Raw genomic sequence first — 56,664 nt, 5'->3', positions numbered from 1 at the left:
GTGATAAGGGCTAATACATAAGCTACCCCTAAGAATACGACGGCGATCTCAGTGAAATACCAGCCCAACTGCTGCACACCGTAAATCATCACGACAAAGCCTAAAGCAAAAATAAGCAGGGTGAGTTTTTGTCGCTTAGTGAAGGTCGAGTCTTTGCTGAGAAACTGATCACCTAAGAACCGCTTCCGGTCAGTTTCTGCTTGGTCAGCGACCAATGATGAAGCGGGATTCAACCGAACTTTTTCCGCGTAACGAATAGTATAAATAATCGATAATCCTACAGCAGCGATCCACATTAGTATCCGCAGCGGCATGCCATCGGTGAAGGTAATACCAGCTGCATTGGAGGCAATTACTGTTGAAAAAGGATTGATGGTAGAACTCATAGTTCCAATCGCGGTTCCCAGATAAATTGAGGCGACGGCCGTCAGTGTATCGTAGCCAGCTAGTAAGAAGATTGGAATCAGGATCGGATAAAAGGCGATTGTTTCCTCTGCCAGCCCAAATGTCGTTCCGCCAAGAGCGATCAAGGTTGTGACGATAACAATCAGCCATTTTTGTTTGCCCTTTAGTTTCTCGGACAAACGCATCATTCCTGCATCCATTGCGCCAGTCGCATTGACGACTCCAATAACGCCGCCGAGTATCAGAATAAAGATGATGATATCGACACTATCGGAAATTCCTTGGACCTGCGCCTTGAGAAATTGAGTAATGGTGCCAGTGATGCCGCGTTTTGGTTTTTTGATTTGTTCATAAGAATTAGGAATTGCGGCTGGGCGATAGATGGTGCCATCGCGGAATTTGCCGACTTTGATGTGAATATCATATTTATCCAGCGTTTCTTGTGTCGCCGGTTCCATGATCGTTTTATCACGGGCATTGGTGATGGCGAATTGATCTTTTCCGCTATCATACGTCAGGGTACTGTACTTACCTGAAGGAATAAAAAATGTCAGTGCTTGAACCATAATCAGTACAATGATAATGACTGTGTAGGCGGAAGGAAAACTGCGTTTCTTTTTGACCGGTTGTTCCATAAAAAAGCCTCCTAGGAAAAATAAGTAGTTAAATAAAATTACAATTAAAAGTATAGCATTGAAGGCTTATTTTCCTAAAAAGATAGCCTTTGGATTTATTGAAATTAGTCGATGTTTCTTCTAAGATGATCAAGCGGTGAAAATTATTACTGTAAATAATTGTGCTTTTCCGCTATAATACGATAGGAACAAACGAGAAAGGTGACAAGAAATGGCTCAGCTTTTTTTTAAATATGGTGCAATGAACAGCGGCAAGACGATCGAGATATTGAAAGTCGCTCATAATTACGAGGAACAAAACAAACCGGTAGTATTGATGACCAGCGGGCTAGATACTCGTGAAGGCGTGGGAACGATCTCCAGCCGGATCGGATTGAGCCGTCCTGCGGTACCGATATTTTCGGATACCAATGTTTTTGAATTTATCAAAAATCTTGATTACAAACCTTATTGTGTATTAATCGATGAATCTCAGTTTTTGTCAAAAGAACATGTGGTGCAATTAGCGCAGGTAGTCGATGAGTTAGACATTCCAGTAATGGCTTTCGGCTTAAAAAATGATTTCCGCAACGAGATGTTTGAGGGCTCAAAATATTTACTGCTTTATGCAGATAAATTAGAGGAATTAAAAACGATTTGCTGGTTCTGCCACAAAAAGGCGACAATGAATCTGCATTATATCGATGGTCGTCCGGTCTATGAAGGCGATCAAGTCCAAATTGGCGGCAACGAAGCCTATTACCCAGTTTGCCGCAAACATTATTTGCACCCTGAAATTGAAGTGAATCATGTGCCAGACCTCTAGCGGTTTGGTAGACATGTTGAAGAATAGTTTTTTTAAAGTGAATTAGGATGTTCTTTCCACTTTTTGATGAAGTCAATACTCTAAAGTTTAGTGGAATGATATACATGATGAAAAATTGATAATAGTAGGAAGAATTAGGAGGAGAGTTAATCCATGTACGATCAACTGCAAGCAATCGAAGATCGATATGAAGAGCTTGGCGAATTACTGAGCGACCCAGAAGTCATCAGTGACACCCAACGCTTCATGCAGCTGTCAAAAGAAGAAGCCAATACCCGCGGCACAGTCGAAACCTATCGCCGTTACAAAAAAGTGGTAGACGGGATTAGTGACACAGAAGAATTATTAGGTGAAAATTTAGATGCTGATATGGCTGAAATGGCCAAAGAGGAATTGTCGGATCTAAAAAAAGAAAAAGAAGCTTTAGAAGAAGAGATCAAGATTTTGCTATTACCGAAAGATCCTAACGATGATAAAAATATCATCATGGAGATCCGTGGCGCAGCAGGCGGAGACGAAGCGGCTTTATTTGCCGGCGATCTTTTCAATATGTATCAAAAATATGCTGAGAGCCAAGGCTGGAAGACAGAAGTAATGGAAGCCAGTGTCACTGGCATCGGTGGTTACAAAGAAGTGATCATGATGATCACTGGCGACAATGTCTTCTCTAAACTTAAGTATGAAAGTGGCGCACATCGCGTGCAACGCGTCCCGTCAACAGAATCACAAGGTCGGATTCATACTTCGACAGCGACAGTCGTGGTTATGCCGGAAGCGGAAGAAGTAGAGATCGACATCGCGGACAACGACATTCGGACAGATATCTATCATGCATCCGGTGCTGGCGGACAGCACGTCAACAAGACAGCCTCTGCCGTTCGTTTGACCCATATCCCAACCGGGATCGTGGTGGCGATGCAGGATGAACGTTCTCAGATCAAAAACCGGGAAAAAGCGATGAAAATCTTACGTGCCCGTGTGTACGATAAAATTTCTCAGGAAGCACAAAGCGAATACGATGCAAGTCGTAAATCGGCTGTTGGTACCGGGGATCGTTCAGAACGTATTCGTACCTACAACTTCCCACAAAATCGTGTGACGGATCATCGTATCGGTTTAACGATCCAAAAACTAGATCAAATCCTAGCAGGTAAGCTGGATGAGATTATTGATGCCTTGATTATGTATGATCAAACCCAGAAATTGGAAGAGATGCAAAATGGCTAAAACTTATGTAGAAGTCCTGTCGAGGGCTTCTTCTTTTTTAGAAACGGCTGGTAAAGAAGGCTACGCGATCGAATATCTTTTTCTGGCCCGTAAAAATTGGGATAAAACTCAGTGGTTACTGCATATGCGTGAGGAAATATCTCCCGCAGACGAAGCGCTGATCGAAAAGGACTTAGCTAGTTTGATGGAAAATATTCCGCCGCAATATTTATTAGGCTATGAATATTTCTTTGAACATCGTTTCAAAGTAACAGAGAATACGCTGATTCCGCGTCCAGAGACAGAGGAGTTAGTCGCACTTTGTTTGTCTATGAATGATGATGCAGCAAAAAAAGTGGTCGATATCGGGACGGGAACAGGCGCAATCGCAGTCAGTTTGAAGCTGGCGCGCCCAGAGTGGCAAGTGACGGCTCTCGATATTTCTGAAGAAGCGTTGAAAGTCGCTGAAGAAAATGCGAAGAAGCTGCAGGCGGATATTTGCTTCAAAAAAAGTGATGTATTGTCAGCGGTGACGGAGAAGCAAGATATCATCATTAGCAATCCGCCCTATATCAGCCAAAGCGAGTGGGATTTAATGGATGAAAGTGTCCGAACCTATGAACCTAAGCTGGCGCTTTTTGCTGAGAATGAAGGTCTGGCCATTTACCAGCAAATCGCGGCAGAGAGTCGTGATCTGCTGCAGCCTGAAGGTATGATTTTCTTGGAAATCGGATTTCGGCAGGGACGAGCCGTACAAGAAATCTTTCAAACGGTCTTTACTGAGAAAAGCGTCACGATCCATCAGGATATGTCAGGAAACGATCGAATGGTCATCGTCCACTAAAAATTATTTTTAGCGTGAAAAATAATAAAAGAACACTGGTGTAGCAATGTTCGATCACTCGAAAAGTTATCAACATGGTTATACACACTTGACAATCGGATTATCCACAGCACGGGGATAAGTCGAGAAAGAAAGTTTATAAATCAAGAAAGCTAGAGAAAAGGAGCTGTGGAGAAGCTGTGGAAACAATTGTTTTTCAATCGGATCAAATAAAACAGGCGGCGGCGTTATTGCGCCAAGGGGAATTGGTGGCATTTCCCACGGAGACCGTCTACGGATTGGGCGCTGATGCGCTTTTGCCGGAATCAGTGAAGCAGGTCTTTGCGGTCAAAGGACGTCCCAGTGACAACCCCTTGATCGTCCATGTAGCGGACTTTTCCATGACCAAAAACTTTGTGGAAAGCTACCATCCATTGACTGAAAAAATCGTTAAAAATTTCTGGCCTGGACCGCTTACGTTGATCTTTTCGATCAAATCAGGCAGCTTAAGCCCAGTCGTGACCGGTGGTTTATCCACAGCGGCCTTTCGAATGCCAGATAATAAAAAAACATTATCTTTAATTGAAGAAACCGGCGCACCCTTGGTCGGGCCCAGCGCGAATACTTCAGGCAAACCAAGTCCGACAACGGCGATGCATGTTTATCACGATTTAAAAGGTAAGATTGCTGGCATTTTAGATGATGGCGCGACAGAGATTGGTGTGGAGTCGACAGTCTTAGATTTAAGTGGAAAGATACCTACGATTTTACGTCCCGGCGCAGTGACGAAGGAAAAATTAGAGGAAGTCTTAGGAATTGAAGTTCCTTTAGACAAGCATTTAGTCAAAGAGAGTGAAACACCGAAAGCACCCGGGATGAAATACAAGCATTACTCACCAGACACGCAGGTGTTGATGATCAGGGCCGGCGATTGGGAAGAGGCCTTAGAGTGGGCTGAAGCAAACGACAAAAAGGTTGGTTTGTTGGCAACACCTAGAATTGCCGATCAATACCAATCAGCGGATCGTTTTGTTTTTGAAGATGATTCGATTGAAGCGGCGACTCGAGGATTATTCGGCGGCTTGCGGGCATTAGATGAAGCAAACAGAACGGACATTATCTTTGCAGAAGTTTTTCCGGAGGATCATTTAGGCTTGGCTTATATGAATCGTCTGAAGAAGGCAGCTGCGCAAAAATATTTTACAAAAAAATAGACAAAAGATTCGATTATCTGTTGAATCTTTCGTATACTTAAGTCAGAAAATCGAAAGGTGGCGTTGGGATGGATTACAAAGCACTAGATCCCGAACTATGGGGAGCAATTGAACAAGAGGCGGAGCGTCAAGAACAGAATATTGAGTTGATCGCCTCAGAAAACATCGTGTCAGAAGCAGTGCGCATGGCACAAGGGAGCGTCTTAACAAATAAATACGCGGAAGGATATCCCGGCCGACGTTATTATGGTGGTTGTGAATTTGTCGATATCGTTGAGAATCTAGCAATCGATCGTGCAAAGGAATTATTTGATGCAAAATTTGCGAATGTACAGGCACATTCTGGTTCACAAGCGAATCAAGCAGCCTATTTCTCATTGATTCAGCCTGGCGATACTGTTTTAGGAATGGATCTTTCAGCAGGCGGTCACTTGACTCATGGTTCACCAGTAAATGTCAGCGGCAAGCTGTACAATTTTGTCAGCTACGGTGTAGATCCTCATACAGAAACGATCGACTATGAAGTCGTTCGTATTTTAGCGCGGAAGCATCAACCGAAATTAATCGTGGCAGGTGCAAGCGCGTATAGTCGTACGCTTGATTTTTCCCGCTTCCGTGAAATCGCTGATGAGGTCGGTGCAAAACTCATGGTGGATATGGCTCATATCGCGGGATTAGTAGCCACTGGTTTACATCCTAACCCAGTACCTTATGCGGATGTCGTGACTTCAACGACACATAAAACCTTACGCGGACCGCGCGGCGGGTTGATCCTGACCAACGATGCGGACTTGGCGAAAAAGATCAACAGCGCAGTATTCCCTGGTTTGCAAGGCGGACCATTGGAACACGTCGTGGCGGCTAAAGCTGTTGCTTTTAAAGAAGCACTGGCTCCAGAGTTCAAGGATTACAGTGAGCAAGTGTTGAAGAATGCCCAAGCAATGGTCAAAGTATTCAATCAAGCGCCAGAAACACGGGTAATCTCTGGTGCTACGGATAACCATCTGCTGTTAATTGAAGTAACTGGTTTTGATATCACTGGTCGTGAAGCAGAAGAATTGCTGGATAGCGTGCATATCACAGTCAATAAAAATTCGATTCCGTTTGAATCAAAAAGCTTCAAAGAAACCAGCGGTGTTCGGATCGGTACACCGGCAATCACAAGTCGCGGATTCCTAGAAGAAGATGCGAAAGAGGTAGCCGAATTGATCATTGAGACCCTGCGTTCAAACGGTGATGAAGAGAAGCTGGCTGAAATCCGTCAAGCGGTATTAGCATTAACAGATTCTCATCCAATTCAGTCACATTAAGACTAGTTTTCTGCTAGTAGTTGTCTTATAATTAATAGAAATGCAGAGTAAGAATGTCGGTTTTTCTGTAGTTATTCAGAAAAAAGACAGCATGAAAATCCCCTTCATTTTTCTTTGAGGAAAATGAATACTTCAAAATCAGTAAGGAGCAATTTATTATGGGCAAGTTTCAAGTAATTGATCATCCATTGATCCAACACAAATTAACGATTATTCGTGATAAAAACTGTGGAACGAAAGTTTTCCGTGAAGTAGTCAATGAAATTGCGATGTTGATGGCGTACGAGGTTTCTCGCGATATGCCGCTAGAAGATATTGAGATTGAAACACCAATTACCGTGTCTACGCAAAAAACATTGTCAGGGAAAAAAGTTGCGATCGTACCGATCCTGCGTGCCGGTATCGGCATGGTAGATGGTATCTTGGAACTGATCCCGGCTGCTAAGGTTGGTCATATCGGTATGTTCCGTGATGAAGAAACCTTGGAACCACATGAATATTTCTTCAAAATGCCAGAAGATATTGACAGCCGTCAATTATTCATCGTTGATCCAATGTTAGCTACTGGCGGTTCAGCAATCATGGCGATTGATTCATTGAAGAAACGCGGTGCCTCAAACATGAAGTTTGTTTGTCTAGTCGCTGCACCTGAAGGCGTAAAAGCTTTACAAGAAGCGCATCCAGATGTTGATATCTATACTGCTGCTTTAGATGAACAGCTGAACGAATTAGGTTACATCGTTCCAGGTCTGGGCGATGCTGGTGACCGTTTATTCGGTACTAAATAATCAAATAAAAGAAGGTGTGCCAGAAAAATGGCACACCTTCTTTTTCGTAAAAAACTAAATCTTCTTCATTTGTTTATAATTGATGACGACGACGCCATTGGAATGATTAATCAACTCTTCGTTGTCTTGCTTCTCATCAATTTCAATGACTGCTGCGTTTTTCAATTGTTTAGCGACGACCCCGGTCTGGGATTTGCCGCGAATAGTGAACATGACGTGTGTCTTAACGGGAAACTTTTTCCCAGCTTCGGAAGGATCAACTTGCGTCTCTATTTTGCCAAATGTAGCCATCTGTTTTGAACGCCCCCTTTTATTACATACTTAATTTTAGCATATTTTCAAGTTTTTTTCATGTAATCGCTTTTTGAGAAGAATCTTACTTTACTTTTTCTCAGAAGTTTTCTATAATTTCATTTGTACTAAACGCCAGCTTAGCTCAGTTGGTAGAGCAACGCACTCGTAACGCGTAGGTCACAGGTTCGAATCCTGCAGCTGGCACTACTTGAAAAAGCCCGTCATATCAAGGTTAATCCTTCGATGGTGACGGGTTTTACTTTACATTTTTTTTGCGTTTGGGGCAGAGATTGTCTGAATGAAAGAACTGTGTACCAACGGATCAATAGCATTTTTGAGGGAGAAATATGAAGAAAGTCTATGCGTTCCATCTTAGTGTTTGGATTTATATTTTATTCATGTATTTTTGTCAGGAAACCTTTTCCTTTATGGCATTGAATGTTTTTTTGGCGTGGCTGCCGCTGGTTTTTGCAGGGCTATTTTTGACATTAAAAAGGAACTGGCGTTGGATATTTGTGCCGCTGTGGTTATTGTTTTTCCCGAATGTTCCTTATTTAATGACTGATTTATTTCATTTTGCGAGTTTAGATGTGTATCAGCCTGGCGGGCATTTTTTGAATGATAGCAGCTCGTGGTGGTCGTATTTATTATTACTGCTACCAGCGTTAATCATGGTGTTTGTTGGCATGTCGCAGGTTTTTAAATTGTTTTCAGCGGCTAAGTTGCAGGGGTCTCAGAAAATCGGGGGCTTTGCTGCATTGTCACTCCTTTCTAGTATCGCAGTCTATATCGGACGCTTTGATCGGGTCCATTCGATCGAATTAGTGGTTCATCCGCTAAAGGTTTTGAGTTTATTGATTGGCAATTGGAATGCGGGAAAATTACAGTTTGTCTTGATGTTCAGCCTTTTACAGCTGGGCCTTTGGGGTCTCATTTATTATTTGCAGCGTGATCAACTAGAAGAATAAAGATTTTACAAAGTCAGCGATGCTTGCTTTTCTTTAGGCAAAGAAGCGTCTATAATAAAGCGAGTATACTGGTGGAAAAGAGATGAACAATGGATAGATTAAAAAAGAATAACAATGATAGCCGGATTGATTACGGCGTTATTTTACCTGTTTTTATATTATGCTTAATCGGGATGCTGTCGCTTTATGTGGCATTAACTCACGATACGAATAGGGATCCAAATGTGTTTCGCGGATTAGCGATGCAGGCCATTTGGTATGTGGTCGGCGCCTTAGCTGTTGTAGTAGTTATTCATTTTGATGCGAAGCTTTTATGGCGTTTGACACCGTTTCTATATGTCATTGGTTTGGCCGTCATGCTGGCGTTGTTAAAGTATTATGATCCAGCACTATTTGCATCAACCGGTTCGAAAAACTGGTTCAAGATTGGCACATTTACGTTCCAGCCCTCAGAGCTGATGAAGATCGCCTATATTTTGATGATGGCAATGATCATAACCAAACACAATGTAAAAAATAAGCTCCGTACCCTCAGAACAGATGCATTCTTGATTGGTAAAATGTTATTAGTGACACTTCCAGTACTTGGCTTGATTTTGGCTCAGAAGGATTTTGGTACGATGCTTGTCTTTCTAGCTATTTTTGCAGGAATGTTTTTAATGTCGGGAATTTCTTGGTTAATATTGGTTCCAACTATTATTCTGGCAATTGTTTTAGGCGGGACATTGATTTTTCTAGTCACGACCGATTCGGGACGAGAAATTCTCACCCATATTGGCTTCAAGAACTATCAGTTTGCACGGATTGATTCTTGGTTGGAGCCGTTCCATGATCCTCAAGGGAAAAGTTATCAGTTAGCCCGTGCTTTAATGGCGATCGGTTCTGGCGGAGTGCTGGGAACAGGCTACAATGTCAGCAATGTGTATGTACCTGTCCGTGAATCGGATATGATCTTTACGGTAATTGGGGAAAATTTTGGATTTGTCGGTGGCGCTTTTGTCATCTTGATTTATTTCATTTTGATTTATCGAATGATTCGGTTATGCTTTGACATGAATAATGAGTTCTATGCCTACATCGCATCAGGGATTGTGATGATGATGCTCTTCCATGTCTTTGAAAATATCGGTGCGAATATCGGTCTTTTGCCATTAACAGGGATTCCTCTGCCTTTTATCAGTCAAGGGGGATCATCGATTTTAGGGAATATGATCGGGATCGGATTAATTTTATCCATGCGTTATCAAAGTGCAGATAAACAACCTATTAGGAGGACACGTAGTGCTTAAATTTTATTGGTACCCAAAATGTTCAACCTGTCGCAAAGCCAAAGCTTGGTTAGACCAGGCTGGTGTGGATTTCGAAACAATCGACTTGGTTCAGGAGACGCCTTCAGCTGATACGTTTGAAAAATGGATAACGGCTAGTGAACAGCCAGTTCGTAAATTTTTCAACACCAGCGGCATGAAATATCGTGAACTAGGCTTGAAAGACAAGATGGCTGATTTATCTGTGAAAGAAGCCAGTGAACTACTAGCAAGTGACGGGATGCTGGTGAAGCGCCCATTACTGATCAAAAATGATCAATTTTTATTAAATGGATTTAAAGATACAACTTACGAAAGGACGTTCAAATAAATGAGTTACTTGAAAAAAACTGATGGATTATGGATCTTACACAATGACAAAGACTTCTGCATGGGGTTAACATCCGATATGGCTGAGACACTAGGCGAGGTTACTTTTATCTCATTACCGAAAATCGGTCAAGCTGTTAAAGCAGGGGAACCGTTACTAGAGATTGAAGCAGAAAAAGCGGTACAGGAGTTCAAAAGTCCGTTAACTGGCGTAGTTTCTTCTGTTAGTGAAAAGGTACTAGCTGATCCAGCAGCGTTGAATGTCAAAGAAGAATTGGATGCATGGATCTTGTCATTACGCGAGGTCGATGTAGACGAGTTTGAAAACTTGTAAAGATATTTTCACTTGTTGTTTGACAGGAGAAAATCAGCCTGATATAATCCTTTCATACACATGAGAAAGCGATGAAAAGAAAAGTACATCTGATTAAAGTACAAAGAGAGCTCCGGTATGCTGAAAAGGAGTTATGGCAATGAGATGGAAAATGGTCTTTGAGCAGGATGGACGAAGCAGGTGCTAAGTCTATCACGGGAGTGCCCGTTACAGCACCTCAGTATACGCATGAAGCAAGTACTGGCAGAGGTTGTGACCGCAAGGTCAGAACGAATTTTAGGTGGTAACACGGAAGTCAAAGCTTTCGTCCTAAGTGTACAATAGTACATTTTTAGGGCGGAGGCTTTTTGTCTGTTCTGCTTTTCGCAGTTTGTTCAGTATGACGTAAAAAAAATTTTATTACCGATACTACGAGCAAGCTGTTTAGCAGAAAGATATGCGTACGAAAATAAGGCTTTTCCGAACTTTGAAAAAGCTTCCGCGACTATGAGCTAGCTGTCAGTCCAACTTTTCGCAGTAGCTCAAAATTGGACTGACAAAATGAAATCTTGAAGCTTTATAAGGATAAGCGTACTTTAGTTGGATGATATGCGTAACGAGAATAGAATTATTTTTCCCGTTTTTGGAAAAATAAGTTCATTACAACGAGGTAGCTGCTAAACTGCTTCATCAAAATTGACGCAGATTAGTCCGATGACAAGCGAAATGAAAAATAGTTACATATCTGAACTAGCTATAAGCTATTCAGTTATTGAGAAAGGGTGTAAGAAACATGGCATTGATTGAGTTAAATCAAGTGGGGAAAAGTTTTGCCGGCAAAACTGGACCGATCCACGCAGTCAATGGAATCAATTTGGCAATCGAAGAAAAAGACGTTTATGGTATCGTCGGTTATTCAGGAGCTGGGAAGAGTACATTGGTTCGTTTATTGAACGGATTAGAGACGCCGACTGATGGACAAGTATTAGTCAATGGTGAAGATGTTGCCAAACTGCAAGGCGCATCATTAAGAACATTTCGTAAAAAAGTTGGGATGATCTTCCAACATTTCAATCTACTATGGTCAAGAACAGTTATTGAAAATATTCAATTACCATTAGAATTAGCAGGTGTAGCCAAAGAACAACGGCGTAAGAAAGCGGAAGAGCTATTAAGCCTAGTTGGACTTGATGGTAGAGGAGACGCATACCCTTCTCAATTATCTGGCGGACAAAAGCAACGGGTCGGAATCGCGAGAGCCTTAGCCAATGATCCAGATATCCTGCTTTGTGACGAAGCAACGAGCGCACTTGACCCACAAACAACCGAGGAAGTGTTAGAGCTATTAGCCAATATCAATCAGAAGCTGGGGTTGACGATTGTGTTGATCACTCACGAAATGAACGTCATCCGTAAAATCTGCAACAAGGTCGCTGTGATGGAGTTAGGAAAAATCGTAGAAGAAGGTTCGGTCCGCGAAGTCTTCCGCCATCCACAACAGGAAGTGACCAAGATTTTCGTCCAACAGGATCTTGAACCAAAAGCTGATCCTTCTGATTTATTGAAGGAATTTATCAAAGAAAATCCAAATGGCACATTAGCAACACTGCATTTCTTAGAAGACAATGCCAACGAACCAGTTGTCTCACAAGTGATTCGTAATTTCCCAGTAGATATCAGCATCGTTTATGGCAATATCGAACGGGCAACGGGAAATTCCTTCGGCACGTTGACTGTTCAATTGACAGGTGATGCTGATAAGGTTGAAGAAGCGATCGCCTTTATCGAGAGCCAACAAGTTGAAGTGGAGGTGCTGCATCGTGGATAAGAGTTTTTCAGAAACATACTTGAATTTCCAACAGGTGTCGTGGGATACCTTGAAGGAAGCGATCAATGACACCTTGTTCATGACGATCGTATCGATGCTGATCGTATTTGTTTTAGGGCTGCTGCTAGGGTTACTAGTTTACACATTGGGTCGGAAGAATTCTGCTGGCCGCAGTATCTTATACGGTTTGGTTTCGATTCTCAGCAATATTTTCCGATCAACACCTTTCATGATCTTGATGGTTTTGATCATTCCATTTACCAAAGCGTTGGTAGGCACGATGCTAGGAGCGAAAGCAGCTATTCCCGCATTGGTTTTATCAGCGGCACCGTTTTACGCTCGATTGGTTGAAATTGCCTTTCGTGAAGTTGACTCTGGTGTATTAGAAGCAGCTGATTCGATGGGAGCAAGTTATTTCCAAACGATCTACAAAGTTTTGATTCCAGAAAGCTTGCCAGCGTTGATCTCAGGTTTGACCGTGACGTCAGTTTCGATGATTGGTTTTACCGCAATGGCGGGGGCGATCGGCGCAGGCGGTCTTGGGGCGTTGGCTTGGCAAGAAGGCTATCAACGAGGCAATTACACCGTGACACTTGTAGCGACCGTGATCATTTTGATCATCGTATTCATTGTTCAAGGCGTCGGGGATTTCTTGACGAAGCGCACAGATAAGCGTTAATACAGAATAGCTATTATTCTAAAAAATAAAACAACAACATTAGGGGGAACTATCAATGAAAAAGAAAATTTTAGGTTTTGCGGCAGTAGCGTTATTAACAGTCGGATTGGCAGCATGCGGAAACAGCGGTTCAGACTCATCAGACAGCAGCAGTAAAGAAAAGAGCGACACATTGGTTGTCGGAGCGTCACCTACGCCGCACGCGGAAATCTTAGAGCACGTGAAACCTTTACTTGAAAAAGAAGGCGTCAACTTAGAAATCAAAAAATTTGATGACTATGTGTTACCAAACAAAGCGTTAGCAGACAAAGATATCGATGCCAACTATTTCCAACACAAACCATTCTTCGAAAAAGCAGTGAAGGAAAATGATTACAAATTTACCGATGCAGGTGCCGTTCATATTGAACCAATGGGCTTGTACTCTAAAAAAATCAAAGACATCAAGGATTTAAAAGAAGGCGCGACGATCATCACATCAAACTCAGAATCTGACTGGGGCCGCATCATCACGATCTTGCAAGATGCTGATTTAGTCAAAGTTAAAGATGGTGTTGATTTGGAAACATCAACCTTCGATGATATTGCCGAAAATCCTAAGAAATTGAAATTCGAACATTCAATTGATCCAGCTTTGTTAGCGACAACTTATAACAATGACGAAGGCGACCTAATTGCGATTAATGCCAACTTTGCTTATGGTGCTGGTTTGAATCCTGTGAAGGACGCAGTCTTACTTGAAAAAGATACGTCACCATATGCCAACATTCTTGCTGTTCGTACCGAAGATAAAGATGATTCACGTATCAAAAAATTAAACAAAGTGCTACATGAAAAAGAAGTACAAGATTGGATCTTGGAAAAATGGGATGGTTCAGTTAAACCCGTTGATAAATAGATAAATGATTTGAACAAGGCTCTTACTCACAGACATCTGTTGGTAAGAGTCTTTTTTTGTTACACTGGATTTATGAGTTTTTTAGAAAGGGTCAAATCAACAGAAAGGTTGTGCATATTAATGGAAGTAAAAGGAAGTTGCTTATGCGGCACAGTCACGATCGATATCCCACAGGTGGCAGAGGAAATCACCGTTTGTCACTGTCATATGTGTCAGAAATTTTTTGGCGGACCATTTTTGTCTTTGGCGGGTGTTTTGCCGGATGATTTTAAAATCAGCGGAAAAGAACAGATCCAGCTTTTTATGTCTTCAGAATGGGCAGAGCGAGGCTCCTGCAAAAAATGCGGCAGCAGTTTGTTTTATCATAGCTTAGCGGATGACGAGTATTATTTTCCTGCGGGGCTATTTGATGAGATCGATCAGGCCAAGCTGAAGGAAGAAATTTTTTATGATCAGAAGCCGGCTTTCTTCCATTATCAAGAGCCAACGGAGAAGCTGACGGAGGAAGCGTTTTTGCAGAAACTCTTTACAGATTCAGAGTGAATAATTGATTTTATAATAATTCTAAATAAAGGGTTCTTTTTCAGAAGAAAATTCATGAATCAGTTTGTATTCCATTCTCATTTAGTCTAAAATAGGTGAGAACGAGAAAAAATATTTGGAGGTACTTTCATGTCAGTTTTAGAAATCAAAGACTTGCACGTTGCCATTGACGATAAAGAAATTTTAAAGGGTGTAAACCTTGAAATGAAGACGGGCGAAATCCATGCCATCATGGGACCAAACGGGACTGGTAAATCAACGTTATCAGCAGCGATCATGGGCAACCCGAACTATGAAGTCACAAAAGGCGAGATCCTTTTTGATGGTAAAAATATCTTAGACTTGGAAGTCGACGAACGCGCACGTTTAGGATTATTCTTAGCGATGCAATATCCAAGCGAAATCCCAGGTATCAGTAATGCTGAATTTATGCGGGCAGCGATCAATGCTCGTCGTGAAGAAGATGAAAAAATCTCAGTAATGCAATTCTTGAAAAAATTAGATAAAAAAATGGAATTGTTGAACATGCCAGAAGAAATGGCGGAACGCTATTTAAATGAAGGCTTCTCAGGCGGAGAAAAGAAACGCAATGAGATCCTGCAGTTATTGATGATTGAACCAACCTTTGCGATCCTAGATGAAATCGACTCAGGTCTAGATATCGATGCTCTGAAGGTTGTAGCGAAAGGCATCAATGAAATGCGCGGCGAAGAGTTCGGTGCCTTAATCATTACCCACTATCAGCGTCTATTGAACTACATTGTGCCTGATGTAGTGCATATCATGATGGATGGCCGAGTAGTCTTGACTGGTGACGCAGAACTAGCGAAACGTTTGGAAGCTGAAGGCTACGCAGGCATCTCTGCTGAATTAGGTATCGATTACAAAGAAGAAGTTTAGGAGGGCAAGATAGATGAAAAAATGGACAGAATATCTTGAGGCCGTCAAAGCTTTCTCAGCCGAATGGGCCGAACCTCAATGGATGACTGATTTACGGGTCAATGCATTAAACAAAATCGACGAATTACCTTTACCAGTGATTGAAAAAGTAAAATTCGCTCGTTGGAACCTTTACAATGTAAAGCCAGAACATCAAGAAGCAACTGGGACCATCCCAAGCTTTGACCAAATGAAGGACAATCCAATGATCGTGCAAAGTGGAGAGACGACTGTTTTCGAACAAATCTCACCAAAACTTGCCGATCAAGGCGTGATCTTCACTGATTTAGTGACAGCGATGCAGGAGCATCCTGAATTAGTCAAAGAATACTACATGCAAAAAGCTGTACCAGTTGAGGAAAACGCACTGACTGCGATGCATGCTGCTTTTATGAACAATGGTATTTTCTTATATGTGCCAAAAAACGTGGTGATCGAAGAACCGATCGAAAGTCTTTTCTTACACAATGGCGACGACGATGCGCATTTCTTCAAACACGTGTTGATCGTGGCGGAAGACAACAGTGAGTTCTCTTACTTAGAACGCTTTGAATCACAAGGCGATACTGCGAAGAAGCTTTCTGGGAACGTAGTGGTCGAAGTGATTACGAAACCAGGTGCACGCGTGAAATTCTCAGCGGTGGACTCATTGGGCGCAAATATCGCAACCTATATGAACCGACGCGGCTACTTAATGCGCGACTCTATGATCGATTGGGCAATCGGCATCATGAACGATGGCAATGTGATCGCGGACTTTGATTCTGATTTAGTCGGTGAAGGCTCACATTCAGAAGTCAAGATCGTAGCGATCAGCGATGGCAAACAAATCCAAGGAATCGATACTCGCGTAACCAATAAAGCCCCTCATACAATCGGGCACATTTTGCAGCACGGGGTTATTCTTGATAAATCCACCTTGACCTTCAACGGGATCGGACATATCTTAAAAGGAGCAAAGGGTGCCGACGCTCAACAAGAAAGTCGTGTATTGATGCTCTCTGAGAAATCTCGCGGGGATGCCAATCCGATTCTTTTGATCGACGAAAATGAAGTGACTGCCGGACATGCGGCCAGCGTTGGTCGCGTTGATCCAGACGAACTCTTCTATTTAATGAGTCGCGGGCTAGAGCGTGCGGCAGCGGAACGTTTGGTTATCCGCGGATTCTTAGGACCTGTCATTACTGCTATTCCAGTCAAAGCCACTCAAGAGCAACTGATCGATACGATCGAAGGGAAGTTGAGTAAATAATGAGGGATTTTTCTACTATTAGAAAAGATTTTCCGATTCTTTTCCAAGAAGTAAATGATGAACCACTTGTTTATTTAGACAATGCGGCAACTACGCAAAAACCGACGCAAGTCTTGGATGTATTGCGTCATTACTACGAACATGACAATGCTAATGTTCATCGCGGGGTGCATACGTTAGCTGAACGAGCGACTGCCGATTATGAAAATAGTCGTGAAAAAGTTCGCGCCTTCATCAACGCGAAGGAAACTGCGGAAGTCCTGTTCACCCGAGGAACGACCACTGGTTTGAACTGGCTGGCTCGCAGTTACGGAGATGCTTTTATTAAAGAAAGCGATGAGATCGTCATTTCTTATATGGAGCATCATTCCAATATTATTCCGTGGCAGCAATTGGTCGAACGCAAAGGAGCAACCCTGCGTTATTTACCATTAACCGACGAAGGCTTCATTGATATGACAGCCGCTAAAGAGATCATCAACGAAAAGACAGCGATCGTTTCATTAGCCTACGTGTCAAACGTACTAGGTGTCATCAATCCAATCAAAGAATTGGCGGAAATGGCTCATGCCAATAACGCGGTGATGATCGTGGACGGTGCGCAAGCTGCTCCTCATATGGCTGTTGATGTTCAAGCGTTAGATGCGGACTTCTTTGCCTTTAGCGGGCATAAGATGTGCGGACCAACGGGAATCGGTGTATTATATGGCAAACGTCATTGGTTAGAACAGATGGAACCGGTAGAATTCGGTGGCGAGATGATTGATTTCGTCAATCTATTCGATAGTACGTGGAAAGAATTGCCATGGAAATTCGAAGCAGGGACACCAAACATCGCTGGAGCCATCGCGCTAGGAGCGGCGGTTGATTACTTGAACGAGATCGGGATGGAGAACATCCATCGCTACGAACAAGAATTGGTTGACTACGTCTTACCGAAGCTACATGAAATTGATGGGATCACTACTTATGGACCACAAGATCCTGCACACCATACCGGCGTGATCGCTTTTAATCTGGATGGCATCCATCCTCATGATGTAGCGACTGCTTTGGATATGGAAGGTATCGCGGTACGTGCCGGTCATCACTGTGCGCAACCGTTAATGAACTATTTGAAACTGCCAGCGACGGCGCGGGCCAGCTTCTATTTCTACAATACGAAAGAAGACGCGGACCGTTTGATCGAAGCAATCAAGGCGACGAAGGAGTTTTTCAAAGATGGCGCTAAATAAATTAGACAATTTATATCGGCAAGTGATCTTGGATCATTCCGCTCATCCTCATCATCGTGGAAAGCTAAGTGATTCCACGAAAACGATCGAGATGAACAATCCCACCTGCGGCGACGTGATCGAGCTTGAACTAATCGTCAAAGACGACGTAATCACAGATATCGCGTTTTCCGGCAGCGGCTGTTCGATTTCAACAGCCAGTGCTTCTATGATGACTGACGCAGTAATCGGCAAACCTGTCTCAGAAGCAGAGCATTTAGCCGTGATCTTTGCCCAAATGGTCCAAGGCAACCCGATTCCTGAAAAGGATGAAGATGCATTGGGAGACGCAGCGATGCTTAGCGGGGTCGCAAAATTCCCAGCCCGTATCAAATGCTCGACCCTAGCATGGAAAGCCTTAGGCAAAGCGCTGACTGACGAAGAAGGCAAAGCCCGGGAAGGTCAATTTCATAAAGATTAATCAATGAGGATGCCAGTTGCGAGTTCCACTTCGTACTTTTAGTACGTTAGTGGAATCGTATGCCAACGACAATCAGAAAATTTGTTTCAAATTTTCACCTTTTACATTAGAGTTGGCTCCTCTTTTCGCAGTTTATTTTGTTGAACGACTACATTTAAGGTATGTCTAATATAAGAAAAGTGATGTATAGAGGAATGACATACGGCATGAGAATAAAATTTATTTTTCTGTAGGAAAAATAATTACATTAATACGAATAAGGAGCGGGAATACATGAGTGTACCTGAAATGCAAGAGGAATATCAATTTGGCTTCCATGATGACATCGAACCTGTCTTTACGACCGGTGAAGGTTTATCCGAAGAAGTCATTCGCGAAATCTCCCGCGCAAAGGGAGAACCAGAATGGATGTTGGATTTCCGTTTGAAATCGCTAGAAACATTCAGAAAATTAGACATGCCCGATTACGGACCCGATTTGTCCGAATTGGATTACGATAAAATCAACTACTTTATTCGTTCAAGCGACAAACCAGCCCGTGATTGGGACGATGTTCCAGAAGAAATCAAGACGACTTTTGAACGTCTTGGAATTCCAGAAGCAGAACGTGCATACTTAGCCGGTGCTTCTGCCCAATACGAATCAGAAGTGGTGTATCACAACATGAAAGACGAGTTCACCAAATTGGGCATCGTCTTTACTGATACCGATTCAGCCTTGAAGGAATACCCTGAATTATTCAAGGAATACTTCGGCACATTAGTACCACCATCAGACAATAAACTGGCTGCGTTAAACTCAGCTGCTTGGTCAGGCGGAACCTTCATCTACGTACCAAAAGGTGTGAAGACCGATATTCCGATCCAGTCTTACTTCCGAATCAACTCTGCAAATACTGGACAATTCGAACGGACACTGATCATCGTTGACGAAGGCGCCAGCATCAACTATGTTGAAGGCTGTACGGCTCCAACATATTCTTCTGACAGCTTGCATGCTGCAGTCGTTGAAGTGTTCGTTAAAAAAGACGGCTATTGCCGTTACACGACGATCCAAAACTGGTCAAATAATGTCTACAGTTTGGAAACCAAACGTGGACAAGCCCAAGAAAACGCGACAATGGAATGGGTCGACGGCAACTTGGGATCGAAAGTAACTATGAAATACCCAAGTGTCTACATGGAAGGCAAAGGCGCCCGCGGTACGATGCTGTCGATCGCTGTAGCCGGCAAGAACATCGTGCTAGATAACGGTGCGCGCATGATCCATAACGCACCAAACACATCCAGCTCGATCGTTTCAAAATCCATCGCCAAAGATGGCGGCGCAGTAGACTACCGCGGAACCGTCCGCTTCGGTCGAAACAGTGCTGGCTCATTCAGCCACATCGAGTGCGATACGATCATTATGGATGATCAATCTAGTTCAGATACGATCCCGTACAACGAGATCTTAAATGGGAATGTTTCTTTGGAACACGAAGCAAAAGTTTCAAAAATTTCCGAAGAACAATTGTATTATCTAATGAGTCGCGGTATCTCAGAACAAGAAGCAACTGAGATGATCGTTATGGGATTCGTTGAACCATTTACCAAAGAATTGCCAATGGAATACGCCGTGGAGTTGAACCGTCTGATACAGTATGAGATGGAAGGCAGTGTGGGTTAGAAAATTTATAAATTCCCGAAACGTTGATAGGAAAACGTTTCGGGGCTTTTTACTTTGTGTTCAGAGATAAGTGAATGCCATATTGAATGCCATTCGGTCATACTTAATCGTTTAAAGCTTTGATTACTTGTCCATATAGAGATACTTCAATATCCTTATACGATAATTTTTCTTCGATTAAGAAAATTTCTGTTTGTTCATATTTATTATCAGGGAAAAGTTGATTTGTTTTATCTTCCATTCGTTTTATTAATGATTTTATTCCATCGTTTCTTTTTGTAATCAAAGTTGGATACGTCAATTCAGGAATATCTCTTTTTAATTGAGCACCAGATCTTTTTTTTCTACAAGTATCTTCTGCAAATACATAGAGCATGATTCCATAAATGTCACTAATTTGATCACCTTCAGTATTGGAAATTGGATAATCAGTCAGTTTAAAGCTCTTATTGAAATCATTTTGTAAACCTGTAAGATGTGTTTGCTGTTTATATAAGATTTCAGTCATATACATCGATTTTAATTCGATGACGGTTTTAATCTTGGAATCATGAATAATTGAAAGGTCAATTTTTTTAAGCTCTCTACCAAATGAATACTCTTTATTTTCATATTTATCTTGCAAATAGAGAACTAATATATCTCTAAAGTTCAATTCATTTTTATGGGTTAACGATAAGTATGCAAAATGCTTTCTATCTAAGATAATCTCTTTTTGAAGTATTTCTTGTATTTTTTCTTTAGACAAGTTCATAATTATTCTCCTTCTAGGATTATTAAAAATTAACGTATTTTGCGAACCGTTCGCCAGTCTCCTTAATCTTTTCAGGAGTGACATGAGCGTAAATATTCATGGTAGTTTTGACATCTTTGTGCCCTAAGCGTTCTTGAACCTCTTTTATACTTGCGCCGGATTCAAACAACAAACTAGCATGAGTGTGACGAAAACCATGTAATGTAATCTTTGGTAGCTCATATTTTTCGAGTATGTTATAGAGCCAGTCATTAGGAGCTTGAGGATAATAAAGAGCATTAAATTTATTCGTGAACAGAAATTGATCTTCACTCGATGTATTGTATCCAGATTTAAAGTACCATTCCTTTTGATTAGCACGCCATTGATCAAGAATTTTTACTGTTTTTCGATCAAGTCTAATTGTTCGCTTCGAACTAGCAGTTTTAGGCTCTTGAACAACAATCTGATCAAATTCATCAGTAGCTAGAGTTTTTCCAATCGTCAATTCTTGATTGAAGAGATTCACATCTTTCCACTGCAAAGCTAAGACTTCAGACTTTCTCATGCCTGTAAAAGCCAACAGACGAAAGAATGCGAGTAGTTTGGTGCTTGTACGCCCAGATAGCTCAATATGCTCCTCTAAGCACTCAAAAAACGTCTCTAGCTGCTTTTTAGTGTAGAAGTTTGGAAATGATTCAACTTCTTTCTTGCGAGGTAATATCGTCTTTCTCATTGGATTACTGTCAATCACTTCCATTTGTACGCCAAATTGTAGCACCTGACCAACTACTTTGCGAAAATAGTGATACTGTTTGTATTTTTCATGCCATTTATTAACGATCTTTTGGCAATAGCGAACAGTAATCTTGTCGAGTTTCAAGCTTCCAAAGTATTCTAGTGCATAACCTTCAATAAAGCGCTTTGAGGTAGCAACTGTTGAAGGTTTTACTTTTAAACGGTATTGAACAAGCCATAAATCATATAACTCTCTAAAAGTAATCATTTCATCTGAAATTAGTTTACGACTATTCTTTTCAAATTCTGCTTGTAGTTGAGCTAATGATATTTGAGCTTCTTTCTTTGAATCAAATCCTCTTCGAGTTGTTTTAACTCGTTCTCCAGTATCTGGATCAGTTCCGAGATATGCCTGAAATCTCCATTTCCTTTTACCACTAGCTAATTTGTATTGTGTAAATGAAGCCATTTAAGTTCCTCCTTGATTACCTTTTGAGGAGCTATTTCATAAATCAATCGTTTAAGGAGAATATTATTTGAACCTAATCTAATTATTCTCATCTTTCTTATTCAAGGACTTCCAAGTTTCATTAATGGAATTGAAAAATGATTCAAAATCGCTAGGATTATCTATTGATGCAAGGATAATATTTTTGAATTGACGATAAACAAGTGGGTATTTATTCTTTTCATCAGTCGACAAATCAGAATTCTTCAATTTTTCTTCAAGTTCTTCAAAAGAGTCACCTGGAAAGTCATCTGACTGGAAATAAATTTTTTTTGTAGGAGTCTCATCTTTTTCACCTATCAAAAGATAACTCATTGTGGTTGATAAAATATCTGCTAGTTCAATTAGTTGATCTTCATTAGGCATAGAGATTTCTTCTTCCCATGAATTAACATCTTTTTCAGTTGAACCATAACCAATGTACTTAGCTAATTCTTTTGCTGTTAAGTCGATTTTTTCTCTTTTTTCTTTAATACGCTTTCCAATCCCAGTAGCTTGTTTCCCATAAAGCAAGTAGTCAACAGAAACGCCTCCAATTTCAGCAATTTGATAAAGCCGTTCCTTGTTAGGCGAATTTCTTTCTTTTTCCCAATTCCACACTAAACTTTTTGGTGCAGGAGGAGTAAGTAAAAGCCCGAACTCTTCTAAAGTTTTATTTTGTTTTTTTCGAATTCCTTTTATTCTTTCCCCATAGCCATTGGGTTCACTCACTGTAATCACCACACTTTCATATTGATTATATAGTAGTTTGATATAGATTTCTACACAAAGTTATCAAAATGATAACTTTGGTATTGACTTATTAAACGATGATAATATATGATTAAGTTATCAAAATGATAACTTTTTGAGGTGCTAAAAATATTTTAAGGAGGAATTGAAATGTCAGGTTTTCAAGTTTTGCTGGACGATAAGCAGTCCAAAGAATTACAGCAGCATATTTTTACTTTAGCTCAAGAATCTATCTCTAAGGCGGTTCAAAATGTTGGTTTGGATAAGGATTTCTTGAATCAAAAAGAAATGTCAGATTGGTTAGGAGTAAGTCCTAACACATTGAAAATCTATGTGCGGGAAGGGATGCCGATAATTACGATGGGAGGAAGAAAATTTTATTCAAAGAAGGAAGTAACAAAATTTATGCTATCAAAACAAAGAGGAGGACTTGATGCGTAATCTTGGCGGATCAACATTAAGTCCTCATGTAATAGAGTTTTCTATCACTCTATTAGTTTATCACATGGAGGTATTCTAATGGCACAGAAAAGAATGATAAGCAAAAAGGTCATTCAAACAGATATGTTTATGGATATGCCACTTTCAGCTCAGGCATTGTATTTCCACTTAAACTTGGAAGCTGATGATGATGGGTTTATAGCAAATGTAAAAACTGTAAAGCGAATGGTGGGCGCTAGTGACGACGATTTGAACCTTCTTGTGATCAAACACTTTTTGATAGTTTTTGAAGCAGGAATATTAGTAATTAAACACTGGAAAATTCATAATACAATAAAAAAGGATAGATATAACGAAACCATATTTATAAACGAAAAGCGACATCTAATAGTAACCGAATCAAAAGAATACATGTATTCAGAAAAGAAAAGTATCCAAAATGGTTCCATGTTGGATACACAGGTTAGATTAGAGTTAGAAGAGGTTAGTAAAGTTAAGAAAAGAATAGATAAGATAAGTATAGAGTTAGGGAATGAGTTTCGAGATTTTTTAGAGAATATTTCAATTTCTCAGGAAAAATGTGAAGTAGTTTATGAAATGATTCAACAGTCTAGGCGAAGTGTTGAAATAAAAACTAAAACAAAGTTGATGATTGATGCAAAAGAAATCCGACAGTGTAGTAAAAAGTATATTTCTTATTGCATAGATTTTCCCAATGAAGAATTTGCTAAATATCTTAATAAGTCCTATTCAAATTATTGGAGTCAAAAAGCAACAAAATTAGCTAATAGGAACAAATCGTTAATGAGTACTTCAGGAAGTATGTTCTCGAAAAATGTAATCCCTGATGAAAAATATTTTGAAGGAACAGCTAAATAAGGAGGGCAAAACTTTGGATGATTTTCTTGATTTTCTTAAAGCATATGAGTCCTTTAAGAAAGAAAAGAATTCTTTGAAGAAAGTCGAATGTAAGAAACAAGTTTCGATAATGTTAACACCTACTGATAGAAATAAAATTCAAAATCTTGCTGATGAAGCAGGGCTAAGTATTTCAGCGCTAATCTCTCAGTGGATTCAAAATAACTAATAAAAAGATTTCTCAAAGGAAAAGTAGAAGAACAAAAAAATTTGTCCATTTTACTTTTCCTTTTTCCATGCAAATACTTAAGTTTAGAAAAGTAAAAGTTAGCAGGATAGTGGAAAGGCAAGCATCGGGTTTGTCATGACAAACGCCAAAAAACGATGTTTTGCTTGGTAGAAATTCTACAACTTTTTGTGTCGCATCTGCTCGAACTTTTGAGGTGAAATTATGGCAAAAAAAATAGAAAAAATTGAATTGAGAGTTACTGAGGAAGATAAAGTGTTTATAATTAACAAAGCGAAAAAATTGGGATTTAAGTCAACCACAGCTTTTCTTGTAGACAGTGCCAGAACTTATTTTAGATTGAATATTGACATGAGCATTTATAGAGGATTAACCAAAGAGATCAATTATATCGGTCACAATATAAATAACGTTGTCAGAAGAATAAATGTCGATGGTTTTTATACGGATATGGAAATAGATCAAATAAAAACTAAACTAAATTCGATTTATGATCTAATGAATCACGAGTATAGAAGATTGACTAAAATGAAGTTTAATTTCACGAGTGATAAGCTAGATTTGAAAACAACAACCAATTTAATAAATTCGATGAAAAATTTAGAAATGAAAATTCCGAAAGAATTGATTTATGAAGAAATATTTGAGAGAATCAATAATGATATTGTATACATTATTGGTTTCATTGAATCTTCAAAAGAGCAAGAAAAAGAGGTTTCTGATTTTACTTGGGATTGGTTATATGACGGACATTTTTTTAAATTGGAAGAATCTCTATTAATTTCGTTTTGGAATGAAATTTTTATATTTGCGGAGAAATTGAAGACTAAATCTCAAAAGTATGGATACGAGTTTACTGATGATGATTGGTTCGAATTTAAGGACATATTAGACAAATATACTATTTGAAGGTGAAAAGATGGAGTATAGAATTGATTACGAATTAACAGCAAAAATTGAAATCATCAATGAATTTTCATATGGGATTTACAATAGACTTTTGAATTACATTTTGAATAATGGAATTGATAGGACTAGCCCAAATTTATGCTCTACTCTTCTTTCAACTTTAGGAGAAATGCTCTCTGTTGATCTGTTTAATTTTAGTAAAGAAGAGCTTGAAAAAACGCTACTATATTGGAAAAATATGAATCAGTATATTAATGAGATTACAGATAAAGTGAAAACTCAGCCAGTTTAAGATTGGCTGAGTTTTATTTTTTTAATAGTGACCCAAAGTATGATGAAAAGATCATAGATAAAGGGAAATAGAGCAAATACCATAAAAAATAGATTACTCACTTCTACAGAGTATTCATTGTGGAAATACTCATTAGTCAGCATAATTGCTATACATATTCCTAATAATAGAATTACTGCGATAAGATAGTTTTTCGCAATCCTCAATGAAAAGTAAAACATGCTGAAAGCAAAATAATTGAGAAATAATGTGCCTAGAAAAGTGCCCTGGTAAGTAAATAGTTTTGCCACTAAAAGAGATAAAAAAATTTTGATGATGATAATTTTAAGATATTGCGCCCTATTTTCAAAAATCAAAGCTTTTGAAATATTCATAAGTAACCTCCATGTGGACTACAACTAGTCCCATTATATCATGATTTCTCTCTAAGATTAATAAGAAAAAGGACTTATTTTAGTCCATAAGGTGTGTTAATCTTGAAAGAAGAAAAAATAATTGATCCGAATAATGTAATTGGTAGAAATATTAAGCGCATTAGGAAAGAAAAAGGGATCGGGCAAACTGAGTTAGTTAAGATGTTACAGCTTAATAACGTGGATATAACTAGAGAAACGCTTGTAAAAATTGAGGGTGGACGACAGCATATTAAATTAGAACAACTTAAAGGTATAAAAAATATTCTACATTTAGATTATGAAGCATTGCTAAATAATATTGAAAGTTCACTTGAAGATAGTAATGGAAAGATATGAGAAGTGATTCGGTAGATACATATCATTATCACGATGTCCACGAATAGACATAAAAATAAAATTTTGTGAATCGATATTGGTTTTGAGGAGGAAGTTGTTAATGCAAGAAAAGATCAACGTTCAGACTTTTAGTCAGCTAGCCAAAATTTTTGAGACAAAAACATGGAATATAAAAGATCAAGAGTCATCAAGTTTCTTTAATAGAGTATCGAGGACATTACAAGGTCTTAATAATGAAGAGCAGCAAACGTTCTTGCGATTATTAGATATGATGGAATATTATACTATTTCTGATTATGAAAGACTTTTAATTGAGGTTCTAAAAAAAATGCAAAATGAAATAGATACTAAAAAACTATGTTTTTCACCTATAATATCAAATAGGGCTATCCCTGATATAAAGAGTTCAATGTTAGTCACATATTTATTAAAATCAAATACTATTCAATTTGATCCTACTCTTTCAAAATTGAAAATGACTCTACAATTAGATTTAGAAGATAATCAAATTACAAACTTAAATCGAAGGAGTACGTTTTTAATTTTAGTTGATGATTTTATTGGCACTGGGTCATCGGCAATTGAGACAGCTGAATATTTTATAAATAAAGGAGTCTTGAAAGACAAAATTATAATTTTGTCCTTAGTGACATTAAATAAAGGAATAGAGTGTATAACAGAGCAAGGTTTTAAATTCGTTTATGCTGTGAAAAGCCTATCATTACCAGAGCAAATCGAATCATTGATTGACGAAGACCGGATGTCTTTTAAAAAAAATGTTGAAACCATTTCAGAAAAAATTGGTATTGAAACAGATGACTACTGGGGCTATGAGAGCAGTAGTGCACTTTTAAGTATGATTAGAGTTCCAAACAATACTATTGGAGCTTTTTGGAAAGGAAAAAATAAGGAAAATATACCTTTTCCAAGGTTTAATTGAAAGAAGGATTGATCATGAGGAAATCAAAAGAACACTTAGAAAGATTAAGCTTTAGTGTTTTACGCGTTGTTGAATCTAATGCTAATATTGAGATTTTGATAAACGATGACTTCAGTTACTTTGACTTAATGAAAACTATAAATGATCTTAAGAAAAATGGATTGTTGCGGGATTATCTGGGTGATTTAGAGCTTACAAAACATGGTTTAGATGAATTAAGAAAACTAGAGAGCAACTTAGATATAGGAAACGTTGGTAAAATGATAATTCCAGATTTTAGGTATTTTGTTGATCAAATTGGAATAAATGATGTATACTTACCATGACTTCCCACTAGTTTATACTCCTCGTGAGCATGGTTTAGTGAGTTCGCTAAGCTAGAATGAACTGATTTACAAGCTTACAGCTGAAAGAATTTTTGTCTTCTGGAGAAGAAAAAAATCCTTTCAGCTGATGGAAATTTGCAAGCAAATTGTCCATGGACTCAAAGTGGCCCGAATTTTGGCAGTGCCAAAATTACGGTCCATTTGAGTGGTAAATAGAAAGAATTATGTAGTGGGAGGTCTTTTTATTGAATAAAGATGAATGGCGGAAATATAAGAAGGAATTTGAGAAAGAAGCAATTAAACTTAAGAAACCAAAGAACTATATAAGTGAAAATTTACACTATGCTGAAAACTTAGTCGAAAAAAATCTACCAATTATATATAATGTAGATCACTTGGGTCTTTTAATTGGAATAAAATCAGATTATCTATATAAGGTTACTAATGAATCTAAACTTTTTTATAGAAAATTTTCTATAAAAAAGAAAAATGGTAATCCTCGAATTATTCATGAACCACTTCCTAATTTAAAGATTATTCAGAAATGGATTTTAGAGAATATCCTTTATAAACTTAAAGTTAGCAAGTTTGCTAAAGCATATATACCTAACATGTCAATTAAAGATAATGTTCGGTTTCATAAGAAGCAAAAGTTAGTATTCAAACTAGATATAAAAAATTTTTTTGATTCACTTTCTGAAAAGCAAGTCTACAAATTATTTAAGAAGATGGGATACTCAGAAAGTCTGTCGGTGTTATTGAGTAAGCTGTGTACATTGAATGGATTCTTGCCACAAGGGGCAAGTACTAGTGCATGTCTTTCTAACTTGATTCTTTTTGATTTTGATAAATCCATAAGTTTATACTGTTTAGATAAAAAAATAAGATACACAAGGTACGCAGATGATTTGACATTTTCAGGTTCTTTTAATCATGAAGCATTATCAAATTTTGTTAGCTATAAATTGAAGTTTTTGGGTCTTGAAATCAATCAAAATAAGACAAGATTGTTAAGAAAAAACCAGGCTCAAATAATTACTGGTATTGTAGTAAATGAAAAATCTCAAGTTCCAAGAGACTATAGGAAAAAAATTAGATTACAAGTTTACTACATAAGTAAGTTTGGAGTACATGATCATTTAAAAAGAAATAATATTAAAATTGATGCGGAAACTTATCTTAAGTCATTGATCGGAAAAATTAATTATTGTTTGTTTATAAATCCTGATGATCTACTTATGAAGGATTACAAAGATATAATTACTACTATCTATCAGAAAACATTTTCTCTGGATTGAATTTTTAGTAAAATTTTATTTTTCTTTTTTAATAAAATTGTTTTGTCTATTTACTATAAATATCTTTAGAAGTATTTAGGTAGTTATTATAAGTTCTGTTTGGGATATTTGATTTTTGAAATAGCTCCTCAAAAAAGTTTGAAATGAATGCCACAGTGAATGCCATTTTGTTGATTCTGACTGAATACCATTGATTTTATTGACTTTGAGAAATGTTAAAAATCAATGGTATTCAGCGATTCTGATTACTATTAAAATCTGAATCATTGAATGGAAGGGTCTGTGGGGTAGTACTTGTTTATAAGCTAGAAACCTTGATTTGTGGGGTTTCTAGCTTTTTTATTTGCTTTTAAATGATTCTTAGCAAGATAGAACTTATTTAATCTAAGAAATTTATTCTTTAAGAGGAAAATTCATCGTTAAGATACTATACTGAGTGGTATCAAGATATAATTAAAAAGTATGTAATGCAAAAAATCGTATCATATAAAAGCCATTTTAATTTATTAGAGGTGTAATATGAATAAAATGAATCAGATTATAGACAACTATATGCAAACAGACGAACCATATGCTCTTCAAGTTGATGGAGAATGGGGTACGGGAAAGACTTATTATGTTAAGAATCATGTGATTGATGAACTAAAAGAAAAAGGAAATTTTCCAATTTATTTTTCAGTATATGGATATAATATTTTAAATGAACTTAAACAAGACATTCTCTATAATATCATTTCAGAGTTGAGTTCAGATAAAAAAGTGTTCACATCAATGACTACAATAAGTAAAAAATTTCGAAAAATTTCGAATGTATGGGGTGATCAAAGACTAAGCTCTATTAGTTTAATTAGTGACTGGATTTTGGAGTCAAAAAATCAATCAATGCTAGAATCATCACTAGAAAAATCTATTGTCGTTTTTATAGACGATCTGGAAAGAATTAGTGAAGAAATTAGTGTAAAGGATTTACTTGGATTTATTTTAAATGAACTAATGGAAAAACTGAATTGTAAAGTGATTATACTTTCTAATAGTAATGAGATTGACAAGACTGATGATTTTAAAAAGATGAAGGAAAAAGTGATAGGTAGAACCATTAATTTTGCTTATGACATCTCAGAAATTGAACGTATAATTTTAAAAAAAAGTAGAAATACTTTCATTAAGGAAAATAGTTTATGGATAAGAGATATACTTGAGGAATACCAAAATATTAGGAGAAAAAAGGGAATTAATTTAAGAACTTTACTTAGTGTAATTGAAAATTATAGTTTTGTTGAATCAAAATTATTTAGTGATATATCCAAATTACAGTCTGATAAATTAGAAGAAAGCATAAGGAAAAGCATTTTTCTAAATGTTTTTGTAGTTACGAACGAGTACAAATTAGGTAATATTACAGAAAATGATTTTGATGTTTTGAAAGGACTCTCCAATACAAGGTATTTTGATTATTACTTAAGTAAGGATGAACAAAAGTCTATTAAGGAAACAATCATAGATCAATATCATCATAAGCATAAGAGCTTTGATGATTATATATTTTACTCAAATGATATTCATTCCCAAGTTTTATTTGGCTTTATGGACGATAATAAATATGTTTCAAATTGGAAAAAAAACTTCGTAAATCTTACTAGAGAAATTAGTAACTTGGATAAACTATCTGACTTTCGACGATTCACCGACAATCAGCTCAAACAAGTTCAAAAAAGCGTATTAACCGATGTTGAAGAAAATAAATTCAACTTTAAAGATTTGATTACAGTATACGGGAGGCTCAATCAATTAAAAAAAATGAACTTAATGTTTCTTGAGAACAGCGATTTAGAAGTGATTGAGACGAAATTGATTGAAAGTTACTCTACTGTAAATGAGGTTGGTATGGATTTAGTTGATGAATTTTATATACATGGGATACCAAATATAAAACTAGAGAGGCCAGAATTATACCAATCTTTGAAAGATGTAGATAATCAAAGAAAAAAAATAATGAATAGCGAATTTATTAAGTATTTATTTAATGATGAACATGAAGAACTATATAATGCTAAACAAAACGGCTTTTTACGGAATACAAATATTTTTAAGGTTATGCTAGAACATGGTTCAATCGATGAGTTTATCATGATAGAAAATAACAAGTCAGATTTACTATGGAGATTTATTAACTCGGAGTATCTAAGAATAAGTAATGCAAAGGATTTTCACGGGGAAGAGATAGAAGATATTTATCAATTTTTAAATGAAATAAAAGCAAAGATGGAGAAAACAAAACTCGGTAGAATTGATAGATTCAAGATCAATCAGTTAATAGAGTCGCTAGAACAATTGATTGAACATTTGAAATAGTTATTTTAGTATGATTAGATTATTGTTTTTGGAGGTAATATGAAAAATAGAAATTCAATTACGGCTTTTATACAAAATTATGATCATGAGTTTGATAATCAAATAGACTGGTTAGAAATTCATCTTTTTGAAATGAGAAATGAAGTATTAAAAATTGAAAGATCAATCTTTTTGATTGGTATAATTGATAAAGAGTGGGGAAATAGAGTAGAAAACAATAATTATTCCCTAAATAGGATTACTTTATTTGAATCTTTGATAGATAAAGTAATCATGGGATTAAGTAAAATTTTAAAAGGGAATAGAGAGTATTCCTTATTGAAAACTATAAATGTGATAAGTCAGATGGATGAGTTTAAAAATAATAGTGCTGTAAAGAAAATTGCGAACGAAACTCAACTCTTTATAGAAAATAGTGAGTTGAGCAATACTGTAATAATGTTTAGAGATAAATTTTTTGGGCACTTAGATAAAGAATGTGTAATTTCTGATTTAAGATTAAGTCCAACTTTGTTTGTTAATGAAATTCAAAAATTTGACTTAGAAGATATAAAATCTACAATTATTGAATTATATAAGGTATGTTTTGATAAGGAAATAGACTTTTATTCGGATCAAAATTTTAATGAAAAAGATTTTCTTGATACTTTTTTCTCACTATAATTATCAGTATAAAAGAAATCTACCAGCAAACTTTTTTAAATTCATAAAGTCATTGGCAGTCGTCATTGGCTTTTTTATGGTCTATTTACTAGGACATTTTCTAGCCAATCTAATGCATGCTTTACTTAATCTATTTCAACATATTTTAATTGCTCAGTGAAATTTATTATGAAGTAGTTCATACAAAAAAATACTTAAAAGTAGATTTTTTCTGGAATTTAAAGCATAAGCAGTGACTCAACCTTGCGGCAAATAGGTATGGCATATAAAGATTCTAATCTTTTAAAATAGAAGTTTTTCCGACACATAAAACAAGTCCCGTCATGAAATAAAATGACGAAACTTGTTCAATGATTGTTACTTATAAAATCTTCAATGAAGATTCATTATCCACCTTCAACAACTGGTTCAACTACCACTTCCTCTATCCTACGATTCCTCATCTTCGAAATGGTCATCTTAAATCCATCTAACTGAATAATCTCTCCTTCCATAGGGATTCGTTCAATTGAAGCTAATATATAACCAGCGACGGATATTGAGTTTGTGGTATTAGTAATATTGAAAAGCTCTTCTAAGCAATCGAAGTCTGAACGTCCATTTACTAGGAAGCTGCCATCTGCCAGTTTGTAATAGTCCAGCTTCTTACTATCATATTCGTCCCAGATTTCTCCAATTAATTCTTCAATGATATCTTCTAGCGTAACGAGACCAGCGGTCCCACCGTATTCATCGATGATGATGGCGATATGGATTTGATCGGCTTGAAATTTTTTCATTAGCTCGGAAATTTTCATACTTTTTGGGATAAAGCTGATTGGCTTAACGATATCTTCTATTCTTTTTTCACCTTTTAATACATGGTAATAAAAATCTTTTTGATTCACCACGCCGGTCACATCATCAATGCTGTCTTGGCAATAGGGCAGGCGAGAAAAGCCGGAGGATTCAAAAATTTCCGCTATTTCTTCTGTACTCTTTTTACTATTGATAGAGATGATATCCGTGCGTGGGACAAAAATTTTCTGTACTTCCAAATCGTTAAATGCGACCACACTTTTGATCAGAAGCTCGTCATCCTCATCAATTGAACCCTCTTGTGCTGCTTCCTCTACAAGAATCATCAATTCATCCTCGGTGATCGATGGGGTTGTTTCTCTGTTCGGTAACAGTTTCATCAGTCCGATTTTTAGGACAGCGAAAAAGAGCGTCAGTGGATAAAAAATGGTTATCAAAACCTTTAACGGACGGGCAACCGCAAGCGCGAACGTCTCAGGAGCTTCTTTTGCCAATGTTTTGGGAAAAATCTCACCAAACGTTAAAACCAGAATGGTCATCACGACCGTCGATAGCGTCACACCGATGTTGCCAAAATAGCGTACAAATATTACGGTTGCAATCGAAGAACTTGCGATATTTACGATGTTGTTTCCAATCAGGATCGCTGACAAGAGCCGATCGAAATTGTGAAACAATTCTAAAACGCTCCTTGCTTTGTCATTTCCTTCCTCTGCCAATTTAGTGATTCGGATTCGATTCAGTGAAGAATAGGCCGTTTCACTCGAAGAAAAGAATGCTGACAAAGCCAGCAATATTACCAGTACAACCAACATGACACTTAGATTATCCAAAAAGCTTCCTCCTTATATTTTTCAACCAATGCAAAAAAGCACCCTGTATGTAAACAGCGCACGTTGAAATCATTATTATTAATCACACGAACTTCTTTTTTAAAACATAACGAGTCCTCGTCGTCCAAAATACTCATTTCCCCAATCTTTGAATAAAAACTTCTTTAATTAACCGTATCTTAATCGAAATTGAATGTCAAGATTGGATTTAATCTATAAGAAAGCTGGCTATTAGATTAATAGTTTTCATTCGACAGTGAACGCTAACAGAGCCAGTAAAAGCTAATTCACAAATAAAACATTTTGTGCATTTTTCATGAACACGTTTTCTACACCCTTGATTAGTGCTATCATTAAACTAGCATCATAAATATTTCCCCATTTTTTTATTTGAATCATCAAGACACATGTCTGTAAGCAAAATCCACAAACAGTCTCTCAATTGAACAAATTCAGCTGTCCTATTTTTAAACGAATTTAGGAGGTAGAACGATGTTCCAAGATTACAAAGTTGTGATTACTGGTGCGACTTCTGGTATTGGTCTGGCTACGGCTCGACTGTTTATCAAGGAGGGCGCGACGGTGATTGGGATCGGTCGGAATTTTAGCAAGACGAAGGATTTAGGTGATCGTTTTATTCCTCGGACCTGTGATGTGCGGGATGCTGAGGAGATCGTGAAGACGTGTGAGTTTATCAAAGAAACTTTCGGTAATGAATTGGATGTGTTTGTGAACAATGCGGGTTTTGGCGAGAACACCACGATTCGTGATGTGACGGTCGATCAGTTTGATCGCTGCTTCAGTCTCTTGTTACGGGCACCGATGCTGTTTGCCAAAGAATTGTATCCTCTTTTATTAAATGCTCCGAAGAACAACGCAAGTATTATCAACACCGCTTCTGCCGCCAGCCGAACTGTCAGCTCAGAAAATCCCTTGTATAACTTAGCGAAAAACGCCGTGGTGCTGTATACCAAGCAGCAAGCCCAGGGCTTTATTGGCGTGCGGTGCAATAGTGTGTCGCCGGGCTTTATCCAGACACCGATTTTCCAGCGTGAGGGTGTCAATATGGAAGAAAATGATGTGTTGGCGATGTACGATCAGATGGCGAAGGTCACTTGCGGGCGAACAGGAAAACCAGAAGAAGTGGCGGAATTGATCGCGTTTCTAGCCTCGACGGATGCACAGTATATTAATGGCGCCGATGTGTTAATCGATGGCGGCTTGATGACGGTCAGTAATTGATAAGGAGGATTCAACATGTTAAAAGATTATATCGTAATGATTACTGGCGCGACCTCTGGCATCGGCTTGGCGACAACCAAGGAGTTTCTGGATCAGGGGGCGACGGTGATCGGAATCGGACGGAATTTTAGTCGAACGAAGGAGTTGGGCGAGAATTTCTTGCCGGTCAAATGTGATGTGACCGATGAAGAGCAGATCAAAGCAGCGGTGGCTTTTGCGAAGGAAAAATTTGGCAAGCTGGATAGTTTGATTTGCAATGCGGGTTCGGCAATCGTGGGTACGGTTGAAGAAGTTGATTCGGGTGAGTTTGAACGAGCCTTCCAATTGTACGTATTGCACGCGGCGATGTTTACGAAGTATTGCGTGCCGCTTTTGCGTAAGTCGGAAAATCCAAGTATCACCCATACCGCTTCGGTGGCATCCTTTATGATTGGGGATTCGGTTCCTTATAATGTCTTGAAGGCAGCGCTATTGAATTATACAAGACAAAGTGCGGCGGCGCTGTTAAACAATAATCCAGCGGACATGTTTGGACGACCAAAAGCGGTGACGGAAATCGATGAAGGCGATAATACCTTTATTCGAGTTAATGCGGTTTGTCCAGGACTAATCCGCACGAATTTAATGCCGGACCAAGCGTGGGAAATGCTGGGAACAGAAGCGGCGTTGAAGGCAATCCCTAGTCGGCGGATCGGCGAAGATTGGGAGCCAGCGAAATTGTTTGCTTTCTTGGCATCGGCTAAAGCTAGCTTCATCACCGGTGCGACGATCACAATCGATGGTGGCTGGTATACGACACATGCAAGAGTTTAGTTTATTGAAGGAGGAATCGAAATGAAGGAAAAGTATGCACCATTATTTGAACCGATTGCTTTAAAGCATGGCGGGCGTTTGGAGAATCGTTTTGCGATGTGTCCGATGGTAGTTTTTGCCGCTGATCCGGCAACAGGGCGACCTACGGAAGAAGATATCAAGTATTTTGAACGGCGTAGCAAGTTTGCAGATTTGTTGATTACTGGGGCGATCACCGTTCAGGAAAACATCCAAGGTCATCCGAAGCAATTGTCGATTTTTAATGACGATGCGATCGATGCCTACAGTAAAATGGCGGCAGCGATGAAGAGCAATGGCAGTAAAGCGATCGGTCAGATACAGCATCCTGGACGTGAAGGAGCTTACGGCTGCTATGTGACCGGCAAGGCCTATGCACCAAGCGCTATCGAGTTTCCATTTTTACAATATAAAGTAACAGAACTGACCGAAGATGAGGTTTGGCAAGTGGTGAAGGATTTCGGGTTAGCTGCTAAACGCTTATTGAAGGCTGGCTTTGATGGGGTAGAGATTCATGGCGCGAATCATTATTTGATTCAGCAGTTCTTCTCCAGTTATTCGAATCAACGAGAGGATTATTGGGGCGGCTCCTTTGAGAAGCGGATGAATTTTGCGATCGAAGTGACGAAGGAAGTATTAAAAGTCGCACGGGAAGAAAATCCAGAAGCGATTGTGGGCTATCGAATCTCACCAGAGGAAATTCATGGTGAAATGGTCGGCTATGATTTAGATGATTCACTGAAATTGATCGATAAGCTATTAGAGCAAGACCTTGATTTCCTTGATCTGTCTTCAGCGGCTGGCGGAAATTTTGGAAAGGATGCATACAAAGCGATGCCCCAAAGAGGCGACTTCACTGATCCAGTCAGCTTAGTGATCACGAAGTTTGTCGCAGGCAGAGTGCCAGTCGTTATCTCAGGCACCATCCGTTCAGTGGATGAAGCGCTGGATGCGTTGAACTATGGAGATATGGCTTCAATGGGAGTGGCAGCATTGTCTGATCCCGACTTCAAAGAAAAAATTCTAGCAGACATGGAAGACACCATTCACATGAATGTCAAAGGACATACCGATGATCTTGAACTGCCGTCGGGATTGATTGAAGTTTACACCGCCGGCATCGGGTTGCCGCAGGTTGAAGGATTGATCGAAAAGTAGAGGTGACTGTATTCGGTCTTTTATCAATGAATAAGTGAATAAAAAACATAAAAACACCATTGTTTACGAATTGTAGGCGATGGTGTTCTTATTGTGAAAAATTCATTTTTTCTAAATATTACAAATAAAATAATTATTCAAAAAGTTCATGGACTCTTTATTCTGCCGACGATAAATGATATAATAAAAAACGTTATTAAACGTCAAAATGTCGATATTGTTATAAAAAAGTCATTTTACTGATCGAATATGCTGAAAATAAGTCTCTGGGTATTTAATCAGTAAAACAAGGAGGGGAATTAACTTATTATTAGGGGTTTGGGAGAAAAATTATAAGGAGAAGCATTCAATCTGAATGTGTGGTGAAAAATGATTTCAGAAAAACAAAAACTAGCGATTGTTTCTTTAGCCGTTTTATTGGTCGGTGAAGTCATTGCGGTGGTCAGTATTGGTCTGATCTATTTCAATAGGCAATTTTTCGGCGAACACATCAATATGATTAAAACATTTGTTAATGCCTCAACGGCTTTCTTTGGCTGCTTCTTTTCATTTTTAGCAGCGTTGCTGATGTTTCAGTATTTGAGATATCGCGAGAAGCAGAAGGAAATCAACAAAACAGCGCGTTTGTTTGCTAAGCTGAAAAAGGAATATCAAAACAATTATTCCGTGTTGGTCGAGTTGGGCGGAGAAATTAGAAACGGTTCAACAGAACTGGCGAAGCTATTAAGAGAAAGCCAAAAGGTGAGAGACTTATTCGTACTAGCTGTGTATCGTCTAGATTTCATTATGTATGATACATATTATCATGATACGGATTGGCACTTAATTCGTGAAGGCGATCACCATAGCGAGAGCTACTTGGAGCTATTCGAGCAAAGTCATCAGATCGAATATCTTTGTCAGGCGATCGTTGAGAATAAGATCAATTCAGAAGAAAGTTTGAAGCAGCTTTTAGTACTGATCACCCAAAAGATCGGTATGCTGCAGGAGCATCAATTAGCGGTTGATTTAAAAGAAAGACCAATGGAAACGGATAGCGAATGTGATTATGCAACTGAACCTGCTGGCGTTGAAATGGTCCAAGGAAAATAATAGTAATCCGAGCGGAGAATCTTCGCTCGGATTTTTTTGATGGTAGTAGCAGCTATTGACGCTTCGGAAAATCGTGTTTACTATGAAGATAGTAGATACAATTGGAAAAGGGGAGACTTTAGATGGACAGTCGGACTTTTAAAGAGTTTGCTAAAAATCAAATATTAATGACTACCATTAGAATCAACGATCAGCTGTATCCTGTGATGCCTACCAAGTTCCCGCCGATCTGTTGTGTGACTTTTGACGATGAAGGTCTTGCGATCCACGAACTGAATCTGCTGACAAATAAAGAAAAAGATCCTGTCTTAGAGTTTCTGCCATATTCAGCGATTGAAATGATCGAGCTAAATCCGGTCAAAAAAATAACCGCGATCATGAGTATTACCGTAAAAAGATTCCACTTAGATTTGAGGGTAAAACTGTTCTTTCAAAGTGATTTTCTTCTTCATTTTGAATGTGAAGATTTGACGGTGCTTGAAGCATTGTCTAAGGTGCTGACCACTCATGGTGTCGAAGTTAAAGATTCATTTGGCATGATCCAGGTTTTTGAACGCGCCAATTCTAATAGAGAAGCCTGTGATTATTTGGATAAAAACTTGGATCGAATGGCTGAAGAGCGAAAGGTAGATATATTTAGAATGCGCCAAATAGAAGAATAATTTCTAAAGAATCCTTGAAAACAGGATTCTTTTTTCGTCTTTTACCGGATAGGACACGCACCCTACCGGAAAGGAACAAACGCTATATTACGAGCAGAAAATAGCTTACTATAAGAATATAGATGGGGGTGGCACATGTTTAAAGGGTTGAAGATTCAAATGGAGATCGAGAAAAAGTGGATAGAGCCAGAGGTGCGCATTCGTGCGGCGGAGGAAAAGATCGGTAAGCAAATTGCTGATCGCTTAGAGGATTACCAAGAAAATCAATTAGTGATTAAGGTGAAGGATGAGTTCATCTTTTTAAACAAAGCGGAGATTGTTTACTTGGAGGTATTCAATAAAATTGTCACGCTTTATACAGCCAAGGAAAATTATTCCTTTCGCAAATCTTTGGTCGCGCTAAAAGAAGAACTGCCTAGCGAGCAATTCCTGCAGGTTTCAAAATCAGCATTGGTCAATACAAAGGAAATTCAAAAACTGGAACTCGCCTTTTCAGGTAGTATGTACGCTTATTTAAAAAATCAGCAGAAAATCACAGTTTCCCGTCGTTTTGTTGATCAGCTGAAACGTCATTTAGGAATTTAAAAGGGGGAGTTATCATGAAAAAAATAGTTAAAATCTTAGGTCAATCGATCGGGATCGGCAGTACGATCTGTATGCTGTTTGCCTTCATCTTTGCAGATAGTGAGGTTAGAAAAATTGTGGTAAGCTTTGTTTTACTGTCGGTGGTGATTGGCTTGCTAAGTCTGATTTATAACGTGAAGAGTCTGCCGATTTTAGCGCAAACATTGATCCATATGGGAGGCAGCTTTATCGCTTTTATGATCGCTGCATGGTTAAATCAATGGTTTCCCTTTAAATGGCAGGTAGTGCTATCCGCTTCGTTATCATTTTTCTTCATTTTCTTTGCTATTTGGATTTTTTATTATTTGAAATACAAACGTGAGATTGAACAAATTAATCAGAAACTGCGTTAGAATAGGATTTTTCCAAGCCAGCGATTGATTTCGCTGGCTTTTTTTCTTTTTTTGAATATTTATTATTGACAAGTTTACTTGTCAGCCTTATACTGTTTTTGACAATAAAACTTGTCAAAAAAGGAGAGAACAAAAAATGGCAAAAGAAAAAAGATTTGATGTAAAGACGATCGAAACAAGCGGTTCTGGAGTTACGACGGTTGTAATAGACAAACAATCAGGTGTGCAGTATCTGTTGGCAATCGTGCCTAACATGGGTTCAGGCATGGCAGTACTAGTTGATCAGAACGGCAAGCCGATGTTGGCAGATAAAGATAAATAGTCACTATTTTTTTTAGCTATCGTTGACAAGTAAACTTATCAAAACAGGAGAGAAAGACCATGGAACGTAAAATATTAATCGAAGCAAAGGGAATATCAAAGCAGTTTAAAGATTATCAAGCGATTAAAAATTTAGATTTTGAGGTCTATGAGGGCGAGATTTTTGGTTTCTTAGGACCATCAGGAGCCGGCAAAACGACCACGATCAAGATCTTGACCGGGCAGTTGAAGCAAACCTCAGGGCAAGCCAGTATTTTAGGAATTCCGGTGGAAAACGTTGACGAAGACATTTATAAAAAAATCGGAATCGTCTCTGATATGAGCGGCTTTTATGAAAAGTTAACGGTCTATCAAAATTTGAAATTCTTTGCCAAGCTGTTGGATGTTGATCTAGCATCGATTGACGATCTGTTAAAGAAATTTGGTCTGTATGAGCATCGACAAAAACCAGCGGGGAAGCTTTCAAGAGGAATGAAGCAGCGTTTAGTCTTAATTCGCGCGATCTTGCATAAACCGAATTTACTCTTTTTAGATGAACCAACGAGCGGTTTAGATCCAGTTTCTGCGTTGTCGGTGCATCAGATGATGGAAGAATTACGAGCAGAAGGAACGTCGATTTTTCTAACCACTCACAATATGGAAGAGGCCGATAAGCTGTGTGATCGGGTGGCTCTACTGAATGAGGGAGTCATCGCTGAGTTGGATACACCGGAGAATCTACGTCTTAAATTCAATAAGCAGAAGCGATTTATCATTCAACTGACGGATGAAACAGAAGTGCAATTGCAGCAATCGGTTGAAACAGCCAAGCTGATTGAAAAATGGATCGCAGCGGATCGAGTAGAGACGATCCATTCCTGTGAACCAACCCTAGAAAAAGTCTTCTTAGAAGCAACAGGGAGGAAATTAGTATGAGTAACACAATAAAACGGATCAATGCCATCACGAGCTTGAAATTCCAGACGATCTTAAGCAATCTCAGTATGATGAGCAATCCGATCATCGCATTAACGATTGTGCTCGTCTTTCGCAGAGTCATGGCGAATTTGCCGCAAGCTAATGGGGTCTTTCGTGTGGATGCCTTCCTGTTGGGATTGGGTTTGATCATGAATATCGTCTCTGGCGGTCTAATGATCAGCAGTACCTCAATCGCCGAGGAGAAGGAAAAGCACACACTAAGAGTTTTAATGACTTCTTCAGTAAAAAGCAACGAATACTTGATTGGTTCGCTGATTCCGACCTTTATGATCATCATGATTGTGAATCTATTGTTGATTCCAGCTAGCGGGATTTCTTATTCGGCGATCCACATTCCGACATTTCTGCTAATTACAGCTGGTGGTACATTGATCAGTATTATTTTCGGCTTTATCGTGGGGATCGTAACCAAGGATCAAACGGAGTCAGGCGTGACTAGCACCCCGATCCTGCTTGTATTTACGATGCTGCCCCAGCTTAGATTTTTCAGTGAAACGATCAATAAAGTTTCAAGCTATACCTATTCGGGTGTGATTGCCAGCTATGTAGATGGCATCTTTAGTAAAGATGGCTATATCCTCAACGTTCAGGATCTCGTAACGATGGCTACTTGGTTTATTGTTGGCATCGCGATTTTCATCATTGCTTACAAAAAGCGTGGTATGGAGTCTGATTGATCATTGTTTAGCTACCCATTCTTAAAAAAATTAGCTATAATGTTTAATTAGAAAGTGGGGGTCACCAGTGAAAAAAGAAGAGATATTGGCCAAAAGCCGTGATGAAAATCGAAAAAATGATCCTTACCAAGCGGAGATTCAACGACGATCCAGCTCCTTTAGTGGAGTCGTAGTCGTTTTCCTATCTACTATTCTTTTTGTGATCCAGCTGGTCATGGATAGGGGCTTTAATTTTGGGCTTTACGCAGTGGCTTTTGCTTATGGGGCAACAGACTTCTTGGTCAGATACTTTTACTTAAGACGACGCAGAGAATTACTTTTTGGTGTGATCTATTTAGTAGTCACAATCATTTTAATCATCTTGCATATTGCCCAGTTACGCTCGGGCACAAAAACGGTCTAGGTGAGTCGTATGTCTGAAGAAAAATTAGTCTTAAAAAACCACTTAAAAGAAGCCCGAAAAGAAAAAAAATTATCTCAAGCAGCGCTCGCTAAGCTAGTCGGCGTCTCACGAACAACGATCAGTTCGATTGAGACGGGGCAATTCAGTCCCACCGCCAAATTAGCATTGATTCTGTGTATCGCTTTGGATGTGAAGTTTGAAGATTTGTTTTATTTTTAGCTTCAGTAATGAAGAAACCTCTATTGGTCAATGGCAGCTGCTGTTGGCCTTATTTTGTTTCTCTAAATAATATTAATTAATATTGTTTCTATTTACCAATAATTTGCGAAAATATCAAAAAAACGAAAAAGTGAAACGGTGAACAAACGTTTATAATAATAGTAAGGGGAGATTGGTTTATATATAGTGTAAGCGGTCTCTGTATGGTTATTTTTGTTGTTGCACTGAATTATTGACAAGTAGTCGGACATTCATACGGGAGGAAAATAAGCATGGATTCAAGCAGAAACGAAAAAGCTCATCGGGTATGCAGCATAGTAAGCGGGATTCTTCAGATAGCCTTCTGGTTTTTAATCGCCTTCAGTGCGATCTATCCGGCTTACGAGATTTTTACTCATTTGACGACAGTTTGTTTGTTGATTGCTTTCTTAGCGTTGATCAGTCCTTATTGCATGGACTATCTAAAAAGGAAACAGTTTAAGCGAGACAGCTAGAATTATTGATCGATTGATTAGTGATTTTAGCTGTTTTGTTATTATGAGATTGCTCGAGAATGCGAAGCCTTCCAGAAAAGAGTTGAGAAGCATGGCTATGAATAGAAATCTATATAAGAAGTATAAATCCACTAGCAGAGTATTAAATATCATTTTCTTTATTTCTATGGTTTGCGAATTTATTTTCCGTGATCAAGTTTTTTTTGAATACTTAATTTTTGGCTCCTTATTTTTGAATATTATCATGGGGTGTGCTTGTGAAATCTATGATATCGTCCAACAGGATAAGTTAAAAAATAGTAAACACGATCAATTACAGTAAATGGAACGTATTTTTTTGATAATACATTGCTGAAAGCATAAAAGAGAATGTAGAACCGATCAGTCAGAGTCTTTTTACAGAAAGGTTTCTAGCTTTTCTCATGAAATCTGATTCTAGTATCCAAACTTTGACGTGGCAGGGTGAAAACGTATATTATGACCATAGGAAGGGTTAAAAAAGGTGTTAAAAATTATGTGGGGACATAGGAAAAAGGGGGCCATGGTATGGAAAGAAAGCGAAGGCACAAGAAGGACAAGAAGTATGAGCTGTTTGATGCACTTTGTCAGGAAATGGAGGAAAAGGATTATCACAAGCAGGATAAAACCTTTTCTGCCAAGGAAGCTGGAACACAGGGAATGCTGCTGCCAATACCGTTTATCGTGTTGGTCGTGATTGGTTATTTTTGGCGTTGGGGAGCGGACGCATCGCCATTGTGGGAGATCAATTTTCTCCTGTTCATCATTTTGTTTATTGTCTCAATTCCAGTACATGAACTGATTCATGGATTGGCTTGGGCGAACTATGCTAAAAATAAAATGAAAAGTATTAGCTTTGGATTTAATGCTAGAGAATTAATGCCCTATTGCCATTGCAAAGAAGCTTTAGAGGCAAAAGCTTATAAAATCGGTGTCTTGGCACCAGTGATTGTACTAGGCGGCGGATATTTTCTCCTATCGCTGCTGTTTCCGAATACAGAGTTGATCTTGCTCTCGGCCTTCAACATTTTTATGGCGGCAGGCGATTTGATGATTTTCTGGGGCGCACGTTCGATTCATGAAGGGTTCGTGATCGATCATCCAGAATTACCAGGCTTTGTAGTGTTTACCAAATAAACGAAAAAACAGGATTCCTTCGCGAAGGAATCCTGTTTTTTTATCGTTTCAGATACATGCCTATACTTTCAGGCGCGGTCTCAACGAATCCAAACTGTTTATATAATTTATCTGCTGGGAGATCAGCGATAAGATTCACGTAAGCCTGGGGATCAATCTCGTTGTGGACATAAGTCATTAATAAGTCCATGATCTCTTTTGCGAGTCCTTTTCCTTGTTCAGTTGGGTGGACGGCAATATCGACGATCTGATAAGCGGTGCCGCCATCGCCAATGATCCGCCCCATACCGACCAATTTCTGATCGCTGTTTCTGATAATAACTGAATAGATGCTATTAGATAAGCCAGTTTTGCTCGCTTCTTTACCTCGAGTGGATAAGCCGCAAATCTGACGTAGCGCTAGGTATTCATCGACTTCGGGAATATCGATTCTGGTAACGTAATTTTCCATCGCAAACAACCTTTCATTAACGTTCTATGTTCATTCTACGCTACTTGTCGGTGAAAACGAAAATATAAGATACGCAAAATAGGAGGAAATTCACTTTTTCTTTTTTTAATAAAAAATAAAAAAGTAAGATAGTTTTTTACTGATCCGAATAACGAAGGGATTTGTGCATGAAAAGGTCTTGTAAAAGAGCCTTTTAAAAATTTTTGCCGATTGACAAGAGTAATTTAAGAGGATTATGGTCTAGGCGTGATCACAAACCAAAAATGAAAGGAGCACTATGATGTCCAAACCATTATTTACGACTCAGCAGATTTTTTCGTTAAAACCAAAGACCTTGCAAAAGCGCATCGACGGCTATTATGAAGACACCCGTGATGTGAATTCGACGATCCAATATTTGATAGCGCTTCAGGTACGGGATGAATTAGGTGATGAAGGCTTCTCATTTTTCATGAAGGACCTTGTTCAAAAATTATTGCTCCAAACCAAGACCTCCCGCATTCTACGCCGCTATTATTTCTACTTCAAAGATTACTTTTCTTCAAACGAATGGAAAGTCGTTTCCATCCGGCTTTTTTCAATCAAAAATTATTTAAGCGAAAAAATCGAAAAACTCCGCGATCAGTTTATCAAGGAACCATTAGCAAATTTGGCAGGTTCTTGACGTTGAGTTCAAAAATAAATGAAGAAAGGGGAGAAAAAATATGATCAGTCTATCAGCGACATTTGAAAAAAGTAACGGGAGAAAACACACGTGGCGCATGAAAAATGCCGATCCAACCAGGCCAGCCGCAGAAATCAGGACGTCACTAGAAAAGTTGGCGACCTTGGATGTCTTTGAACAAGATGGCGTTAATTTTACCGAAAAGGTCGTTACGGCTAAGTTTATTGAAACAAACGAGCGATGGATTATTGAGAAAAAGCCGAAAGAGCGCAAGAAGAGACAGACGAAAGCACAAAAACAGGAAACAGCACCTGTTCAAGCGATAAGTGAGAAGAAGGCTGAACCCACGATTCAAGATCCGAAAAAGCTGATCCTTCAGCAAAGACAAGTCATACCTGGAATGCAGGAAATTTTATTTGAACTGCCTAAAGGAATGGAACCACAAGACATTTCTCAAAGAGAGGCATTAGATTTGGTCGCAGCGATGCTGCCAGAGGGTGGAACACTGGAAGATTTCAGTGCTATAGAAGGAACACATCCAATTCGATTCAGGCTGTTAGTAAAACTAGAAGACGAAAAAATAGCATCTTCGCCACCAAAAGAGAAAACAAGAGACCGGTTGATCGAACGATTAAAACGAAGGCTTGAATAAGTAAAAGGAAGTAAATCAATTGATTCACTTCCGAGGTTTGACTGGTTATTCGTTTTTATAGTTACTTAAGCGTCCGCCATCATCCCAGACACCGTACATTTTGTTTGCTTTGGTGCTGGTCAATAATTTTTGCAGCCTTCGATCAAATAGCTCTTTATCAGCGCCATAGCGTTGAATATTGTCGACCTTGATCCGTTGATAGAGTTCAGGAAAGGCTGAAAAGTTTTGCAGAATTTCAGGGTCTGCTTCAAGCGCCTGCAAAATTCGCGGATCAATCACAAAACTATCTGGGGATAGATCAGGCAAGGTCATTCTGCCTAAATCCGTCATTAAATTCAAATAAATCAAACGGCGGGCCCGTTCCTTGTTCAGCTCTGTCCACTGACTTTTCTTGGTACGAGGAGACAAACGCTGTGCGACTTTTGTTTCAGAAAGCTTTTTCTTCGTGCTGTCGATCCAGCCAAAGCAAAGGGCTTTTTCAACGATGTCCAAATAGGTCAGGTTCGATTGATCGCGATCGATCACCACCCAGCAATCTTTTGTAGTGGCAGCATGTTCTGCCAACCATTCTCTCAGGTCTTGTCGATTCTGAGGTTTATATAAATTATTCATTTCCAAGGACTTCACCTAGTTTCTGTCAGCATTTATTTCAACGAGCGAATCCGATCGCCCGCTGCTGGAATTTGGTTTTTGACGATCTCCCAAGACGTCCCATTGAATTTTTCATAGGCTGCAAAAACTAAGGGAAGACCATTTGCTGATTCGATTATAGCAGAATCCATTAGCTGGAAATGTAAATGCGGCTCGGTGGAATTACCAGAATGCCCAACATTGCCAAAATAGGTTCCTTTTGTGATCTCTTCACCTTCAGCAACAGTGATCGAGTCCTTTTGCAGATGGCAAAAAGCAGCGTAGATACCTACGTCTTGTTTAATGATGACATAGTTTCCCGCAATTGCTTCAAAGCCGTCTCGTTCTGGATTGAAGAAAAGAGAATGCCGGATCGCAGTCATCTGATCATGAAGCCAGGAAGCCTTCTCACCATCAGAGGTATTGTTCTTCACTGTGATGACTTCACCAGCAAATGAGGCATAGACGGGTTGGCCAAAACAATAATACTTTTCCAATGGAATGCCGCCAAGAAGATAACTAGCCGAATCGCCAGTATGCGAGGCATCTTTTTGATCTTTTTGAATAAAATCAAAGGCATAGCTCAGTCCAAAGCGATCCGTTCCATGACTGGGAACACGATCAGCCGGGCTTGTTTCCGTGTACCATTCGCCACGCAGCGGAAAGTCAATAATGACAGTTTCTTTATGCATCACAGAACCTTCTTTCTGTTGCAGATTATTTTTGGCAGTAAGTGACGAAATGATTAACCAAAAAAGTAGGATACAGCTAACGATAATCAGCATTCTTTTCATCAATCATCCCTCAATTATTCTCCATAAAAAACGGTTCGAAGATCTTCAAGATATTGTGTCAACTTATTAATGATCGCTTGATAATCGATCTGATCATGATCGGCATGCTTTAGTTCCTCCAATATCTCATTTGTAAAGCCAATATTTCCCCAAAGAATCAATTGCTTACAACGAGCAACGTCAAGTCCAGTCCGAAATTTCGTTTCATCAATATCTTTAAATAAATCCTCTGCACAATGGGAAGGCTGTTGTTTGGCCTTGTGTGCTACTTTTTGATTGATTACTTCTGATTTCGTTTCAATCGGCAAATTGGTAAAATCAAAAATCCACGGATTCTGCTTCATCAAATCAATCTGCAATGTATAGGATTGCAGCAGGCGTTTAAAAATATCTTTTTCCTGCCAATCCAGCCTATTCCAATAATCCTCAGCAATTGTCTTTTGGCAATAATCCAGCAAAAGTAAAAACAACTCCTCTTTGCTTTTTACATAGTGAAACATTAATGCTTTGGATATTCCAGCTGCCTTAGCGATCCGGTTGGTCGAAGCCTCCTCATATCCTCGTTGGGAAAACTCCTTCAACGCCGCATTCAGAATATTTTGGATCTTTGGCTCGTTCGTATTGAGTTCAGTCAAAGTGATCACTCCTTTACCTAATAGGTCAATTAGAGTATAACCGGATTTACCTGATAGGTCAACACAACTGTTAGAATAATGTTGAATAAAAATAACTATTGAGGATATTTTTAAGAGTCGTTATTTATGTTAAGCTTTATATGGTAACTGTTGTTATTAGATAGATATTTTAAAGTTTTTGGATGTTTTATATTCTAAAAAACTTGATCTATAAAATAGTGGAGTAAAGTGGGTGTTTTCTTGAATATAACTAATTTTTTGGAATCGAGAATAGAAGATGGAAAGGAATTTCAGTTTGAATACACTAATAAACAAGGGAATAAGAGGATCTATAAAGCAGAGAAAGCAATTGAGCTATCTGGTAATAAAAGGACAGTTAAAATTCTTTTAGGAAATAAAGAATTTAATTTCACTTTGTCAATTATGAATAAGGTTGAACTGATTGAAATAAATCCAATGCAAAATGATAATTTTCGCAACAGTAAAATCCTAGAAAATCGAAGTAATATTTACGATTACTTGTTGGATATTACAAAAATGTTAATTCGAAAAAATGAAGAAGCAAAAGGCGCAGAAGCTAGTAAAGGATTGAACTACAGCCTAAATTATATTAAGGATGAAATACTTATAAAATCCAAAAGGACTTTCAATAAAAAAGTTCTAAAAAAATATTTAACCGGTGAATCAGCAAAAAAATTACTAAAGGAAGAACCAGAAATAATTCTCCCGTTTTCGTCAAATTTATCACAGAAGAAAGCCATTATGAATGCTCGGATGTTTGACCTTTCGGTAATTCAAGGTCCTCCAGGAACTGGAAAAACACAGACAATCTTGAATATCATTTGCAACTCAGTTTTTAACAATGAAAAAGTTCTAGTTGTCTCTAATAATAATAGTGCGATAGATAATGTGGCTGAAAAGTTGAATGATTTAAAGGAATTATTTAATTTTTCTATTAGACTAGGTAGTAATGATCCTTACATTAAATCTTTTATGGAAGAAATCGAAAGTAAACTTCAAAGTGATAAGAAACAAATCGTTTTATCAAATGATGTAGAAGATGAAGTTGATCTAGCTGAGCTAAGGAAAATAATTATTAAAAATGAAGAAAAGCTAGAACTGCTGATGGAACAACAAAATATTTTGAATGAGTTGAGAACTCAAAAAAGACATATAGATAAAAAATTGAAAACATATGGTGAAGAAAAAACAGTAATAACCGTTAATAGGTTTTTCTTATTTCCAAGTCAATTAAAGCATGAAATACAGTTCTTAAGAAAGCAACGAACTAAACCGAGTAATCTTTTGAGTAGAGCATATTTTAGATTGCGTTTTTCGGCTCCAAGTATTGATATTGAAAACTATACATTATACCAATGGCGCTTAGAGAAATTATATGCAATAAAAATGATTAATTATCTGGAGAATAAAACTTCCGAGATAGCTTTTGTTAAAGAGAGACTTAAGGATTATTATGAACAATATAAAGTGGAATCTGTTAAACAAGTAAACAAGGTAATAGCTAAAGCATTTGATAATAGAAAAGCAGAAATTGATAGTATTTTAGATTGCTTAAAAAGTGATCAAATCAAATTTTCTGATATAAAAAAAGAAATCTTAGATATTTATCCCGTTGTACTAACAACTTTAGATTCTGTGCCCTCGAATGTAGGATATAGAAAATATGACATGGTGATTGTGGATGAGGCTTCTCAAGCAAACATTGTCACGATGTTGCCAACCCTGAATACAGCTACGCAGATTGTGATTGTTGGAGATTCTAAACAACTTTCTCATATAGTTGGTACCGAGATGCAAAAGTATGATCATGAACTTGTAAAAACATACAACGTGAATGAAAGTTACCATTTTTCAAAAACTAATTTTTTGGATTCACTTATGCAAGTTTGTCAACCGCCATCAGTATTATTGAAAGAACATTATAGGTGCGATTTCAATATTATTAATTATTGCAATAAGAAATTCTATGATGGAGAACTCTGTGTTTATTCAAAAAAAGCATCTAAGAATAGTCTAAAACTTATGCCTTTAAATAAGGAAAAGAATTCCGATAAAGGTAGAAGAAAAAAAGGTGGAAATAGTTACTTCAACAAAATTGAAGAAAGAGAGATAGTTAACTATCTAAAAGTCAATATGGAAAGAACATCAGTGATTACCCCATACGGAAAACAAGAGGAAAATCTGATTGTTGCTTTACCAGATATGGAAGAACGCATAGGTACAATTTATAAATTTCAAGGAAGAGAGAATAAACGGATATTATTCTCAACTGTTTTAACAAAGGAGAGAGAGCATCTTAATAGTGTTGATCTTTTGGATAATGAAACGATTAACGTAGCTGTTTCCCGTGCTGAAGAAGAACTGATTTTATTTACACATGACAAATTTTTTAAAGACGAAAATCATGGAGTAAAAGATTTAATTGAATACATTGAAACTTATGGAAGTACACTTGAATCAAATGTAAACTCCATCTTTGCTTATTTATATAAGCAATTGCCCTATTATAAAAATGACAAAGGTTATGACAGCCTGTGGGAAAAAAAGCTGCATGAAGTCATAGAAGAGATACTGTCAGATTTTTCAGGATTTAGTGTCCAAATGAAATTGCCTGTTGCTGATATAGCTAGAGATCAGGAGTTTTTTAATTCAAATAGAGAATTAAAAAAGTTTGCCCTCAATAAGAACGCACATTTAGATTTCATCATTGTTAGCGAACTAACAAACAAACCAGTTTTGGTTATTGAATTGGATGGAAAACATCATAAGGAAACCGAACAAATACAACGAGATATAAAAAAGAATAAAATTTTGGCACATCATAAAATTCCTATTTGGCGTATCCAAAGCACGGATGCTTTGGAAATGGAGGATGTTAGTGATACACTTCATAATTATATTAGTAGTCATCAATTAGAAGAAAAACTTAACAATTTTCTTTACGAGAATAATTGGAAAGTAAATTGACCAATGGTCTTTGTCAGATAAAGAAAAAATAAATATATCTTTGAGGCTATACTCATTTCATCCACTTAAGCTTAATTGAGGATTTAGAAAGCCCCACTAGCAGAGGAATGACTTTGCTAGTGGGGCTTTTGATTTTCCAACACTGACTCAGAGTGATTTCATCGCTGAAATAATCCATGTCACGCCATATTTATCCTTCACACATCCGCTGATACTGGCATCATCGGGCGGCGGATTGCTAGCGATTGCCGCTACCACAATTCCTTCTTTTGCCAATTCCGCAAAGACTTTTCTAGCTGATGATTCTTCCGGCAAGTGTGCCTGAATAGCAATGTTTCCATTTTTCTCGACCGGCTCCAGATAATCAGCACCGGTTAGTCCATCAAATTCTGTCACGGCTAGTCGCGCATGCATGACTTTGTTTTTCAACCGCTTGTCTAACGGCATTTCAGGATTTTCGGGAATGTCATCATACTTAGCCATATGTTGGATTTTGCCATTGAAGAGCTGCCCATACCATAAAAAAGCTTCTTCACAATCACCATTAAAACTGATGTAGGGTGTAAACATAAAATCAACCACCTTTTTATTTCTATAGTAAAAAGTATACCTTCACAGTTTGTAAGGGTCATTGTAAAAAAGTGACATCTTTTCTAGATATTCCTTCGGAGTGATTCCATAGATTGCGCGAAAGTCGTGGACAAAATGAGCGTAATCATGATGTCCTGTTCGTTCAAAAAGCAAACCAATATTGGATTCGGTATTCAACAGCTCAACGGCTTTTTTCATACGAATAATGCGCGAACAGGTTTTGACTTTTGCACCAGCATATTTCCTGAATAGGCGATTCATTTGCTTCTCGCTGTAGAAAGTCTCGTTAGCCAAATCCTTGACGCGAATTGTTCCATTGCATGAGAGGCTTTTTTCGAAAGCAATCTGAAAGGTAGGATTGACTTCGGCGTCATTGATTCTAGCCAAAAAAATCGTATCAAGTTTATTGGTCAGCTCATGGATACTATTAGCTGTGTAGAATCCTTCAGCGATTTGTTTATATAGGATCGAATCCAACTCTGAGAAGAGAAAACCGTCATCGGCCAAGTAATGCTGATCGATCTTTAAAAACGGATAGAATCCGGCGGCATGAAATTCGATTAGAAACATAAAGTCAAATTGACGCGCATAGTTGGCGATCGCTGTTGGTTTAGTATTGACGCCCCGCAATCCAGCAGTGAAATGTCCGTTTTGAAAAGTACAAACGAGGGTTGAACTAATGGTTGGGAGGATCGTTTGCTGGTGAGGCATTGTGCTGGGATCGGTAAAAGTGTAGTTGGCAATATATGGGCGTAATAAAGGATGTGGTCTAATAACGATCATATTCTCATTGATTTTTGGTAATGCACTCTGATAGATGCTTGCTTGATTCAACATCAGCGTGACCTCCTTGTAGGATAATCAAAAGCCTTTCTTCATTCCCATAATCCACTTTTCAATCGCTTCAACCAAAAGTAGCTGCTGCAGCATCACTGCTTTTCCAGTTTCAGGAATTTCATCGGAATCTTTGCTGTCAGCAATATCTTCTTTTAGCTTTACCTTCATCTTATTAACATTGGCTTCGATAATGCCGATACAGGCTTTTTGGTCTGCGAAGGATAAACTGTCTAGATTGAGAATAACCGCATTCAAGTCTAAAAAAATATTAATGGGACGAGCAGCGATACCTAGCATCAGCTTCTCAAATTCTGTTTTGCCTTTTTTGGTCAAGGAGTAAACAGCTTTTTCCGGCATCTTCCCATTCTTCTTCATGGTGCTTTTGACATAGCCCTGCTTTTCCAGCTGCAGCATCTTCTTATAGATCGTTGGTGTACTGACTTTTACCCATTGAGAAATCTTGCGATATTCAATAAGCTTTTGGATGTCGTAAGCACTCAGCGATTCTTTTTTTAAGATTCCTAGAACAATTAGGTCAATCGTCCGCATCGCTAAAACCTTCTTTCTATCGCATTTTCTTAATAATCTATATACGAGTAATAGTAGGTAGACTACTATATATTATAGTATTTTATTTCTGCTGACACGTCAAGCGTGAGATTGCTAAAGAAAATAGTATTGGGGGCAACAGAACTTTCTCATTGTCGCGAATAATCAAATCTTTTACCGAACAACAAGTTTCTGGGGGTTAACCCAAATTCTTTTCGGTATATAATTTAAGTGAAAAGAATGGGAAAAAAGGGGGAAGGGACATGCATACAAAAGTATTGACCCGTCAAAGAGGAATCGATTTAATCCGATCCTCAAAGGAACTAGATTTTGCGATTGCCTCTGTGTCTTATATCGTAGCAGCTGCTGGCTTGCTTCGTTTATTTCTTCTAGTGTTACTATAAATTCAATCAGCTTTCATTTATTCTTGCTAAGCATCCTTATTACTTGTGATGGTCCGTCCTGCTAATCCCAATTTGATAAAAACTACTCAATCCTTGGTGGGTGCATAAAAAAGCCGGCGTCTCTGTTCAGAGGCGTCGGCTTCGTTTTTATTTCCCATCTATTTTATTCTTCAAGTTCCTGTTTCTGTTATACATGAAGATGACGATGGCTAGCAATAAGATGATCACTGCGATGCCAGCCCAGATCCAATAATTTGTTGGCTCTTCTTCAATCGAAACATCCTTGTCATTGTAATCGTTGGCTTTTTCTTGATCAATGGTGAATTTCGGGCTGCCTGTCCATTCTTGATCATCGGCATTGATGGTCATTTTGACGGTATAGGTGCCCGGTGAAAATTCTGTATTATCCATCTGGATCAAGAAGGGCATGCGTGAACTTGGTGCAAGTGTTAATTTCTCTTTCTTGTCTTTTGCGATCGTTTTGCCGTCTTTTTCGACTTGATAGTCAATCGAGACATCCTTGACGTAGGTCGCTCTCTCATTATCGACCGTCACGGTAATCGCATTACGACTATTGACTTGTGTGGCTTTTGCCTTCGTAATTTTCAACTCTGGTTTTACTTCGTCTGTCTTGTTTTGCAGCAAGACAGCGATCTCTCTAGAAAACACATTTTTGATATTACCTTCGACTTTTTCGTTGGATATTTGTTCTAAATACAGTCCACCAGCTAAGACTCCCTCAAATTCTTTATCTGGCATGTTGACATCTAGATGAAGATCCTTTGATTCATTTCCAGCCAGATCGATTTCAGTATCACTAAGTTTGACGTAGTCGGTGATGTTGGGACCAAAATTACTCTCATCTTTATTCATCCCAGAATATTCAACGACTCCCAGACTGTTGGTGACAGCTCGATTGAATGCGGCCTTTAACTTGATCGGCTGATCTGTTCGATTGACCAGAGTCACCGTCAGGCGTTCGGCTTCATTTGGCTGGTATTTTAAATCATAATAAAGCTGGTCTTTCTCAATTTGATGCTCCGATGGGTGGATCACCGCATCGAATGTATCCAATGACTCTCCATGAGCGACAATGGGCAAAAATGAAAAAGCTAGCACGAGGAACAGACCTCGCATCAATAACTTAAATGATTTTATTAGCATTTTTCTATTCCCCTTCAATTGATTATTTTCGCGTTATAGAAGAGTCTCTCTCAATTCTTTCTTTCCCCTTTAATCTAAGTCAAAGGACAGAAACATGGTTCGGCAGCTGGGGGTCGCTTTCACAGTAAGCGCAGCTGCTAACGGGATTCCGTCCTAGTTTTTCTAGCTAGGTGTTGCTGAGAAGGTCCAAACGACAGTAGCTTGGTATTGAGCTGCTGCTTTAGCAGTATTTGCTGGGACGTTCAGAGTAAACTTAGTGATCGGTAACGCTGTCTCCCCAGCTCCTTCATTCGCTTGCGCGGTAATGACTGAACCCGTTTGACCAATGATTAATCCAAGTGTGTCGTTGTTTGCAATTCTGTCACCAGTTGGCAATGAATTTAGATTATTAGTAAGAGCACCAACAGTAAAGGATAGCAAGGCTCCAGTCAGCTCATTTTGTCCAGCTTTAAATTGATTTGGTTGAGCAACTTTTACAGACCAACCGGTGCCAGGAGTACCGCGGTTATCGCTGACAGCTACGCTTCCGGTGGTTACTGGAGAAGTTTGATCGCCGTCTGATGTCGCAGTCCATGTTTCAGCTGTTTTTGTTTGGATCGGGTGTGAACCAAAGTTCAGATTCGTCGGCAGAGATGCGCTTGGATCTCCAGGTGTTTGCGGGTCAAAAGTAATATCGCCAGAAGTATAATCAACTGTACCAGTGGTGTCGGCAGCGTGCACACCTGTTGAAAAAGCGAACAGGCTGCCGGCAAAAAGTCCGGCGATTAATAATGCAGCTTGTTTTTTCATTCGTTTTTCCTCCTATTTTTGACGATCCGCCATCCCAAAAAGACAATTGTGATCATCAGTATTCCTATGATGACTAAGAAAATATTTCGTTGATCGTTCGTTTGCAGCAAGCGTGTGATGCCGGAGTGCGAACGGCTGCTTCGGTTGTTCGGCGAAGTAGGTGAGCCATTGTGATTCTCGTTTTCTGACATATCGGAAGTTTGAGAAATACTGGTCGTATTCGTATTACTGTTAGTAGTGCTGCTTTGTGTATCTGAAGTGGAGCTTTTACTATCGGTACTGCTTTCGTAATAGTATTGAATTTTGCCATTCGTAACGGCGGCTTCGGCCTGTGAAGAAAGAACAACGAAGAGCAACAGAAAACTCAAAACGATTCCCATCTGTTTCTTCAATTGGCTCCCCCTTTCTCAGTCCTTAGTAAAAAAGCGGTTCTTTTCTGCGCAAAAAAGAGTTTGAATCTTATGCAGGGATTATATAAGCTTGCTTGAAAATGGCGCTACAAAATTGCTCACAGATTCTTCACAGTTAAGCAAACTATTTTTCACATTTTAGGACAGTGTGTTTAATAAGGAGAGAAGAATAAAGAATAAAGGGGACTTTAACACGTATATGTAGCAATTAGCAGCATATAAAAAAACAAAAAAAGATCAAATTAGCAGGATAATCGTTTATTTTCTTGCGAAGGAAAATTTTGACAGGTTTGCGATAGTTGCTCATAAAGGGGGAAGGAAAATGAAGAAAAAAAAACCTGGTTTGTTTTATAAGATAGGATTGATCGGAGTAGCAATCTTTCTGTTTTTAACAAGTTCCAATATGATCGTCAGTGCCGTCTCATTGGATCTGTTTTCAAATACTCAGGTGAGTAATACGAGCGGGACAACCGTCGCAGCTCCTTATCTGAACGTGACGAACAAACCCGTGACTTTTACGATAAATGGTGCTACGGCAATCGGGGCAGCGGTCGGGAGAACCGGTGTCAAATATGCCTTTATTAATGTACCCACGCAATTGACTGGCAAAGTTCAAAAAAATGGGGATGCCAATGTGGATACGACAGTCACGGTGCTGGCAGCTGATATAAAAGCCGCGACGGGAACCGTTTTAGATCTGGTCTCTACATTATTACCTTTACTTTCAACTTTAGGATTGACATCGACTGTCACGAGTCTCAATAACGCGATCACTTTATTAAATAAGGAAGATTTTGGTCGCCAGACTTTTGTGGCGCCAGTCGAACAGTTTTCATCCACTCTTTTAAGAGCTGATATCAATCAAGGGTTGCTGCCGATATTGACCAATGCGTTAATCCTGCGTTTGCAAGCTGTTCAAACAATCGTTGCGGGAATCACCTCAGTTTCATTGATTAGTACTATTTTAAACAACCTTTTGAGTTCCTTGACCAACACGATCAATACCCTCGGGAATGCGAATTCGACTGTTAGTAAAAATCTTGTTGCCGCCTCAATTCTTGGCACGACGACGGTTTCGTTTCCAACCTTGGTCTCGAGTCCGACCGGTTTGACACAAAATTATACGGCTGCTATACGTGGCGGAATTTTTCAAACAGATAATTTTGATGTACAACTCTTAAGCAGCTATGGTGGGAATACAAATATTTATTTTGCGGCTGGTGCTTTGGCGATGAAGAGTGAGTTATTGCCAAGCAATCTGAACTTCGGCAGCCATCCAATCCAAACGAAGAATGATGAAACCTGGAATGCCTACGTCGGCGGCAACAGCGCTAATCCGCTGCAAACGGGAACGATTCGAATTGATGACACGCGTACGATAGCAAAGTCTTGGCAACTAAAGCTAGCCCAAACCAGTAATTGGCTGAATGGGCAAAAGTCTTTGACCAGCCCTCGACTGGGTATCATTACGGGAAATCTAAATAATATCTACTGAACAAATCACTTTTCTAGAAGGTTAGTGATCTATCCTTAAATAAAATGAAAAATTGCTGACTAGGAGGAGCACCTAAAAATTC

66 protein-coding genes, 1 tRNA gene and 1 other annotated feature (1 of these 68 only partly in view) are annotated in these 56,664 nt (G+C 38.5%); of the genes, 50 read left to right on the top strand and 17 right to left on the bottom strand.

The annotated features are described in order from the left end of the window. A protein-coding gene (locus tag E6139_RS15140; protein WP_316403965.1) for a YfcC family protein crosses the window boundary here: on the bottom strand, positions 1–1,040 show its 5' portion. 490 nt of this gene lie to the left of the window's left edge; only the first 1,040 of its 1,530 coding nucleotides appear in the window; the start codon lies at positions 1,038–1,040; its stop codon lies off the left edge, out of view. Positions 1,041–1,251: 211 nt separating this feature from the next. Between E6139_RS15140 and E6139_RS15135 the strand changes: the two genes are divergently transcribed. From E6139_RS15135 to upp, 6 genes are all read left to right on the top strand, one after another. Beyond that, positions 1,252–1,845 carry a thymidine kinase gene (locus E6139_RS15135; protein WP_316403964.1) on the top strand — a complete coding sequence of 198 codons (594 nt, stop codon included), beginning with the start codon at positions 1,252–1,254 and terminating at the stop codon, positions 1,843–1,845. Positions 1,846–1,998: 153 nt separating this feature from the next. Then, positions 1,999–3,072, top strand: a complete 1,074-nt coding sequence (gene prfA / locus E6139_RS15130; protein WP_316403963.1) for a peptide chain release factor 1 — start codon at positions 1,999–2,001, stop codon at positions 3,070–3,072. After that, positions 3,065–3,895, top strand: a complete 831-nt coding sequence (prmC, locus tag E6139_RS15125) for a peptide chain release factor N(5)-glutamine methyltransferase (protein WP_316403962.1) — start codon at positions 3,065–3,067, stop codon at positions 3,893–3,895. Before prfA ends, prmC begins: the two co-directional genes overlap by 8 nt. Before the next feature lie 179 nt (positions 3,896–4,074). Beyond that, positions 4,075–5,088 carry an L-threonylcarbamoyladenylate synthase gene (locus tag E6139_RS15120; protein ID WP_316403961.1) on the top strand — a complete coding sequence of 338 codons (1,014 nt, stop codon included), beginning with the start codon at positions 4,075–4,077 and terminating at the stop codon, positions 5,086–5,088. Between the two features lie 68 nt (positions 5,089–5,156). After that, the gene (glyA, locus tag E6139_RS15115; RefSeq protein ID WP_316403960.1) at positions 5,157–6,398 is read left to right on the top strand and encodes a serine hydroxymethyltransferase; all 1,242 of its coding nucleotides are present in this window, start codon (positions 5,157–5,159) and stop codon (positions 6,396–6,398) included. A 158-nt stretch (positions 6,399–6,556) separates the two neighbouring features. Continuing rightward, the gene (gene upp / locus E6139_RS15110) at positions 6,557–7,186 is read left to right on the top strand and encodes a uracil phosphoribosyltransferase (RefSeq protein ID WP_316403959.1); all 630 of its coding nucleotides are present in this window, start codon (positions 6,557–6,559) and stop codon (positions 7,184–7,186) included. Between the two features lie 54 nt (positions 7,187–7,240). On the opposite strand, the gene E6139_RS15105 is transcribed toward upp, so the two are convergent. Further along, complete coding sequence (locus tag E6139_RS15105) at positions 7,241–7,477, bottom strand: hypothetical protein (RefSeq protein WP_316403957.1); 237 nt, start codon at positions 7,475–7,477, stop codon at positions 7,241–7,243. A 134-nt stretch (positions 7,478–7,611) separates the two neighbouring features. Here E6139_RS15105 and E6139_RS15100 point away from each other — a divergent pair. From E6139_RS15100 to sufB, 14 genes are all read left to right on the top strand, one after another. Then, positions 7,612–7,684, top strand: a tRNA-Thr gene (locus E6139_RS15100). Between the two features lie 143 nt (positions 7,685–7,827). After that, complete coding sequence (locus tag E6139_RS15095) at positions 7,828–8,448, top strand: DUF1361 domain-containing protein (RefSeq protein WP_316403956.1); 621 nt, start codon at positions 7,828–7,830, stop codon at positions 8,446–8,448. An 89-nt stretch (positions 8,449–8,537) separates the two neighbouring features. Then, a complete protein-coding gene (locus E6139_RS15090) occupies positions 8,538–9,737 on the top strand; it encodes an FtsW/RodA/SpoVE family cell cycle protein (RefSeq protein WP_316403955.1) in 1,200 nt (399 codons plus the stop codon). Beyond that, complete coding sequence (locus E6139_RS15085) at positions 9,730–10,086, top strand: arsenate reductase family protein (protein ID WP_316403954.1); 357 nt, start codon at positions 9,730–9,732, stop codon at positions 10,084–10,086. Before E6139_RS15090 ends, E6139_RS15085 begins: the two co-directional genes overlap by 8 nt. Further along, entirely contained in the window at positions 10,087–10,419 is a 333-nt protein-coding gene (locus E6139_RS15080; protein ID WP_316403953.1) for a glycine cleavage system protein H, read from the top strand. A 62-nt stretch (positions 10,420–10,481) separates the two neighbouring features. Further along, positions 10,482–10,734 (top strand) — a binding site (T-box leader). A 457-nt stretch (positions 10,735–11,191) separates the two neighbouring features. Continuing rightward, positions 11,192–12,226 (top strand): methionine ABC transporter ATP-binding protein, encoded by a 1,035-nt coding sequence (locus E6139_RS15075; RefSeq protein WP_316403952.1) that lies wholly within the window; start codon positions 11,192–11,194, stop codon positions 12,224–12,226. Next, complete coding sequence (locus E6139_RS15070; protein ID WP_316403951.1) at positions 12,219–12,905, top strand: methionine ABC transporter permease; 687 nt, start codon at positions 12,219–12,221, stop codon at positions 12,903–12,905. The genes E6139_RS15075 and E6139_RS15070 overlap by 8 nt, the downstream gene beginning before the upstream one ends. A gap of 55 nt (positions 12,906–12,960) precedes the next feature. After that, entirely contained in the window at positions 12,961–13,803 is an 843-nt protein-coding gene (locus E6139_RS15065) for a MetQ/NlpA family ABC transporter substrate-binding protein (RefSeq protein WP_316403950.1), read from the top strand. Between the two features lie 120 nt (positions 13,804–13,923). After that, a complete protein-coding gene (locus E6139_RS15060) occupies positions 13,924–14,346 on the top strand; it encodes a GFA family protein (RefSeq protein ID WP_316403948.1) in 423 nt (140 codons plus the stop codon). A gap of 129 nt (positions 14,347–14,475) precedes the next feature. Further along, complete coding sequence (gene sufC / locus E6139_RS15055; RefSeq protein ID WP_016180483.1) at positions 14,476–15,246, top strand: Fe-S cluster assembly ATPase SufC; 771 nt, start codon at positions 14,476–14,478, stop codon at positions 15,244–15,246. 13 nt (positions 15,247–15,259) lie between these two features. Next, positions 15,260–16,537: a Fe-S cluster assembly protein SufD gene (gene sufD / locus E6139_RS15050; RefSeq protein WP_316403947.1), complete on the top strand. Its 1,278-nt coding sequence runs from the start codon at positions 15,260–15,262 to the stop codon at positions 16,535–16,537. Next, complete coding sequence (locus E6139_RS15045; RefSeq protein ID WP_316403946.1) at positions 16,537–17,772, top strand: cysteine desulfurase; 1,236 nt, start codon at positions 16,537–16,539, stop codon at positions 17,770–17,772. Before sufD ends, E6139_RS15045 begins: the two co-directional genes overlap by 1 nt. Continuing rightward, a complete protein-coding gene (gene sufU, locus E6139_RS15040; protein WP_316403945.1) occupies positions 17,759–18,232 on the top strand; it encodes a Fe-S cluster assembly sulfur transfer protein SufU in 474 nt (157 codons plus the stop codon). The genes E6139_RS15045 and sufU overlap by 14 nt, the downstream gene beginning before the upstream one ends. 273 nt (positions 18,233–18,505) lie before the next feature. Beyond that, entirely contained in the window at positions 18,506–19,900 is a 1,395-nt protein-coding gene (gene sufB / locus E6139_RS15035) for a Fe-S cluster assembly protein SufB (protein ID WP_102872502.1), read from the top strand. A gap of 103 nt (positions 19,901–20,003) precedes the next feature. Here the strand turns inward: sufB and E6139_RS15030 are convergent, their stop codons facing one another. From E6139_RS15030 to E6139_RS15020, 3 genes are all read right to left on the bottom strand, one after another. After that, complete coding sequence (locus E6139_RS15030; RefSeq protein ID WP_316403943.1) at positions 20,004–20,654, bottom strand: hypothetical protein; 651 nt, start codon at positions 20,652–20,654, stop codon at positions 20,004–20,006. A gap of 22 nt (positions 20,655–20,676) precedes the next feature. Further along, positions 20,677–21,840, bottom strand: coding sequence for a site-specific integrase (locus E6139_RS15025; RefSeq protein ID WP_316403941.1), 1,164 nt, complete (start codon positions 21,838–21,840; stop codon positions 20,677–20,679). A gap of 78 nt (positions 21,841–21,918) precedes the next feature. Then, positions 21,919–22,590, bottom strand: a complete 672-nt coding sequence (locus E6139_RS15020) for a helix-turn-helix transcriptional regulator (protein WP_316403940.1) — start codon at positions 22,588–22,590, stop codon at positions 21,919–21,921. Positions 22,591–22,761: 171 nt separating this feature from the next. Between E6139_RS15020 and E6139_RS15015 the strand changes: the two genes are divergently transcribed. The 5 genes from E6139_RS15015 to E6139_RS14995 all read left to right on the top strand — a co-directional run bounded on the left by E6139_RS15015 (position 22,762) and on the right by E6139_RS14995 (position 25,358). Next, positions 22,762–23,052: a DNA-binding protein gene (locus E6139_RS15015; protein WP_316403938.1), complete on the top strand. Its 291-nt coding sequence runs from the start codon at positions 22,762–22,764 to the stop codon at positions 23,050–23,052. 78 nt (positions 23,053–23,130) lie between these two features. After that, the gene (locus tag E6139_RS15010) at positions 23,131–23,931 is read left to right on the top strand and encodes a replisome organizer (RefSeq protein ID WP_316403937.1); all 801 of its coding nucleotides are present in this window, start codon (positions 23,131–23,133) and stop codon (positions 23,929–23,931) included. Positions 23,932–23,944: 13 nt separating this feature from the next. Beyond that, a complete protein-coding gene (locus E6139_RS15005) occupies positions 23,945–24,139 on the top strand; it encodes a hypothetical protein (RefSeq protein ID WP_316403936.1) in 195 nt (64 codons plus the stop codon). 222 nt (positions 24,140–24,361) lie between these two features. After that, positions 24,362–25,066 (top strand): hypothetical protein, encoded by a 705-nt coding sequence (locus E6139_RS15000; protein WP_316403935.1) that lies wholly within the window; start codon positions 24,362–24,364, stop codon positions 25,064–25,066. A 10-nt stretch (positions 25,067–25,076) separates the two neighbouring features. Then, on the top strand, positions 25,077–25,358 hold the full coding sequence (locus E6139_RS14995; protein WP_316403933.1) for a hypothetical protein: 282 nt from the start codon (positions 25,077–25,079) through the stop codon (positions 25,356–25,358). Here the strand turns inward: E6139_RS14995 and E6139_RS14990 are convergent. Further along, positions 25,355–25,732 carry a hypothetical protein gene (locus E6139_RS14990; protein ID WP_316403932.1) on the bottom strand — a complete coding sequence of 126 codons (378 nt, stop codon included), beginning with the start codon at positions 25,730–25,732 and terminating at the stop codon, positions 25,355–25,357. The genes E6139_RS14995 and E6139_RS14990 overlap by 4 nt on opposite strands. A 93-nt stretch (positions 25,733–25,825) precedes the next feature. Between E6139_RS14990 and E6139_RS14985 the strand changes: the two genes are divergently transcribed. From E6139_RS14985 to E6139_RS14960, 6 genes are all read left to right on the top strand, one after another. After that, positions 25,826–26,110, top strand: a complete 285-nt coding sequence (locus E6139_RS14985; protein WP_316403930.1) for a helix-turn-helix transcriptional regulator — start codon at positions 25,826–25,828, stop codon at positions 26,108–26,110. 100 nt (positions 26,111–26,210) lie between these two features. Then, a complete protein-coding gene (locus E6139_RS14980) occupies positions 26,211–27,050 on the top strand; it encodes a phosphoribosyltransferase (protein ID WP_316403928.1) in 840 nt (279 codons plus the stop codon). 14 nt (positions 27,051–27,064) lie between these two features. Continuing rightward, entirely contained in the window at positions 27,065–27,376 is a 312-nt protein-coding gene (locus E6139_RS14975; RefSeq protein ID WP_316403927.1) for a hypothetical protein, read from the top strand. 245 nt (positions 27,377–27,621) lie between these two features. Beyond that, the gene (locus E6139_RS14970) at positions 27,622–28,674 is read left to right on the top strand and encodes a retron St85 family RNA-directed DNA polymerase (RefSeq protein WP_316403925.1); all 1,053 of its coding nucleotides are present in this window, start codon (positions 27,622–27,624) and stop codon (positions 28,672–28,674) included. Between the two features lie 519 nt (positions 28,675–29,193). After that, positions 29,194–31,026, top strand: a complete 1,833-nt coding sequence (locus tag E6139_RS14965; protein WP_316403924.1) for a P-loop NTPase fold protein — start codon at positions 29,194–29,196, stop codon at positions 31,024–31,026. Positions 31,027–31,065: 39 nt separating this feature from the next. Next, positions 31,066–31,689, top strand: a complete 624-nt coding sequence (locus tag E6139_RS14960) for a hypothetical protein (RefSeq protein WP_316403923.1) — start codon at positions 31,066–31,068, stop codon at positions 31,687–31,689. A 386-nt stretch (positions 31,690–32,075) separates the two neighbouring features. Here E6139_RS14960 and E6139_RS14955 read toward each other — a convergent pair whose 3' ends face one another. After that, a complete protein-coding gene (locus tag E6139_RS14955; protein ID WP_316403922.1) occupies positions 32,076–33,320 on the bottom strand; it encodes a hemolysin family protein in 1,245 nt (414 codons plus the stop codon). A 492-nt stretch (positions 33,321–33,812) separates the two neighbouring features. On the opposite strand from E6139_RS14955, the gene E6139_RS14950 reads away from it, so the two are divergent. The 14 genes from E6139_RS14950 (at position 33,813) to E6139_RS14885 (ending at position 43,529) form a co-directional block, all read left to right on the top strand. After that, positions 33,813–34,562 carry an SDR family oxidoreductase gene (locus E6139_RS14950; protein WP_316403921.1) on the top strand — a complete coding sequence of 250 codons (750 nt, stop codon included), beginning with the start codon at positions 33,813–33,815 and terminating at the stop codon, positions 34,560–34,562. A 15-nt stretch (positions 34,563–34,577) separates the two neighbouring features. After that, positions 34,578–35,375 carry an SDR family oxidoreductase gene (locus E6139_RS14945; protein WP_316403920.1) on the top strand — a complete coding sequence of 266 codons (798 nt, stop codon included), beginning with the start codon at positions 34,578–34,580 and terminating at the stop codon, positions 35,373–35,375. A 21-nt stretch (positions 35,376–35,396) separates the two neighbouring features. Then, complete coding sequence (locus E6139_RS14940; protein ID WP_316403919.1) at positions 35,397–36,551, top strand: hypothetical protein; 1,155 nt, start codon at positions 35,397–35,399, stop codon at positions 36,549–36,551. Positions 36,552–36,920: 369 nt separating this feature from the next. Further along, on the top strand, positions 36,921–37,643 hold the full coding sequence (locus E6139_RS14935) for a hypothetical protein (protein ID WP_316403918.1): 723 nt from the start codon (positions 36,921–36,923) through the stop codon (positions 37,641–37,643). 122 nt (positions 37,644–37,765) lie between these two features. Beyond that, on the top strand, positions 37,766–38,305 hold the full coding sequence (locus E6139_RS14930) for a hypothetical protein (protein WP_316403917.1): 540 nt from the start codon (positions 37,766–37,768) through the stop codon (positions 38,303–38,305). A 135-nt stretch (positions 38,306–38,440) separates the two neighbouring features. Then, positions 38,441–38,890, top strand: coding sequence for a LytTR family DNA-binding domain-containing protein (locus E6139_RS14925; RefSeq protein WP_316403916.1), 450 nt, complete (start codon positions 38,441–38,443; stop codon positions 38,888–38,890). 14 nt (positions 38,891–38,904) lie between these two features. Further along, positions 38,905–39,282 (top strand): DUF3021 domain-containing protein, encoded by a 378-nt coding sequence (locus E6139_RS14920; protein WP_316403914.1) that lies wholly within the window; start codon positions 38,905–38,907, stop codon positions 39,280–39,282. Positions 39,283–39,418: 136 nt separating this feature from the next. Continuing rightward, the gene (locus tag E6139_RS14915; RefSeq protein ID WP_316403913.1) at positions 39,419–39,604 is read left to right on the top strand and encodes a DUF6440 family protein; all 186 of its coding nucleotides are present in this window, start codon (positions 39,419–39,421) and stop codon (positions 39,602–39,604) included. 59 nt (positions 39,605–39,663) lie between these two features. Then, positions 39,664–40,518 carry an ABC transporter ATP-binding protein gene (locus tag E6139_RS14910; RefSeq protein ID WP_316403912.1) on the top strand — a complete coding sequence of 285 codons (855 nt, stop codon included), beginning with the start codon at positions 39,664–39,666 and terminating at the stop codon, positions 40,516–40,518. Then, positions 40,515–41,258 (top strand): ABC transporter permease, encoded by a 744-nt coding sequence (locus tag E6139_RS14905; protein ID WP_316403911.1) that lies wholly within the window; start codon positions 40,515–40,517, stop codon positions 41,256–41,258. Before E6139_RS14910 ends, E6139_RS14905 begins: the two co-directional genes overlap by 4 nt. Before the next feature lie 67 nt (positions 41,259–41,325). Beyond that, positions 41,326–41,661, top strand: coding sequence for a DUF6442 family protein (locus E6139_RS14900; RefSeq protein WP_316403909.1), 336 nt, complete (start codon positions 41,326–41,328; stop codon positions 41,659–41,661). 9 nt (positions 41,662–41,670) lie between these two features. Next, the gene (locus E6139_RS14895) at positions 41,671–41,880 is read left to right on the top strand and encodes a helix-turn-helix transcriptional regulator (RefSeq protein WP_316403907.1); all 210 of its coding nucleotides are present in this window, start codon (positions 41,671–41,673) and stop codon (positions 41,878–41,880) included. A gap of 272 nt (positions 41,881–42,152) precedes the next feature. Further along, positions 42,153–42,374 (top strand): hypothetical protein, encoded by a 222-nt coding sequence (locus E6139_RS14890; protein WP_316403905.1) that lies wholly within the window; start codon positions 42,153–42,155, stop codon positions 42,372–42,374. Positions 42,375–42,920: 546 nt separating this feature from the next. Then, positions 42,921–43,529, top strand: coding sequence for a DUF3267 domain-containing protein (locus E6139_RS14885; protein WP_316403904.1), 609 nt, complete (start codon positions 42,921–42,923; stop codon positions 43,527–43,529). 40 nt (positions 43,530–43,569) lie between these two features. Here E6139_RS14885 and E6139_RS14880 read toward each other — a convergent pair whose 3' ends face one another. Next, positions 43,570–43,980 carry a GNAT family N-acetyltransferase gene (locus E6139_RS14880; protein ID WP_316403902.1) on the bottom strand — a complete coding sequence of 137 codons (411 nt, stop codon included), beginning with the start codon at positions 43,978–43,980 and terminating at the stop codon, positions 43,570–43,572. A gap of 280 nt (positions 43,981–44,260) precedes the next feature. Between E6139_RS14880 and E6139_RS14875 the strand changes: the two genes are divergently transcribed. Together E6139_RS14875 and E6139_RS14870 are read left to right on the top strand one after the other, a co-directional pair. Beyond that, on the top strand, positions 44,261–44,644 hold the full coding sequence (locus E6139_RS14875) for a hypothetical protein (RefSeq protein ID WP_316403901.1): 384 nt from the start codon (positions 44,261–44,263) through the stop codon (positions 44,642–44,644). A gap of 40 nt (positions 44,645–44,684) precedes the next feature. Next, on the top strand, positions 44,685–45,296 hold the full coding sequence (locus E6139_RS14870; RefSeq protein ID WP_316403900.1) for a hypothetical protein: 612 nt from the start codon (positions 44,685–44,687) through the stop codon (positions 45,294–45,296). A gap of 45 nt (positions 45,297–45,341) precedes the next feature. Here the strand turns inward: E6139_RS14870 and E6139_RS14865 are convergent, their stop codons facing one another. Genes E6139_RS14865 through E6139_RS14855 form a run of 3 tightly spaced genes read right to left on the bottom strand, consistent with a single transcriptional unit; the run spans position 45,342 to position 47,364 of the window. Next, positions 45,342–45,908, bottom strand: coding sequence for a YdeI/OmpD-associated family protein (locus tag E6139_RS14865; protein WP_316403899.1), 567 nt, complete (start codon positions 45,906–45,908; stop codon positions 45,342–45,344). 32 nt (positions 45,909–45,940) lie between these two features. Continuing rightward, complete coding sequence (locus E6139_RS14860) at positions 45,941–46,720, bottom strand: M23 family metallopeptidase (RefSeq protein WP_316403898.1); 780 nt, start codon at positions 46,718–46,720, stop codon at positions 45,941–45,943. A gap of 14 nt (positions 46,721–46,734) precedes the next feature. Further along, complete coding sequence (locus tag E6139_RS14855) at positions 46,735–47,364, bottom strand: helix-turn-helix domain-containing protein (RefSeq protein ID WP_316403897.1); 630 nt, start codon at positions 47,362–47,364, stop codon at positions 46,735–46,737. Between the two features lie 231 nt (positions 47,365–47,595). On the opposite strand from E6139_RS14855, the gene E6139_RS14850 reads away from it, so the two are divergent. After that, positions 47,596–50,343, top strand: coding sequence for an AAA domain-containing protein (locus E6139_RS14850; protein WP_316403896.1), 2,748 nt, complete (start codon positions 47,596–47,598; stop codon positions 50,341–50,343). 147 nt (positions 50,344–50,490) lie between these two features. Here E6139_RS14850 and E6139_RS14845 read toward each other — a convergent pair whose 3' ends face one another. Genes E6139_RS14845 through E6139_RS14835 form a run of 3 tightly spaced genes read right to left on the bottom strand, consistent with a single transcriptional unit; the run spans position 50,491 to position 52,320 of the window. Next, positions 50,491–50,913, bottom strand: coding sequence for a VOC family protein (locus E6139_RS14845; protein WP_316403895.1), 423 nt, complete (start codon positions 50,911–50,913; stop codon positions 50,491–50,493). 42 nt (positions 50,914–50,955) lie between these two features. Continuing rightward, the gene (locus tag E6139_RS14840) at positions 50,956–51,771 is read right to left on the bottom strand and encodes a helix-turn-helix domain-containing protein (RefSeq protein ID WP_316403894.1); all 816 of its coding nucleotides are present in this window, start codon (positions 51,769–51,771) and stop codon (positions 50,956–50,958) included. Positions 51,772–51,795: 24 nt separating this feature from the next. After that, positions 51,796–52,320: a PadR family transcriptional regulator gene (locus tag E6139_RS14835; RefSeq protein WP_316403893.1), complete on the bottom strand. Its 525-nt coding sequence runs from the start codon at positions 52,318–52,320 to the stop codon at positions 51,796–51,798. 263 nt (positions 52,321–52,583) lie between these two features. Here E6139_RS14835 and E6139_RS14830 point away from each other — a divergent pair, with 263 nt between their 5' ends. Continuing rightward, a complete protein-coding gene (locus tag E6139_RS14830) occupies positions 52,584–52,724 on the top strand; it encodes a hypothetical protein (RefSeq protein WP_316403892.1) in 141 nt (46 codons plus the stop codon). Positions 52,725–52,871: 147 nt separating this feature from the next. Here E6139_RS14830 and E6139_RS14825 read toward each other — a convergent pair whose 3' ends face one another. The 3 genes from E6139_RS14825 to E6139_RS14815 all read right to left on the bottom strand — a co-directional run bounded on the left by E6139_RS14825 (position 52,872) and on the right by E6139_RS14815 (position 55,069). Beyond that, positions 52,872–53,888, bottom strand: coding sequence for a DUF916 and DUF3324 domain-containing protein (locus E6139_RS14825; protein WP_316403891.1), 1,017 nt, complete (start codon positions 53,886–53,888; stop codon positions 52,872–52,874). A gap of 162 nt (positions 53,889–54,050) precedes the next feature. Next, complete coding sequence (locus tag E6139_RS14820; RefSeq protein WP_316403890.1) at positions 54,051–54,677, bottom strand: WxL domain-containing protein; 627 nt, start codon at positions 54,675–54,677, stop codon at positions 54,051–54,053. Further along, entirely contained in the window at positions 54,674–55,069 is a 396-nt protein-coding gene (locus tag E6139_RS14815) for an LPXTG cell wall anchor domain-containing protein (protein WP_316403889.1), read from the bottom strand. The genes E6139_RS14820 and E6139_RS14815 overlap by 4 nt, the downstream gene beginning before the upstream one ends. 340 nt (positions 55,070–55,409) lie before the next feature. On the opposite strand from E6139_RS14815, the gene E6139_RS14810 reads away from it, so the two are divergent. Continuing rightward, entirely contained in the window at positions 55,410–56,582 is a 1,173-nt protein-coding gene (locus E6139_RS14810; RefSeq protein ID WP_316403888.1) for an adhesive domain-containing protein, read from the top strand. The last annotated feature ends 82 nt before the right edge of the window (positions 56,583–56,664 follow it).

This window comes from Enterococcus sp. (genome assembly GCF_032555305.1).
Classification (GTDB): Bacteria; Bacillota; Bacilli; order Lactobacillales; family Enterococcaceae; genus Enterococcus_A.
Note: the sequence above shows the minus strand (reverse complement) of the source record. Positions and strands in the feature narration are given on the sequence as shown.

Bases quoted from the DNA above. Each gene is read 5' to 3' on its own strand.
- E6139_RS14905 (WP_316403911.1), top strand. From the start codon at position 40,515: ATGAGTAACACAATAAAACGGATCAATGCCATCACGAGCTTGAAATTC.
- E6139_RS14835 (WP_316403893.1), bottom strand. From the start codon at position 52,320: ATGCGGACGATTGACCTAATTGTTCTAGGAATCTTAAAAAAAGAATCG.
- E6139_RS14925 (WP_316403916.1), top strand. From the start codon at position 38,441: ATGTTTAAAGGGTTGAAGATTCAAATGGAGATCGAGAAAAAGTGGATA.
- E6139_RS14930 (WP_316403917.1), top strand. From the start codon at position 37,766: ATGGACAGTCGGACTTTTAAAGAGTTTGCTAAAAATCAAATATTAATG.
- E6139_RS14880 (WP_316403902.1), bottom strand. From the start codon at position 43,980: ATGGAAAATTACGTTACCAGAATCGATATTCCCGAAGTCGATGAATAC.
- E6139_RS14820 (WP_316403890.1), bottom strand. From the start codon at position 54,677: ATGAAAAAACAAGCTGCATTATTAATCGCCGGACTTTTTGCCGGCAGC.
- E6139_RS14825 (WP_316403891.1), bottom strand. From the start codon at position 53,888: ATGCTAATAAAATCATTTAAGTTATTGATGCGAGGTCTGTTCCTCGTG.
- E6139_RS14810 (WP_316403888.1), top strand. From the start codon at position 55,410: ATGAAGAAAAAAAAACCTGGTTTGTTTTATAAGATAGGATTGATCGGA.
- E6139_RS14940 (WP_316403919.1), top strand. From the start codon at position 35,397: ATGAAGGAAAAGTATGCACCATTATTTGAACCGATTGCTTTAAAGCAT.
- E6139_RS14975 (WP_316403927.1), top strand. From the start codon at position 27,065: ATGAGGAAATCAAAAGAACACTTAGAAAGATTAAGCTTTAGTGTTTTA.
- E6139_RS14845 (WP_316403895.1), bottom strand. From the start codon at position 50,913: ATGTTTACACCCTACATCAGTTTTAATGGTGATTGTGAAGAAGCTTTT.
- glyA (WP_316403960.1), top strand. From the start codon at position 5,157: ATGGATTACAAAGCACTAGATCCCGAACTATGGGGAGCAATTGAACAA.
- E6139_RS14870 (WP_316403900.1), top strand. From the start codon at position 44,685: ATGATCAGTCTATCAGCGACATTTGAAAAAAGTAACGGGAGAAAACAC.
- E6139_RS15045 (WP_316403946.1), top strand. From the start codon at position 16,537: ATGAGGGATTTTTCTACTATTAGAAAAGATTTTCCGATTCTTTTCCAA.
- E6139_RS14920 (WP_316403914.1), top strand. From the start codon at position 38,905: ATGAAAAAAATAGTTAAAATCTTAGGTCAATCGATCGGGATCGGCAGT.
- E6139_RS14830 (WP_316403892.1), top strand. From the start codon at position 52,584: ATGCATACAAAAGTATTGACCCGTCAAAGAGGAATCGATTTAATCCGA.
- E6139_RS15065 (WP_316403950.1), top strand. From the start codon at position 12,961: ATGAAAAAGAAAATTTTAGGTTTTGCGGCAGTAGCGTTATTAACAGTC.
- E6139_RS14840 (WP_316403894.1), bottom strand. From the start codon at position 51,771: ATGTTGAATCAAGCAAGCATCTATCAGAGTGCATTACCAAAAATCAAT.
- E6139_RS15060 (WP_316403948.1), top strand. From the start codon at position 13,924: ATGGAAGTAAAAGGAAGTTGCTTATGCGGCACAGTCACGATCGATATC.
- E6139_RS15095 (WP_316403956.1), top strand. From the start codon at position 7,828: ATGAAGAAAGTCTATGCGTTCCATCTTAGTGTTTGGATTTATATTTTA.
- sufB (WP_102872502.1), top strand. From the start codon at position 18,506: ATGAGTGTACCTGAAATGCAAGAGGAATATCAATTTGGCTTCCATGAT.
- E6139_RS14885 (WP_316403904.1), top strand. From the start codon at position 42,921: ATGGAAAGAAAGCGAAGGCACAAGAAGGACAAGAAGTATGAGCTGTTT.
- E6139_RS15080 (WP_316403953.1), top strand. From the start codon at position 10,087: ATGAGTTACTTGAAAAAAACTGATGGATTATGGATCTTACACAATGAC.
- E6139_RS14960 (WP_316403923.1), top strand. From the start codon at position 31,066: ATGAAAAATAGAAATTCAATTACGGCTTTTATACAAAATTATGATCAT.
- E6139_RS14890 (WP_316403905.1), top strand. From the start codon at position 42,153: ATGGATTCAAGCAGAAACGAAAAAGCTCATCGGGTATGCAGCATAGTA.
- E6139_RS14860 (WP_316403898.1), bottom strand. From the start codon at position 46,720: ATGAAAAGAATGCTGATTATCGTTAGCTGTATCCTACTTTTTTGGTTA.
- E6139_RS15135 (WP_316403964.1), top strand. From the start codon at position 1,252: ATGGCTCAGCTTTTTTTTAAATATGGTGCAATGAACAGCGGCAAGACG.
- E6139_RS14910 (WP_316403912.1), top strand. From the start codon at position 39,664: ATGGAACGTAAAATATTAATCGAAGCAAAGGGAATATCAAAGCAGTTT.
- E6139_RS14915 (WP_316403913.1), top strand. From the start codon at position 39,419: ATGGCAAAAGAAAAAAGATTTGATGTAAAGACGATCGAAACAAGCGGT.
- E6139_RS14895 (WP_316403907.1), top strand. From the start codon at position 41,671: ATGTCTGAAGAAAAATTAGTCTTAAAAAACCACTTAAAAGAAGCCCGA.
- E6139_RS15025 (WP_316403941.1), bottom strand. From the start codon at position 21,840: ATGGCTTCATTTACACAATACAAATTAGCTAGTGGTAAAAGGAAATGG.
- E6139_RS15075 (WP_316403952.1), top strand. From the start codon at position 11,192: ATGGCATTGATTGAGTTAAATCAAGTGGGGAAAAGTTTTGCCGGCAAA.
- sufC (WP_016180483.1), top strand. From the start codon at position 14,476: ATGTCAGTTTTAGAAATCAAAGACTTGCACGTTGCCATTGACGATAAA.
- E6139_RS15000 (WP_316403935.1), top strand. From the start codon at position 24,362: ATGGCAAAAAAAATAGAAAAAATTGAATTGAGAGTTACTGAGGAAGAT.
- upp (WP_316403959.1), top strand. From the start codon at position 6,557: ATGGGCAAGTTTCAAGTAATTGATCATCCATTGATCCAACACAAATTA.
- E6139_RS15090 (WP_316403955.1), top strand. From the start codon at position 8,538: ATGGATAGATTAAAAAAGAATAACAATGATAGCCGGATTGATTACGGC.
- E6139_RS15105 (WP_316403957.1), bottom strand. From the start codon at position 7,477: ATGGCTACATTTGGCAAAATAGAGACGCAAGTTGATCCTTCCGAAGCT.
- E6139_RS14990 (WP_316403932.1), bottom strand. From the start codon at position 25,732: ATGAATATTTCAAAAGCTTTGATTTTTGAAAATAGGGCGCAATATCTT.
- E6139_RS14950 (WP_316403921.1), top strand. From the start codon at position 33,813: ATGTTCCAAGATTACAAAGTTGTGATTACTGGTGCGACTTCTGGTATT.
- E6139_RS14945 (WP_316403920.1), top strand. From the start codon at position 34,578: ATGTTAAAAGATTATATCGTAATGATTACTGGCGCGACCTCTGGCATC.
- sufD (WP_316403947.1), top strand. From the start codon at position 15,260: ATGAAAAAATGGACAGAATATCTTGAGGCCGTCAAAGCTTTCTCAGCC.
- E6139_RS15010 (WP_316403937.1), top strand. From the start codon at position 23,131: ATGGCACAGAAAAGAATGATAAGCAAAAAGGTCATTCAAACAGATATG.
- E6139_RS15030 (WP_316403943.1), bottom strand. From the start codon at position 20,654: ATGAACTTGTCTAAAGAAAAAATACAAGAAATACTTCAAAAAGAGATT.
- E6139_RS14875 (WP_316403901.1), top strand. From the start codon at position 44,261: ATGTCCAAACCATTATTTACGACTCAGCAGATTTTTTCGTTAAAACCA.
- prmC (WP_316403962.1), top strand. From the start codon at position 3,065: ATGGCTAAAACTTATGTAGAAGTCCTGTCGAGGGCTTCTTCTTTTTTA.
- E6139_RS14995 (WP_316403933.1), top strand. From the start codon at position 25,077: ATGGAGTATAGAATTGATTACGAATTAACAGCAAAAATTGAAATCATC.
- E6139_RS14865 (WP_316403899.1), bottom strand. From the start codon at position 45,908: ATGAATAATTTATATAAACCTCAGAATCGACAAGACCTGAGAGAATGG.
- sufU (WP_316403945.1), top strand. From the start codon at position 17,759: ATGGCGCTAAATAAATTAGACAATTTATATCGGCAAGTGATCTTGGAT.
- prfA (WP_316403963.1), top strand. From the start codon at position 1,999: ATGTACGATCAACTGCAAGCAATCGAAGATCGATATGAAGAGCTTGGC.
- E6139_RS14935 (WP_316403918.1), top strand. From the start codon at position 36,921: ATGATTTCAGAAAAACAAAAACTAGCGATTGTTTCTTTAGCCGTTTTA.
- E6139_RS14965 (WP_316403924.1), top strand. From the start codon at position 29,194: ATGAATAAAATGAATCAGATTATAGACAACTATATGCAAACAGACGAA.
- E6139_RS15015 (WP_316403938.1), top strand. From the start codon at position 22,762: ATGTCAGGTTTTCAAGTTTTGCTGGACGATAAGCAGTCCAAAGAATTA.
- E6139_RS14980 (WP_316403928.1), top strand. From the start codon at position 26,211: ATGCAAGAAAAGATCAACGTTCAGACTTTTAGTCAGCTAGCCAAAATT.